Raw genomic sequence first — 57,671 nt, forward strand, 5'->3', positions numbered from 1 at the left:
GAGGGCACCTACTGGCTGGCTCAGATCTACGAGCGCCTGGAGAACGGTACCGGCCGGGCCGACGACGTCGACAAGCTGCTCGACATCGCCGAGGCCATTCTCGGCAAGTCGTTCTGCGCGCTCGGCGACGGCGCTGCGAGCCCGATCATGTCCTCGCTCAACCACTTCCGCGACGAATACATCGCACACGTCGAGGGTGGGTGCCCCTTCGACCCACACGCCTCGATGCTGGCCGCACCGGAAGGAGCTACCGCGTGACGACCGCAGAGGACGAGGCCGCGCCTGCCACCGACGTCGAGATGGTGAGCCTGACCATCGACGACCACCAGATCAGCGTGCCCAAGGGCACCCTGGTGATTCGTGCCGCGGAGCTGATGGGCATCCAGATCCCCCGGTTCTGCGACCACCCGTTGCTCGACCCCGTCGGCGCCTGCCGCCAATGCCTCGTCGAGGTGGAGGGCCAGCGCAAGCCGATGGCGTCGTGCACCATCACCGTCACCCCGGACATGGTCGTCCGCACGCAGCTGACGTCGGAGGCTGCGGAGAAGGCTCAGCACGGCGTGATGGAACTGCTGCTGATCAACCACCCCCTGGACTGCCCCGTATGCGACAAGGGCGGCGAATGCCCGCTGCAGAACCAGGCGATGTCCAACGGCCAGGCCGACACTCGCTTCACCGACGTCAAGCGCACCTTTCCCAAGCCGATCAACCTGTCGGCGCAGGTGTTGCTGGACCGCGAACGCTGCGTGCTGTGCGCACGGTGCACCCGGTTCTCGAATCAGATCGCCGGCGACCCGTTCATCGAATTGCTCGAACGGGGCGCACTGCAGCAGGTCGGCATCGCCCCGGGCGGGGAAGCGGCGGCCTTCGACTCGTACTTCTCGGGCAACACCGTTCAGATCTGCCCGGTCGGCGCGCTGACGGGCACCGCCTACCGGTTCCGCGCCCGGCCGTTCGACCTGGTGTCGACCCCCAGCGTGTGCGAGCACTGCGCCTCGGGCTGCGCGCAACGCACCGATCACCGCCGCGGGCGGGTGTTGCGCCGCCTCGCGGGCGACGACCCGACGGTCAACGAGGAGTGGAACTGCGACAAGGGTCGGTGGGCCTTCACCTACGCCACCCAGGGTGACCGCATCACCACGCCGCTCATCCGCGAGGCCGACGGCAGCCAGCGCCCGGCGTCGTGGTCGGAGGCCGTCGCCGTCGCCGTCGCAGGGCTCACCGCGGCGGGCCCGCGCACCGGAGTACTGGTCGGCGGCCGGCTGACCCTGGAAGACGCCTGGGCATACGCCAAGTTCGCCCGAATCGTGCTGGGCACCAACGACGTCGACTTTCGCAGCCGAGCCCACAGCGCGGAGGAGGCCGACTTCCTCGCCGCGGCCGTCGCCGGACGCCCGATGTCGGTCACCTACGCCGACCTCGACGCCGCGTCCGCGGTGCTGCTGGTCGGCTTCGAACCCGAAGAGGAGTCGCCGATCGTCTACCTGCGCCTGCGCAAGGCGGCCCGTAAGCGCGGCCTGGCGGTCACCTCGATCGCGCCGTTCGCCAGCCGGGGCTTGCAGAAGATGAATGGCACCCTCGTCACCACCGTGCCGGGCGAGGAGGCCGCCGCCCTCGACGCGCTGGGGGACGGCGTCGACGCGGGCACCGTCATCCTGGTTGGCGAACGGCTTGCGACGGCACCCGGGGCGTACTCCGCGGTGCTGCGGCTCGCCGAGCGCACGGGGGCCCGAATCGGGTGGGTCCCGCGACGCGCCGGTGAGCGCGGCGCGCTGGAAGCCGGTGCGACACCGCACCTCCTGCCCGGCGGCCGACCGGTCGCCGATGCCGCGGCGCGCGCCGAGATGGCGGCGGCCTGGAACGTCGACGACCTGCCCTCCCAGTCTGGCCGCGACACGGCGGGCATCCTGGCCGCGGCTGCGGACGGCTCACTGGGCGCGCTGCTCGTCGCCGGCGTGGAGATCGCCGACCTACCCGACCCGACCGCCGCCGTGGCCGCGGTCGACGCCGCCCCGTTCGTGGTCAGCCTCGAACTGCGCCACGGTGCCGTCACCGAACGCGCGGACGTCGTGTTCCCCGTCGCCCCGGTGACCGAGAAGTCGGGCACGTTCGTCACGTGGGAGGGTCGCGCCCGGTCCTTCGAGCCCGCGCTACCACCGTCGGCGACGTCGGACTCCCGGGTCCTGGCCGCCCTGGCAGAGGAGGTCGGCGTTCACCTCGGCCTGCGCGACGCCGCCGACGCGCGCGCCGAGATTCAACGAATCGGCAGTTGGGAAGGCACCCGGGCAGACGCGCCGAACGTGCCCGTCCCCGCATCGTCGCCAGCGCAGCCGGGGCGGGCGGTGCTGGCCGGCTGGCGAATGTTGCTCGACGCCGGCCGGTTACAGGACGGTGAGCCACATCTGGCAGGTACGGCGAGGACGCCGGTGGTCCGGCTGTCCCCCTCGACGGCCGCCGGCATTGGCGCCCACGACGGGCAGCAGGTCACCGTGTCGACCAACCGGGGCGCGGTCACGTTGGCGCTCTCGATGACTGAGATGGCCGACGGAGTCGTGTGGCTGCCGCTCAATTCACCCGGCTCGCAGGTGAACACGGCGCTCGGCGTCGCCCCGGGGGCGACGGTGGACGTCGCAGCAGGAAGTGATGGAGCATGACCTATCCCGACCTGAGCTCCTTCGGTCACGACCCCTGGTGGTTGGTGATCGCCAAGTCGCTGGGCATCTTCGTGTTCCTGTTGCTCACCGTGCTCGTCGCGATCCTGCTCGAACGCAAGATCCTCGGCCGTATGCAGATGCGCTTCGGCCCCAACCGCGTTGGACCCTTCGGGCTGCTCCAGAGTCTGGCCGACGGGGTCAAGCTGGCCCTGAAGGAGGGCCTGATCCCCGCCGGGGTCGACAAACCGATCTACCTGGCCGCACCGGTCATTGCCGTCATCCCCGCGTTCATGGCGTTTGCGGTGATACCGATGGGCGGTCTGGTGAGCGTCTTCGGTACGCAGACCCCGCTGCAGCTGACCGATCTGCCCGTCGCGGTGCTCTACGTCCTGGCGGTGACGTCGATCGGCGTCTACGGAATCGTGCTGGCGGGCTGGGCATCCGGGTCGACCTATCCCCTACTGGGCGGATTGCGCTCCAGCGCGCAGGTGATCTCCTACGAGATCGCGATGGCGTTGTGCTTCGCTGCGGTCTTCCTGTACGCGGGCACCATGTCGACCTCGGAGATCGTGGCGAGGCAACAGGGGCTGTGGTACGTCTTCCTGCTGCTGCCGTCCTTCGTGATCTATGCCGTCTCGATGGTCGGCGAGACCAACCGTGCGCCGTTCGACCTGCCAGAGGCCGAGGGCGAACTGGTCGGCGGCTTCCACACCGAATACTCCTCGCTCAAGTTCGCGATGTTCATGCTCGCGGAGTACGTCAACATGACCACCGTCGCCGCACTGGCCACCACGATGTTCCTCGGCGGTTGGCAGGCGCCGTGGCCGTTCGCCATGATCGACGGCGCCAACTCCGGATGGTGGCCACTGCTGTGGTTCACCCTCAAGGTCTGGACGTTCTTGTTCGGGTTCATGTGGCTGCGGGCGACGCTGCCGCGCCTGCGCTACGACCAGTTCATGGGGCTGGGGTGGAAGATCCTCATCCCCATCTCGCTCGGCTGGATCATGACCGTTGCCGTGGTGCGGACGCTGCGCAACGAAGGGTACGACGGCCTGGCCGTCGTCCTCGTCGCCACCGGCGCGTTCGTCGCGGTGCTGCTGCTGGTCTACCTGTGGCGAACGGTGCGGCACAAACGAAACCGTCCCCAGCGGCTCGCCGACCCTCCCTCGACCGCACCGGGCGCCTTCCCGGTGCCGCCCATCCCCGCCAAGGAGCCCGCCGATGTCTAAGCGGCCACACCTCGTCGACGCCCTCGCCGGCTTCGCCGTCACGTTCTCGACGATGTTCAAGAAACCGGTCACCGAGCAGTACCCCGAGAAGCCCGGGCCGACGGCCAAGCGCTACCACGGCCGGCATCAACTCAACCGATACGAGGACGGCCTGGAGAAGTGCATCGGGTGCGAACTCTGCGCCTGGGCCTGCCCGGCTGATGCGATCTTCGTCGAAGGCGCCGACAACACCGAGGCGGAGCGCTTCTCCCCCGGTGAGCGGTACGGCCGGGTCTACCAGATCAACTATCTGAGGTGCATCGGCTGCGGCCTCTGCATCGAGGCCTGCCCCACCCGCGCGCTGACCATGACCAACGACTACGAGATGGCCGACGACAACCGTGCCGACCTCATCTACGGCAAGGCCAAACTGCTGGCGCCGCTCACGCCGGAGATGACGGCACCGCCGCACGCCATGGCCCCGGGCAGCACCGACGAGGACTACTACCGCGGCAACATCACGTCCCTCGGCATGCCCGTCGTGCGGCCCAAGGAAGTGACGCTGTGACAAGCGAATTGACGTTCCTTGCAGCCGAGACCATCTACCGCACCTCGACGATGGAGGCCGTTACGTTCTGGGTGCTCGGTACTCTCGCCGTACTCGGGGCGGTCGCCGTCGTCGCGGCACCCAAGGCGGTGTACTCGGCGATCTTCCTGGCGTGCACCATGATCGTGCTCGCCGTCCTCTACATCGCCCAGGACGCTCTGTTCCTCGGGGTCGTCCAGGTCGTCGTCTACACCGGCGCGGTGATGATGCTGTTCCTGTTCGTCCTGATGCTGATCGGCGTGGACTCCGCCGACTCCCTGGTGGAAACCATTCGCGGCCAACGCATCGCGGCCATCGGGGCGGGCGCGGCGTTCGGCATCCTGCTCATCGCCGGCGTCGGCAACGTCTCGGTCAGCGGGTTCACCGGACTCGCCGAGGCAAATGCCGGAGGCAACGTGGAGGGCTTGGCCGCGCTGATCTTCGTCCGCTACCTCTGGGCGTTCGAACTGACCAGTGCGCTGCTCATCACGGCGACCCTGGCTGCCATGGTGCTGACGCATCGTGAGCGCCTCGACCGTCGCAAGACCCAACGCGAACTCGCCACGGAGCGCTTCGCACCCGGCGGACATCCGACGCCGATGCCCAATCCCGGTGTGTACGCGAGGCACAACGCGGTCGACGTGGCGGCCCGACTGCCCGACGGCTCCGACGCGGCGACCTCGGTCAGTGGCATCCTGCCCCCGCGCACCATGGCCTCCAAGAACGGGGCGTCCTCGTGAATCCGGCGAACTACCTCTATCTGTCGGCGATGCTGTTCACCATCGGCGCGGCGGGAGTGCTGTTGCGCCGCAATGCCATCGTGATGTTCATGTGCGTCGAGCTCATGCTCAACGCCGCGAACCTGGCCTTCGTGACGTTCTCCCGCATGCACGGGCACCTCGACGGTCAAGTCGTGGCGTTCTTCACGATGGTCGTCGCAGCCTGCGAGGTCGTGGTCGGGCTGGCCATCATCATGACCATCTTCCGGGCCAGGCAGTCCGCCTCGGTCGACGGCGCGAACCTGCTGAGGCACTAGTGGCGGCTCCCATCTGGCTGCTGATCGTGCTACCGCTGCTCGGCGCGGCGGTCCTCCTGCTGGGCGGCAAGGCCACCGACGCGTGGGGGCATCTGCTGGGCTGCGCCACGGTGTTGGGGTCCTTCATCGTCGGGGTCGTGCTGTTCGTCGGCTTGCTCGACGCACCCGCGGAGGACCGCGGGGTGCACGAGCACCTCTTCACCTGGGTGCCCGTGGGGCAGTTGCGCGTCGACTTCGGACTGCAGCTCGACCAGCTCTCCGTGTGCTTCGTGCTGTTGATCACCGGCGTGGGGTTCTTGATCCACCTGTACTCCGTCGGGTACATGAAGGAGGACGCCGCCCGCAGAAGATTCTTTGCCTACCTCAACCTGTTCGTCTCGGCGATGCTGCTGCTGGTGCTGGCCGACAACTACCTCGGTCTCTACATGGGCTGGGAGGGCGTCGGTTTGGCGTCCTACCTGCTGATCGGCTTCTGGCAGCACAAGCCGTCGGCCGCGACCGCCGCCAAGAAGGCCTTCGTCGTCAACCGGGTCGGCGACATCGGTCTGGCGCTGGCCCTGATGGTGATGTACACCCAAGTCGGCACCGTGTCCTATGCAGGCGTGTTCGGGGCGGCCGGGGCGATGCCGCAGGGAGCTCTGACGGCCATCGGGCTGCTGTTGCTGCTGGCCGCGTGCGGCAAGTCCGCGCAGGTGCCGCTGCAGTCGTGGCTCGGCGACGCGATGGAGGGTCCGACGCCGGTGTCGGCGCTCATCCACGCCGCGACGATGGTCACCGCCGGCGTGTACCTCATCGTGCGGTCCGGGCCCATCTACGATCTGGCGCCCGACGCCCGTCTCGGCGTGGTGATCGTCGGCGCGGTCACCCTGCTGTTCGGCGCCGTGATCGGTTGCGCGAAGGACGACATCAAGAAGGCGCTCGCCGCGTCGACGATGAGCCAGATCGGCTACATGGTGCTCGCCGCGGGCCTCGGTCCGGCCGGCTATGCGATCGCGATCATGCACCTGCTGACCCACGGCTTCTTCAAGGCCGGGCTGTTCCTCGGCGCCGGGTCGGTGATGCACGGCATGGACGACGAGACCGACATGCGCCGTTACGGCGGCCTGCGCACGGTCATGCCGATCACCTTCGTCACCTTCGGCCTGGGGTACCTCGCCATCATGGGTGTGCCGCCGTTCGCCGGCTTCTTCTCCAAGGACGCGATCATCGAAACCGCCTTCGCCGCAGGCGGTGTCAAGGGAGCCCTACTCGGCGGGGCAGCCTTGCTCGGGGCCGGCATCACGGCGTTCTACATGACCAGGGTGATGCTGATGACGTTCTTCGGGGAGAAGCGCTGGAAACCCGACGCCCACCCCCACGAGTCACCGGCCAGCATGACCGCACCCATGATCGTGCTGGCCGTCGGATCGGTCGGCGCCGGAGCGCTGCTGGCCGTCGGCGGCACCCTCGAGCAGTGGCTCGAACCCGTCGTCGGTGCGCACCCGGAGGCACCGCACGCGATCCCGGTGTGGCTGATGACCACCGTCACGCTCGTCGTCGTGGCCGTCGGCATCGGGATCGCCTACCGCCTCTACGCCATGCGTGCGATCCCAGAGGTGGCTCCGGAGAAGGTCTCCGCGTTGACCGTGGCCGCCCGCCGGGACCTCTACGGTGACGCCTTGAACGAGGACGTGCTGATGCGCGGTGGTCAGCTGCTGACGACGGGGTTGGTCGAGATCGACGACGAAGGCATCGACGACGTGTCCCGCGGTCTCGGCGCCCTGGTCGGCGGCGCCTCGGAGCGGTTGAGGCAGCTGCAGACCGGCTTCGCGCGCTCCTACGCCTTGTCCATGCTCGGTGGTGCCGCTCTGGTCGTCGCCGCGATTCTGGCGGTGAAGGTGTGGTGAGCGGTATGCCGTGGCTGTCGCTGCTGTGGGCCGTGCCGATGTTCGGTGCCGCCGTGGTGATCCTGTTGCCCGCCGCCGCACGCCATCTCGCCAAGTACCTGGCGCTCGCGCTGTCGGTGGCCGTACTGGCGATCACGGTCCTGCTGGCTCTCACCTTCGATCCGGCGGGCGCGCAGTATCAGTTCGTCGAGGACCATGCCTGGATCCCCTCGTTCGGCACCGGGTACGTGCTGGGCCTGGACGGCATCGCGCTGGCGCTGGTGGTGCTCACCGCGGTCCTGGTGCCCCTGCTCATCGTCGCCGGCTGGAACGACGCCGGTGATCACGGTAGATCCGCGCACGCCTACCTCGCGCTGATCCTCGCCGTCGAGGGCATGGTGCTGATCTCGCTGACGGCCTTGGACGTGCTGCTGTTCTACGTGTTCTTCGAGGCGATGTTGATCCCGATGTACTTCCTCATCGGCGGGTTCGGCGGGGCTCAGCGGTCCAAGGCAGCGGTGAAGTTCCTCCTGTACAACCTGTTTGGCGGCCTGATCATGCTGGCTGCGGTCATCGGGCTGTACGTGGCGACCGCCAAGAGCGACGCCTTCGCCGCAGGAACATTCGACTTCCGGGCGATCGTGGCCGCCGTCGCCAACGGGTCGCTCGACGTCGACCCGGCGGTGCTCAACGCCCTGTTCCTGGGCTTCATGTTCGCGTTCGCGGTCAAGGCACCGCTGTGGCCGTTCCACCGCTGGCTGCCCGACGCGGCCGTGGAGTCCACGCCCGCCACTGCGGTGTTGATGATGGCCGTGGTCGACAAGGTCGGCACGTTCGGCATGCTCCGCTACTGTTTGCAACTGTTCCCCGACGCGTCGATCACGTTCCGGCCGTTCGTCATCACGCTCGCGGTGATCGGCATCGTCTACGGCGCCATCGTCGCGATCGGGCAGACCGATGTGATGCGGTTGATCGCCTACACGTCGATCTCGCACTTCGGCTTCATCATCCTGGGCATCTTCGTGATGACGACGCAGGGTCAAACCGGGTCGACGCTCTACATGGTCAACCACGGCATCTCGACCGCGGCACTGTTCCTGATCGCAGGTTTCTTGGTGTCGCGCAGGGGAAGTCGAGCCATCGCGTCGTTCGGTGGTGTGCAGAAGGTGGCGCCCGTACTGGCGGGCACGTTCCTCGTCGCCGGATTGGCGACCCTCTCGCTGCCGGGGCTCGCGCCGTTCATCAGCGAATTCCTGGTGCTGCTCGGGACGTTCACCACCTATCCCGCCCTCGCGGTCCTGGCATCGTCGGCCTTGGTGCTCTCCGCGATCTACATCCTCTGGATGTATCAGCGCATGATGACCGGGCCGGTCGCGACGGGCAACGAGAAGTTGCGGGACCTGGTGCCGCGCGAACTCCTGGTGGTGGCTCCGCTGATCGCTCTGCTCCTGATTCTCGGCATCTATCCGAAACCGGTCCTGGACGTCGTCGACCCCGCCGTCGGTCACACACTGTCGACGATCGGTCAGCAGGATCCGGCGCCCCGCGTCGCCGAAGGGAGACCCGGCCAGTGACGATCACCCCACCCACCGTCGAGTACGCACTGGTGTCGCCGATGCTGATCGTCCTGGGCGTCGCCGTGCTCGGCGTCCTGGTCGAGGCGTTCCTGCCCCGCGCCACGCGGTATCCCGTACAACTGGCGTTGGCGGTCGGCGGACAGATCGCGGCGCTCGTCGCGGTGGTCGTCCAGTGGGTCGGGCTCGGCTCGTCGGTGGGCCGGATTGCCGTCATGGGTGCGGTTGCCGTCGATCGGCCCGCGCTTTTCCTGCAGGGCACGCTGTTGACGATCGGCATCCTCGGCACGCTGTTGATCGCCGAGCGGCGGATCGCCTCCGAGGTGGACGCGAACGAGGGCGCCGGCGGTCTGGACGCGTGCACGCCGATGGCGTCGACCGTGCCCGGCAGCGTCGCCGAGAAGATGGCCACCAAGGCCGGCCTCGCGCAGACCGAGATCTTCCCGCTGACGATGTTCGCGCTGGGCGGGATGATGCTGTTCGGCTCGTCGGACGACCTGTTGACGATGTTCGTCGCGCTCGAGGTGTTCTCGTTGCCGCTGTACCTGATGTGTGGGCTGGCGCGGCGGCAGCGACTGCTGTCCCAGGAGGCCGCGCTCAAGTACTTCCTGCTTGGCGCGTTCTCCTCGGCGTTCTTCCTGTACGGGATCGCCCTGCTGTACGGGTACTCCGGCGCGCTGAGTCTCAGCGGCATCCGAGAACAAACCTCCGCTGACACCGGCATGGCACTGGTCGGCATCGGGTTGCTGTCGGTCGGTGTGTTGTTCAAAGTCGGTGCGGTGCCGTTCCATTCGTGGATCCCCGACGTGTACCAGGGCGCACCGACGCCGGTCACCGCCTTCATGGCGGCGGCCACCAAGATCGCCGCGTTCGGAGCGATGCTGCGCATCTTCTACGTCGCGCTGCCCGACTTCCGGGCCGACTGGCGTCCGCTGATGTGGGGCATCGCCATCCTGACGATGGTGGTGGGCACGGTGACCGCGGTGTCGCAGAGCGACGTCAAGCGGATGCTGGCCTATTCGTCGGTGGCCCACGCCGGCTTCATCCTCACCGGAGTCATCGCGCTGACCGACAGCGGTGTGTCCGCGACCCTGTTCTATCTCTTCGCCTACGGTTTCAGCACCCTGGGCGCCTTCGCGGTGGTCAGCGTCGTCCGCAACGCCGCTGGGGAGGAGGAGACCAACATGCTCCGGTGGGCGGGGCTCGGTCGGACCCATCCCCTGGTGGGGGTGGTGTTCTCGCTGTTCCTGCTGGCCTTCGCGGGCATTCCGTTGACCAGTGGCTTCGTCAGCAAGTTCGCGGTGTTCAAGGCCGCGGCCGAGGGCGGTGCCACACCTCTGGTGATCGTCGGCGTCTGTGCGAGTGCCGTGGCCGCCTACTTCTACGTGCGGGTCATCGTGCTGCTGTTCTTCACCGACCCGCCCGAGGACGGCCCGACGGTGGTGGTGCCGAGCGCGCTGAGCATGGCGACGGTGACGCTCAGTGCCGCGATCACCCTGGCACTCGGTGCGCTGCCACAGCCGATCCTCGACCTGGTGAACTCCGCCCACCAGTTCGTCCGCTAGGTGAACCGGCCGACCCGTCGTGTCGTGTCAGAGGTGATCGATCCGACGAAGGAGAGAACTCAGATGCCCACCTTTCCCGCCCTGACCCACGTCGCCCTGACCGTGCGTGACCTCGGGGTCAGTGCACCCTGGTACCGCCAGCTCATCGGAACCGATCCGCTGATCGACGAGGACACCGATGCCGGCTACCGGCACGTCGTGTGGGCACTTCCGGGCGACACCCTGCTGGGCATTCACCAGCACACCCAGGCCGCGCCCGACGAGAGGTTCAGCGAGTTTCGCGTCGGCCTGGACCACGTGGCGTTCGGCTGCGCCTCCCGGGCCGATCTCGAGGAGTGGGTGACCCGCCTGGATGAACTGGGCGTCGAGCACGGTGGAATCGTCGACGCGCCCTATGGCTCCGGGCTGAGCTTCCGGGACCCCGACGGTTCGGCTCTGGAGTTCTTCGCGCCGCTCGGTTAGCCGTCCGCCGAGTCCTCGTCGGAACCGGCCATCAGGACGTTCCACGCCTCGCGGCGCTTGCGGTCCTGGACCTCCTTGCGCCACTGCGTGCCGCGCTGACTGAAGTGGCCCTCGGCCGCCCGCTCGGCGATCTCGGTGATGCGACGGCCCAGCACCAGCGCCTCGCCGATCGTCATCGTCAGCAGGACGCCGGCCCGGTCGCCGTCCGGGCGACCCACGGGGTCGACGACGACTCTGGCCGTCTCCGCCCGCCCGTCGGCGTCATCGGTCCACGGCGGCGTGGAGTACACCTCGGGCACCCCGTCCTCGTCGTTCAGGGTCAGCTGCACGTACATGGCGACAACGGTACTGGTTCGACCCGTGGTGGCGTGGGTCGACGGAGTCAACCCGAGGGTGTGGGCCTAGGACTTCACGCCGTGGACGACGATGGCGGCGGTCTGCCGCACCCAGGCGTCGTCCAGAGTGCCCGAGGGGTCGAGGAGTAGTCGCAGAAGCGTTGCGCCGCCGATGATCTCGATCAACCGGTCGGGGTCGACGTCCCGGTGCACCTCGCCGCGGGTGACGGCGTGCACCAGACGCTCGCGGACCACGCCGAACAGTCCGACGAAACGACTCATCACGCGGGCGTGGAGTTCGGGGTCGTCGGCCATGTCGGCGATCAGACCCGGCAGCGCCGCGCGGACGACCGGACTGGTGAACACGTCGCGGGCGGCGGCGACCATGGCCTGGACGTCGCCCGTGATGTCGCCCTCGGGTGCGCCCAGCGCGGTGGGGGTCACGGGAAACGCTGCCTCGTGCACCAATTCGGCCTTACTCGACCACCGACGGTAGATCGCCGTCTTCGTGGTGCCCGCCCGCTCGGCAACCGCGGCCATCGTGAGGTTCGCGTAGCCGACCTCGACGAGCAGATCTGCGACCGCCCCCAGGATGGCGGCGTCGATGCGTGGATCGCGCGGGCGCCCCACGTTCGGGGTCTCGACAACCTCACCCGAGTCTGCTTTCATAACGCTACTCACCGTATCGTAATTGTCCGAAGGGGTAAACCGTGGCCAACGAACCGGCTGTCGAAGACGTCAGCCGCCTCCAGCACACCTCCCGCGACAACAGCACGCTGCCCGCGGTGATGTCGCAGTGGCTCGCCAGCGTCCTTCCGGGTGGTGCCGCACCGGAGGTCGCCGTCGAGAGCGGGGTCGACGCGAACGGAATGTCCTCCGAGACGATCATCCTGACGGGACGGTGGGAGCAGGACGGTCTGCCGACCGAGCAGAAGTGGGTGGCCCGCGTGGCGCCCAGCGCCGCCGACGTTCCCGTCTTCCCGACGTATCGGCTCGACCACCAATTCGACGTCATCCGACTGGTCGGCGAGTTGACCGACGTACCCGTGCCTCGCGTCCGGTGGATGGAGGACACGGGTGAGGTACTCGGCACCCCCTTCTTCCTGATGGACCACGTGGACGGCGTCGTGCCACCCGACGTCATGCCGTACACCTTCGGCGGCAACTGGTTCGCCGACGCCCCCGCCGAGCGTCGCCGCGAACTGCAGGACGCCACCGTCGACGTGCTCGCCAAGCTGCACTCCATACCCGACGCGGCGCACACCTTCGGCTTTCTCACCGAGGTCGACCCGCCGGGTGACACCCCACTACGACGCCACTTCGGCTGGTTGAAGGACTGGTATGACTTCGCCGTCCCCGACATCGGGCGCTCAGCCCTGGTCGAACGAGCCCTGGCCTGGCTGGAGCGCAACTTCCCCGACGACGTCGCGGCAACCACACCGGTGTTGGCGTGGGGTGACTCTCGCGTAGGCAACGTGCTCTACGAGGACTTCCGACCCATCGCCGTCCTCGACTGGGAGATGGCCACCGTCGGACCCCGCGAACTCGATGTCGCGTGGCTGATCTTCGCGCACATGGTCTTTCAGGAGCTCGCCGGTCTCGCCGGCCTCCCGGGGCTGCCGGACGTTCTGCGCGAGGACGACGTGCGGTCGACCTACGAGGAACTGACCGGCACCACCCTTGGCGACCTTCGGTGGTTCTACGTCTACTCCGGCGTGATCTGGTGCTGCGTGTTCATGCGGACGAGCGCCCGCCGGGTGCGCTTCGGCGAGATCGAGAAGCCCGAGGACGTCGAGTCGCTGTTCTACCATGCGTCGCTGCTCGAGCGCCTCATCGAAGGAGACGAATGATGTTGGGACCCATGGACGAATTCCCCGTCCACCAGATCGCCAAGCCGATCGCCTGGCCAGGACCGTCGGACCGCAACTTCTACGACCGGTCCTACTTCAACGCCCACGACCGCACCGGCGAGATCTTCCTCATCACGGGCATCGGGTACTACCCCAATCTGGGGGTCAAGGACGCCTTCGTGCTCCTACGCCGCGGTGACGTGCAGACCGCCGTGCACGTCTCCGATGCGATCGACCAGGACCGGCTCGACCAGCGCGTGCTCGGGTACCGCGTCGAGGTGCCAGAACCCCTGCGCCAGTTGCGCATCGTCATGGACGAGACCGAGGGAATGGCACTCGACCTCACCTGGAACGGGCTGTGCGATGTCGTCCAAGAGCAGCCGCACGTCATGCGCACGGGAAACCGCGTCACCCTCGACGCGCAACGATTCGCCCAATTGGGTTCCTGGAGTGGCCTCCTCGTCGTCGACGGTGAGGAGATCACCGTCGACCCCGCGGTGTGGATCGGGTCCCGCGACCGCTCCTGGGGCATTCGTCCGATCGGCGAAGCCGAACCCGCCGGGCGGCCGTCGGATCCGCCGTTCGAGGGCATGTGGTGGCTCTACGTGCCCATGGCCTTCGACGACTTCTCCATCGTCCTGATCATTCAGGAGGAACCCAGCGGCTTCCGCTCGCTCAACGACTGCACCCGCATCTGGAAGGACGGCCGCGTCGAACAGCTGGGGTGGCCGCGCGTCAAGGTCCACTACACATCCGGCACCCGCATCCCGACCGGTGCCACCATCGACGCCACGGCCCTGGACGGTTCGTCCGTGCACGTCGAGGTGGAGTCCAAACTGCCCGTGCCGATCCACGTCGGCGGTGGCTACGGCGGGGACCCCGATTGGGTCCACGGGCTCTGGAGGGGTGAGCGGTTCGCCGAGCGGCTGACCTATGACATGACCGACCCGGCCGTCGTCGGGCGCGCCGCATTCGGCGTGATCGACCACGTCGGCCGCGCGCTGTGCACCGAAGCCGACGGCGCACCCGTCGAGGGCTGGGGGCTCTTCGAGCACGGCGCGCTGGGCCGTCACGATCCCTCGGGCTTCACGGATTGGCTCTCCGTGGCGGACTGATGCACTGAACCGGTCGGCTCACTAGCACGCAGCTCTGACGATTCTGGGCGTCTGGGCGGGTTGTCCACAGTCTGATGGTTATCCACAGAATGCTTGTAGCGGAACGACTTTCGTCAGTCCTGCGCCGTAATCTTGGGCCATGTTCGGCGATCTGGTGGACGCGACGACCGGCACCGTCATCAGGACCGCGCCGCACGGATCGCGGCCGAAAGCCCACAGAACGCGGCCGATGGTCCGAGTCCATGAGCTACGCCGGTTCGACCGCACCCGTCGCTATCTCGAACTCGTCTACGAGCGCTCGCCACATGACGAAGGGGCACCCGGATCACGGGTGCCCCTTCGTGGTCGAGCGTGGGTCAGCGGCCGTTGCCGACGGTCGAGGTGACCTGGCCCACGGTGGCGCGCTGCTGAATGTCGTTGATCCACTGGTGATGATCGATGTCGGCGCTCGCGGGTGCGGCCAGCCCGAACAGGGCGGCGGCGAATCCGGAGGCGACGATGCTGGCGATGCTGAACTTCTTCATGCATGTCTCAACGACGACCGCGGGCGGTTTCATTCCATGGGCTCACGCCCCGCCGCCGCGAGACATAAGCCAAGGCGACGCCCCGCGGCGTGTCGTCACCACCGCTTATGTCTCGAGGGAATGGTGGCGCCGCCGAGACGACTAGGCCGGCTGCGCCTGCTCGGTCGCGGGCTTCTGCGCGGGCTGGGCCGGGGCACGCCCGAACACCATGGACTCCTCGATGCGGTCGAATCTGTGGTCGATGAGATCCAGCACGTAGTTGTGCCGCACGTTCCACGGCCGACGCACACCCGACTTGGGCAACGCGTGCGGCGCGCGCTGGATGTAGCCGGCCTTGAGGTCGAACGTCGGCTTCTCCTGCATGTGGACCGCTCCCAGGTGCGGGTAGGCGTGGGTGTATCCGCGAGAGTCCATGTACGCCAACAACTTCGCGACCGCTCGGGCGGTCATGTCGGCGCGCAGCGTCCACGAGGCATTGGTGTATCCGATGCACCACGCCATGTTGGGCACGTCCTCGAGCAGGTGCTCCTTGTAGACGAAGCGATCGGTCGGCGCGATCTCCACGCCGTCGACCACCAGTGTCACCCCGCCGAGGGCCTGCAGTTGCAGCCCGGTGGCAGTCACGATGAGGTCGGCGTCCAGGTGCCTGCCCGACCGCAGCACGATGCCGGTGGCGTCCACGTGGTCGACGTGGTCGGTGACCACCTCGGCGCGGCCGTCACCGATGTCGTCGAACAGGTCGTTGTCCAACACCAGGCACATCCGTTGATCCCACGGGTCATAGCGCGGCTTGAAGTGCACGTCGACGTCGTAACCCTCGGGCAGCGCGGCGATGGTCCGATTCCTGATCAGCCACCGGCCGAACTTCGGCGCCGCGCGCAACACGAAGAACGACAACACGGAGAAGGCAGCGTTGCGGGCTCGCACCACACTGTGAGCCAGCTTGCGCGGCAGCATCTTCCGGATCGCCTGCACCATCGGGTCCACCCGGGCCATGGACATCATGTACGTCGGCGAGCGCTGCAGCATCGTGACGTGGGCGGCCGTCTTGGCCAGCGCGGGGACGAGGCTGATGGCCGTCGCCCCGCTGCCGATCACGATGACGCGCTTGCCCGCGTGATCCAGCGACTCCGGCCAGAACTGCGGGTGCACCACCTCACCCTCGAAGTCATCCAGGCCGGGGAACTCGGGTCGGTACGGCTCGTCGTAGTCGTAGTAACCAGTGCCGAAGAACACGAAGCGGCCGCGGTAGAGCTTGGCCGAACCGTCGGACGACTGCGTGCGCAACGTCCAGGTGTCGGTGCCGGAATCCCACTCCGCCGAGACGACCTGAGTTCCGAATCGGATGTGACGGTCCATGCCGTGGTGGCGGGCCGCATTCGTGAGGTACTCGCGGATGTCGCCGCCGTCGGCCACGTTCTCCGGCCTGGTCCACGGTTCGAAGGGCAGGCTGAGGGTGAAGATGTCGCTGTCAGAGCGGATGCCCGGGTAACGGAACAGGTCCCACGTGCCGCCGATGCGCTCGCGCCGCTCCAGGATCGTGTAGCCGAGGTGGGGATTGCGTTCGTGGATGCGGTACGCGGCGCCGAGCCCCGAGATGCCGGCGCCGATGATCAGCACATCCGAGTATTCCGCCTGGTCGTCCATCCTGAGCCTCCTTGGTCCTGCCCCGTACCAGCCCCACGATAGGGCGTCGGTCGCCAAGCGCGTCGACGATCCGGTCCAGTGACGTCGCCGCAGTGGGTTCTGGCTGCCCACATCCTCACCGTGAGAGCCTAGGGAGGTGAGCACGTCACCGAGCCTCGACGTCGTCGTCGTGGGCGCCGGATTCGCCGGACTGACCGCCGCGCGCACGCTCGCCGCGACCGGTCACCGAGTGCGGGTACTGGAGGGCCGCGACCGCGTCGGCGGACGATCGCACACCACGACCGTCGCCGGTGTGCCCGTCGACCTGGGCGCCACCTTCGTAGGCCCGACCCAGACCGCGGTGCTCGAACTGGCCGCCGAACTGGGCTGCGCGACGACGCCCACGTACGACGCGGGAAAGAATCTGATCCGGTGGCGCGGGCGCGTCAGGTCCTACCGCAGCACCATCCCGAAGCTGTCGATCCTCGAATTGCTCGACGTCTCGCGCATCCAGTGGCGCTTCGAGAGGCTCGGCAAGCACATTCGGTTGGGTGCGCCGTGGACGGCCCCGACCGCCGACCGGCTCGACCACCTGACCGTCGAGGGGTGGCTGCGGTCGGTGCACGCGGGCAAGAGCACCAGGGATCTGATGGCGATCATGTCGCGGGTGACCTGGGGATGCGAACTCGACGAGGTGTCGATGCTGCACGCCGTGCACTACATCAAGGCGGCCGGCGGGCTCGGGCCGATGCTCGACGTCAAGGGTGGCGCCCAGCAGGACCGCTTCCCCGGCGGCACCCAGCAGATCGCCACGCGCATGGCCGAGCAACTCGACGACCGCGTCAGCCTCGGCAGCGTGGTCGAACGCATCGAGCACACCGCCTCCGGCGTCACCGTGCACACCTCCGCCGAGGCGGTGTCCGCGCGCGCCGTCGTCGTCGCGATCCCGCCGGCACACCGCGACGGCATCGCCTTCGACCCCGCCCTGCCCGCCGACGCCGGCGAGCTGGCCAGGCACTGGCCGCTGGGCAATCTGAGCAAGGCCTACGCCGCCTACGAGACGCCGTTCTGGCGCTCCGCAGGCCAGTCGGGTGAGGCCCTGTCCGACGACGGCCCGGTGTTCATCACCTTCGACGTCAGCCCGAGTGACACCGGCCCGGGCGTCCTGCTCGGCTTCACCGACGCCCGAACCTTCGACCCGTTGGCACCCGAGGAGCGCCGCGCCCGGGCCCTGCAGTGTTTCGCGAACCTGTTCGGCGAGGCCGCCAAGAACCCCGTCGACTACCTCGACCACAGATGGAGCGCCGAGGCGTTCGCGCCCGGTGGTCCGACCGCCGCGGTGCCGCCCGGGTCGTGGACGACGTACGGCCCGCGGCTGCGCGAGCCGGTGGGGTCGATCTTCTGGGCGGGCACGGAGACCGAGGACCGGTGGACGGGCTTCCTCGACGGGGCGGTGCGGTCGGGCAGGCGTGCGGCCACCGAGGTGGCCGGATATCTCACTACGAACTGATCCGCCGCTCCTGCGCTCCTGCCTCGAGCAGTTGACGCAGCAGTCGGTTGACCTCGCCGGGCTGTTCCAAGATTCCGCAATGCCCGCCGTCCAACTCCACGATCGACGCGAGGTTGGGAGCGTCGGCGGCGATGCGCCGCGAGGACCCGATGGGCAGCAGGCGGTCGTCCTTGCTGCCGATGACCAGGGTCGGCACGGTCAGGTTCTGCAGCGAGATGTGCCGGGAGCCAACGGAGTCGACGAGCACCCGGGCCCAGCCGCCACGACCGGCGGGCGGCGTCTGAGCGAACAACTCGAAGACGAAGTCCGCGATCGCGGGATCGGCGCGGCGACCCACCGCCAGGGCGGCCACGAAGCGGCGGCTCTGCTGAATCGAACCGGGCAGCAGCGGCGCGGCGCCCAGCCTCTTGAGCAGCAGTCCGGCCGCACGCACGCGGCCACCGACCAATGCCGGTGGCACTTGCAGCAGGTCGACGTCGCGAAGCAGATCGCCGGTGGTGGTGTTGATCAGCGCCACGGCCTCGGCGACCTGCCGAACCCGGTGCGGGTAGCGCCTGGACCACGACGAGATGGCGATGCCACCCATCGAGTGGCCGGCGATCACGGCGCGTTCGCCGGGAGCCAGGGTCGCGGCCAGCACGGCGTCGAGGTCGGCGGCGAGGAAGTCGAGACCGTAGTTGCTGCGTCTGCCGCGAAGTGGGGGTACGCCGCTGCGGCCGTGCCCGCGGTGGTCGTAGGCGATGACCTTGTAGTCCGCCGAGAGGTCGACGATCTGGTTGGCCCACACCCGGATGGCACAGGTGATGCCGTGCGCCAAGACGATGGGGCGGCCGTCCTGCGGGCCGAAGACCTCGGTGTGGATCCGGGTGCCGTCGGCCGAATGAACCTCGACGACCCGGCCGCGTGGCATCTGGTCCAGTACTGCCAGCCGCCTCGAGCTCGTCCTCACGTGCGCTCCGATCTCCGCGGCACCTTTGCCGACGGCGCATGAAAGTGTAGCGATCGCCACGTCAGCGCGGCATGGTGAGCACGGGTTTGATCGCCGTGCCCGACACCGCGGCGGCCCACGCGGCGCCGAAGTCGTCGAAGGCGAACCGCGTGACCAGCTTCTCCAGCGGCAACTCGCCACGGCGGGTCAGTTCGGCCAGCCGCGGGATGAACGCGTGCGGGTCGCTGTCGCCCTCCACGACGCCGCGAACCCGCAACCCCCGGGCCATGATCAGTCCCACCGGCAGCTCGGCGGTCAGGGCACCCAGGCCGACGAGCGCCAGGGTGCCGCGGGCCCGCAACGCTGCCAGCGCGGTGGCGATCACCGCGGGCAGGGCGGTGGTGTCCACTGCGATCGTGGCTCCGCCGCCGGTCAGGTCGGCCAGCTGCGACACGACGTCGCCGTGGGTCGGGTCGAGAACCGCGGTCGCACCCAGTTCCGTTGCCACCGAGCGTCGTTCGAGATTGGGGTCGACCGCGACGATCGTGCGGCAGCCGGCGATCGTCGCGCCCATGACCGCAGAGAGGCCGACGCCGCCGGCGCCGAAGACCACCACGACGTCGTCCGCCCCGGCGGCCGCGGCGTTGAGGATCGTCCCGACGCCGGTCTGCACGCTGCAGGCCAGGGGCGCCGCCAGCACCGGGTCGAGCGGGTCGTCGAGCACCACGGCGTTGGACGGCCCCGCCAGGACGTGCGTGGCGAAGCTGGACTGGCCGAAGAAGCCGCCCCGCAGGGGAATCCCGCCGAGGCGCAGAGCGCTCGTGTCATCGGCGCGGTCGCCCCGCATGTTCAGCGTGGTCGCGTGATCGCAGTACGCCGGCTCGGCGGCGGCGCAGCTGGCGCAACGTCCGCAGCTGGCGAAGGTGAGGATTACCTGGCACCCCGGGTCGACGCGGGCCCGCGGTCCCGCCTCCACCACCGTGCCCACGCCCTCGTGACCGAACACCATCGGCAGCTTGCGCGCGGGCCATCGCGCGGCGACGCTGACGTCGGTGTGGCAGATGCCGACGGCGTCGACCCGCACGAGCACCTCCGCCTCGACCGGGGCCCGGACCTCGACGTCTACCAGTTCGGGTTGGGATTGCTCGGTGAGTAGTACCGCCGCTCGTGCGTTGATCACCGGGCGATGTTAAATGGTGACGATGCGAGCCATTCAGATCCCGCGACTCGACGGTCCCCAGGCTGCGGAGCTCGTCGAGATCGACGAGCCCGACGCCGGTGACGGCGTCCTGATCGACGTCTACGCCGCGGGGGTCGCGTTCCCCGACGCTCTTCAGACCCGTGGGCTCTATCAACACCGCCCGGAGCTGCCGTACGTGCCCGGCGCCGAGCTCGCCGGGGTGGTCCGCAGCGCCCCGGCCGGGGCCCACGTCACTGCAGGCGACCGCGTGGCCGCACTGACGATGCTCAGCGGCGCAATGGCCGAAGTCGTTGCGCTGCCGGCAGATCGGGTCTTCAAACTGCCCGACGCGGTGTCCTTCGAGGCGGGCGCCGGACTGCTCTTCAACGACCTGACGGTGCACTGTGCGCTGCGTACCCGCGGCCGGCTGGTGGCGGGCGAGTCGGTGCTGGTGCACGGCGCCGCGGGCGGCATCGGCACCTCGACGCTGCGACTGGCCTCGGCGTGGGGCGCGTCGCGCACCATCGCCGTGGTGAGCACGCCCGACAAGGGTGAGGTCGCGCGCGCCGCGGGCGCCACCGACGTGGTGCTCGCCGACGGCTTCAAGGACGCGGTCAAGGACCTCACCGACGGCCGCGGCGTCGACGTCGTGGTCGACCCGGTCGGCGGTGACCGGTTCACCGATTCACTCCGGTCGCTGGCGGCCGGTGGCCGGTTGCTGGTGATCGGCTTCACCGGTGGCGAGATCCCGACGGTGAAGGTGAACCGCTTGCTACTCAACAACGTCGACGCCGTCGGCGTCGGCTGGGGCGCCTGGGCCGCCACCCACCCGGGCTATCTGGCCGAGCAGTGGGCCGACCTGGAGCCCCTGCTCGCCTCGGGGGCGGTGCGCGCGCCCGAACCCGTCGTCCATCCGTTGGAGCGGGCCGCCGAGGCGATCGCCTCACTCGAGGACCGCACCGCCCGGGGCAAGGTCGTCGTCACGCTTCGTTGACGGATTCTCGAGAACCTCGATGATCCGAACGTTGGCGCGTACCCGCCAGGTGCGCGATGATGCCGCCCATGCGCAATGTGTCGAGTGTGGTGTCCGTGCTGGCCCTCGTCGGTCTGGCAGCTGCCACGGCCTGTGCCCCTGCCGACGACGCGGCGTCGGGCAGCTCGACTGCCGCGTCGGCGGCCCAGTGCACCAAGGATTCGCTGCCCACGCTGAAGAAGGGGTCGATCACCTTCGGCACCGACCAGCCGGCGTACCCGCCCTGGTTCGTCGACGACGACCCGGCCAACGGTAAGGGGTTCGAGTCGGCCGTCGCCTACGCCGTCGCCGGCAAGCTGGGCTACACGCCACAGGACGTCACGTGGGTCCGGGTGCCGTTCAACGCGGCCATCGCCCCGGGACCCAAGACGTTCGACGCGAACCTCAACGAGTTCTCCATCACCGACGACCGCAAGCAGGCCGTCGACTTCTCCTCGCCCTACTTCAACGTGACCCAGGCGGTCGTCGCGCTGAAGTCCTCCCCCGCGGCGGGGGTGAAGGACGTCGCCGGACTCAAGGGCCTCAAGCTCGGCGCCCAGGTCGGTACGACCAGCTACACCGCCGCCAAGGCGGTCGACCCGAACGTGGCGGTGTTCAACAACAACGACGACGCCAAGGCGGCGTTGTCCAACGGGCAGATCGACGCGCTGGTGCTGGACCTGCCGACGGCGTTTCAGGTCCAAGCCGAGATGACCGACGGCGTCATCGTCGGTCAGCTCCCGACGGGCGACGAGAAGGCCGAGCAGTTCGGCATCGTGCTCGACAAGGGGAGCCCGCTGACGGCGTGCGTGTCCAAGGCCGTCGACGAACTGGGCAGCGACGGCGAACTGTTCAAGCTGCAAAAGGTGTGGCTCACCGGCGCGGGCAACGCCCCGGTTCTGTCGTGACCACGGCCGCCCTGGATCGGGTGGCCTACCGGCAGTCGCGGGCCCGGCGGTCCACCCTGATCGCGCTGGTCTCCACCGTCGTGTTCGCGGCGGTCCTGCTGTTGGCGGTGACGTCGTCGCCGGGCTGGCCCCGGGTCCGGGAGTCGTTCTTCAACCTCCGAATCGGGTGGGACAGCCTGCCCGCGCTGCTGGAGGGCCTGTGGCTCAACGTGCGCGTCTTGATCGTCTGCCAGGCACTCATCCTGATCTTCGGACTCGGCCTGGCCGCAGTGCGCACGCTGCGTGGACCGGTCTGGTTTCCGTTGCGGGCGTTGGCAACCGGCTACGTCGACCTGTTTCGGGGGTTGCCGCTGCTGATCTGCCTCTACCTGGTCGGCTTCGGCCTGCCCGGGCTCCGGTTGTCGGGCTTGCCAAACGATCCGGTCCTGCTCGGCGGTCTCGCGTTGGTGCTGATCTACTCCGCCTACGTGGCCGAGGTGTTCCGGGCGGGCATCGAGTCGGTGCACCCGTCCCAGTTGGCGGCCGCCAAATCCCTTGGGCTCAACCACCGCCGGACGATGCAGCTGGTGGTGCTGCCGCAGGCGACGCGTCGCGTCACGCCCGCGCTGCTCAACGACTTCGTGGCACTGCAGAAGGACTGCGGACTCATCTCGGTGCTCGGTGCCGTCGACGCCGTCCGCGCCGCGCAGATTCAGGCGGCCACCACCTACAACTTCACCCCGTACGTCGTGGCGGGTCTGCTGTTCGTGGCCTTGGCGATACCGTCGGCGCGGCTGGCGGACTGGGCGGCCAGGCGCGTGGCGACCCGGCAGGGCGCGCTGTGAACCAGCCGGTGCCCGTGTTGTCGGTCCGCGGGGTGACCAAGGCCTACCACGACCGCCCCGTACTCAACGGCGTCGACCTCGACGTCGCCGAGCATCAGGTCGTCGTGCTGATCGGCGCCTCCGGCTCCGGCAAGTCGACGCTGCTGCGCTGCGTGGACCTGCTCGAGGACGTCGACGACGGTCAGATCCTGCTCGACGACCGCGACATCAGCGATCCGCGGATCGACGCCGACGAGGCACGCCAGGCGATGGGCATGGTGTTTCAGTCGTTCAACCTGTTCCCCCACATGACTGCGCTGGCCAACGTCGCGCTGGCGCCGCGGGTCGTGCACGGGTCCAGCCGCCGTGACGCCGAGGAGCGGGGCCGAGAACTGTTGAGCCGCGTGGGTTTGTCCTCGCACGCCGACTCATACCCCGACAAGTTGTCGGGTGGCCAGCAGCAGCGGGTGGCGATCGCCAGGGCGCTGGCCTACGAACCCCGGTTGCTGCTGCTCGACGAGATCACCAGCGCGCTGGATCCCGAATTGGTCGGCGAGGTGCTGACGCTCGTCGGTGAACTGGCGGCCGCCGGCCGCACCATCGTCATGGCCACCCACGAGATGGCCTTCGCGCGCGACGTGGCCGACACGGTGTGCTTCCTCGACGGTGGCCGCATCGTCGAATCCGGTCCCGCCGCGGAGGTGTTGACCGCACCCCGAGAGGATCGGACGCGGCAGTTCCTGCAGCGTTTCACCGGCGACCGCTGAGCATTGCGCCCCATGCGTTAGATTGTGTTCGTTAATGTGCGAATTCGTTTGACGAAGGGTGCCGCCGACGATGCTGGCCGCTGAACGACAGGGCGCCATCCTGCGCGCGCTGCAGTCGGAGGGGTCGGTCCGCGTGGCCGACCTCGCCGAGGGGCTCGCCGTGTCGGAGATGACGGTGCGCCGCGACCTCGACGCGCTCGACGCCCGGCAACTACTGCGCAAGGTGCACGGCGGCGCCGTCGCCCGGCACAACCGCGGCGAGGAGCCACGCTCGGCGCAGAAGGCCGGCCAGCAACGGGCCCAGAAGGCCGCCATCGCCGCGACGGCTGCCGCGACCATCGCCGACGGCATGACCATCGCGATCGGCGCCGGCACCACCACCACCGAGCTGGCCCGGCATCTTCGAGCCCGGCCCTCCATCACGGTCATCACCAACTCCGTCAACGTCTTTCGTGAGCTCACCGATCCCGACGCCGACGGCACCGCGACCCCCCTGGTCTACCTCAGCGGCGGGGTTCGCACGCCGTCGGACGCCCTCGTCGGACCGGTCGCCGATGCCACGATCGCCTCGTTCCGGGTCGACGCCACCTACCTCGGCGTGCACGGCGTCGACCCCGACGCCGGTCTGACCTCGCCCAACGTCGCCGAGGCGCAGACCAACCGGACGCTCATCGAGGTCGGCGGCCGCCTCGTGGTGCTCGCCGACCACACCAAGTACCGCGAGGTCGGCGCCTGCGTGTTCGCCCGGCTCACCGACGTCGACGCGCTGATCTCCGACGACGGCCTCACGGCCGAGGACCGAGAACTGCTCGACGCCCGGGTCGGCGACCTGATGATCGCACCTGCGGTTCGGCGATGACCGCCGTCGCTCCCAATCCCCTGCCCTGGCCGATGGCCGACGGCCGGGAGATCCTCTTCTTCTCGCTGCCCGGCCATGAGCCGTCCCCGGTCACCGACCGACGACCCTTGCCCGCGCGAGGGGACGACCGATCGCAAGTGCGCTTCGACCGACAAACCGGGCAGTGGGTCGCCATCGCGGCGCTGCGCCAGGACCGCACGTACCTGCCCAGCGCCGACCAGTGCCCGCTGTGCCCGAGTCCGTCGGGCGCCACCAGTGAGGTGCCCGCACCCGACTACGACGTCGTCGTCTTCGAGAATCGCTTCCCCAGCCTCTCCGGGGCCGACGGCCGGGCGTTCACCCTGCCCGACGGTGGCGTCGACGACTTCGTCGGCGCCGTGGGACACGGCCGCTGCGAGGTAATTTCGTTCTCCAGCAGCCACCACACCCCGTTCGCCGAACTGGCCCCCGCGCATGCCCGTCTGGTCGTCGATGCGTGGCGCCACCGCACCGCCGACCTGATGAGCAGGCCCGGGATCGAGCAGGTGTTCTGCTTCGAGAACCGCGGCGAGGAGATCGGCGTGACCCTCAACCACCCTCACGGTCAGATCTACGGCTACCCGTATCTGACGCCGCGCACCGCGCAAACGCTCGCCGAGGCGCACGCACACCGACGGCGCCACGGTACCAACCTGTTCGCCGACATCCTCGAGCGCGAGACCGCCGCCGACATCAGGGTGGTGGCGCGAAACGACCTCTTCACCGCGTTCGTTCCGTTCGCCGCGCGGTGGCCGGTCGAGGTCCACCTGTATCCGAATCGATTGGTGCGCAACCTCTGTGAGCTCGATGATGGCGAACTCGACGCGTTCGCTTCAATTTACCGTGAGGTGCTTCGACGCTTCGACCGAATGTATCCCACACCCCTGCCCTACATCTCGGCACTGCACCAGTACCGCGACACCGACGTCCAGCGGGAGGGTTACTTCCACGTCGAGCTGATGTCGGTGCGGCGCAGCGCCACCAAGCTGAAGTACCTCGCCGGATCCGAATCCGCCATGGACGCATTCATCGGCGACGTGCTGCCCGAGACCGTCGCCCGACGACTCCGGGAGCTCGCCACGTGACCGACGCCATCCGCTTCTCCGCACCCGGGCGAATCAACCTGATCGGTGAACACACCGACTACAACCAGGGTTTCGCGCTACCCATCGCCTTGCCGGCCCGCACGACGGTGACCTTCCAGCCCAACGGCGCTGACGCATTGGTGGTCACCAGTGACCGCGAGGACGGCGAGGTGACCATCGCGCTACACACCACACCGGGCGACGTCACGGGCTGGGCGGCCTATGTCGCGGGCGTGGTGTGGGCGTTGCAGACCGCCGGCCACCGAGTGCGTGGCGGCACGATGCACGTCACCAGCGGCGTCGACGTGGGGTCGGGCCTCTCGTCGTCGGCTGCCCTGGAGTGTGCGGTCCTCGGCGCCCTCGCCACCGCCGCCGAGCTTCGGATCGACCGCACCGAGCAAGCCCGCATCGCCCAGCGCGCGGAGAACGACTACGTTGGCGCCCCAACGGGTTTGATGGATCAGCTGGCGTCGCTGTGCGGCGAACCGTCGCATGCGCTCTTGATCGACTTCCTCGACGACGGCGTCGAACTGGTGCCGTTCGACCCCGCCGCCGCCGGTGTGGCGCTGCTGCTGATCAACTCCAACGCCCCGCACCGGCACGCCGGCGGCGAGTACGCGGCACGTCGCGCTTCGTGCGAACGGGCCGCCGCGGCGCTGGGCGTCACCTCCCTTCGCGCAGTGCAGGAGCGCGGAGTGGCCGCGCTCGACGCCGTCGCCGACCCGGTCGACGCTCGCCGCGCCAGGCACATCCTCACCGAGAACCAGCGTGTCGCCGACGTGGTCTCGGCGCTCGGTCGTGGCGACTTCGCCACCGTCGGACGGCTGTTCGACGCTTCGCACGCGTCGATGCGCGACGACTTCGAGATCACCACCGACCACATCGACCTCATCGCCGACACCGCGGTAGCCGCGGGCGCGCTGGGGGCACGGATGACCGGCGGCGGCTTCGGTGGGTGCGTGATCGCCCTCGTCGAGGACGGCCGCTGCGACGCCGTGGCGGACACCGTCCGGCAAACGGTACTGCGCAACGGTCACCACCCCGCCACCGTCGCGATCACCCACGCCGGGGCCGGAGCGCGCCTCGAGGGTCCGATGGGTTGACGCGGCCGCCCAGGAACCGGGACCGCGGGAGTTCACCACGACGCCGAGGCGTCACGTCTCGCGCGGGTCGTCTCGCTCAGCCGCGCGAGGACGAGGCCTTGCCGCGGCCCGCTGCCCTGGACTTCGCTGCGGCCACGACGCCGTCGACGAGCAGGAATGCCAGCAGGCTGATGCCGAACAGCGGCAGGAACCAGCCGAGCCCGACAGCGAGCGCGACGACCAACAGCCCTGTGGGAGTGGACGTCTGGCGCAGCGCTCCGCGAAGCGGCGGACGACCGACCGCCCACGCACCGCCGCGGGTGGGTCGCCTCTGCCACCACATGCGATAGCCCAGGACGACGCCGGTGATCAGACCGACGGCGACGAGCGCCAGCACCACTTGATTCAGCACACCGAACAGGACGCCCATGTGCGCGTCGACCGCCCAGTTCGTCAGCTTGGCCAGGAAGGGCCAGTCCGCGAAGTTCACCCGGTCGACGACCCGCCCCGTGTCGGGGTCGACCGAGATCGCGTCGTAGCGGGTCGGCCAGTCACGTTTCTTCTCGGCGACCTTCCATGCTTGCCCGGGCGCCGTCGGGGGGTACATCCACATCGGCCCGGTCAATCCGGCCTTCTGCGCGGCGGCCAATGCGACGTCGGCACCGCGAAGAGCGTCGTCGCCCATGGCCATCGCGGCGTCATGGTGATGTTCGGCGGGCATCGGATCCACGCCAGGAACAGCGGCCAACGCGGTCTCGACCGTGGGGGCCGTCATGTCCAGATGGGCCTGGATCTGGTTCACCGATTGCCCGCCGTACCGCGACCAGGTGACGCCGGTGACCGACAACCCCAGCAGCGCGACGACGATCCACACGCCCACGGCTCCGTGCCAGGACATGGTTCTGCGACGGCCCGTCGCGGTCCGATCCGGAACGGCCAGCCGACGGAGCCTTCGGGTGCGGGCCCGCTGCCCGAGCCAGAGCACCGATCCCGACAGTGCGATCACCCAGAGCCAGCTCGCGGCGAGCTCGCTGTAGTTGCGTCCGAACGCGCCGAGGTGCAGGTTGCGGTGCAGCTCGTCGAACCAGGCCCGCAGCGGCATCCACTGCCCGAACGTGGTCAGCGCACCACGAACGTCGCCGGTGTAGGGGTCGACGAAGACGGTGCGACCGTAGTCCGGCGGCACGTCTGGCACCGAAAGGGACACCTGCGTCGTCTCATTCGGCTCGGCGGGTGGTCGAATGCTCGCGACCACGCCTTCGGGGTGCGCGGCGCGGACCGCAGTCATCTGTTCGGTGAGCGGTATCCGCGCTTGCCCGACGTGGTCGACGGTGAGCTCGTGGCGGAACACGGTCGCGTCGATCTGCGGGATGAGGGCGTACAGCAGGCCCGTGACGGCGGCGATCAGGATGAACGGGCCGACGAAGACCCCGGCGTAGAAGTGCAGTCTCAGCAACAGGGGTCGAATGCTGCGGTGGCCATGCCGGTTTCGCGGCGCGGAGGCCTCCGGTGGGTTGGTCGAGGGTTGGGTGCGGTCACTAGGTGTCGTGGTCACGACGAATGGCTTCCTTCGTGCGGGCTCGATGGCCCGCCATGGCTGGGCACCGCACCACGAGGCGGCACGGCGATGGTCGGTGACGGGGCGCTATGCGCCGAGCGGTGACCACGCCGGCGGCGCGCGCGTCCCCAGACCGCATCGCCACCAGTCAGCGGGCGGGACGACGAGGGCGGCAGGCTGCCAGGTTCGCACCAGCCTCGCCGGGGAACGGTCGACGGCGACGAGCCGCAGCCACGTCGAGACCGACGTCGCGAGAACGTAAGACCACTCCGAGGCACTGATGAGCAGGGCCAGCACCACCGCGGCCCCCGCATGCGCAGCGAGCATCGGGCCCGACGTCGTCGCAGCGCCGTGGTGTCCGCCCTCGACGGCCAGCACGAGGTGCCCGAGGAACTGCGCGGCACACAGCGCCGAGACGAGGGCGGCGACGTCGCCGCGGGGTTCGGTCCGCGGGACACGCGACGCGGTGGCACCGACCGTCGCGCACACCAGCAGAAGCGCCGGGAGGGTCGCACCGGACGGCAGTCCCCCGCCACCGATCGCATGGGCCACCGCGGTCATCAGAGCCGAGCATCCTCCGACCAGCGCGCCACGCAGCAGCGCGGCGCGGGAGGACGGCGAGCTCACCCGCCGCACCCTACCGCCGAGGCCCGTGACCGGTTAGTCGCGGTGCTTGGGGCCCTTCCCCTTGCCCGGCGGCGGCCCCTGCGGTTCGACGGAGGCGATCGTCGCCGACGACACCGGGGGCGGCGAGCTCGACGACACCGGCGGCGGCGGCGGAGCTGACGTCGTGGTGTCGACGGGGGCGGGGGTGTTGCGCGACTCTGGCGCGAGCGCCAATGCCAGGGCGGTCACCACGACTGCGGCGAGCACCGCCACGGCGGTCAGTGCGGTCCGGCGGCGCGTCCACGATCGCGCCCGTCGGGGCGTGGTGCGCGGGTAGGCGCTCGCCACGACCGGCGCGAACGGGGCGGTGTACACCCGCGTGCTCGGCCTGGGTCCCGCCAGCGCGGCCCGCATCTCGTCGGCAGTGGCGAAACGGACCCGCGGGTCGTGCGCGAGGGCCCGTTCGACAACCGCGGCGAGCGCCGGGTCGACGCCGTCGACCACCGACGCGAGCGGCGGGTGTGAACCGTTCATGATCGAAAAGGCAAGTGCCGCAGCATCGTCGTGGGGATACGGCGATCGGCCGGCGGCCAGTTCGTAGCCGACGACGCCCACCGCGTACAGGTCGTCGGCGACCGACGAGGGAGCCCCTGCCATGCGCTGGGGGCTGGTGTAGGCCATCGTCCCGACCAGCTGCCCCGTGGCGGTGTGCCCGGCGTCGGCGGTCTTGGCGATTCCAAAGTCGGCGACCTTCACATGTCCACCGGGCCCGGTCACGAGGAGATTGGCCGGCTTGATGTCGCGGTGCACGACGCCGGCGGCGTGGGCGACGGACAACGCGGCCAGGACCTCCTCGAGGATGGTGCGAACCCGCAACGGCGGCATGGGGCCACGGCCGATCTCGTCGTGCAGGGTGCCCCCCGGCAGCCGCTCCATGACGATGTACGGAGTGCCGCCGTGGTGGCCGTAGTCGTGGACGGCGACGATGTTGGGATGCGAGAGCCGCGCCGCGGCGCGCGCCTCCTCCTCGAATCGGGCCCGGGCGTCGGGTCTGGCTCCGAGGGCGGGGTGGAGCAGCTTGACCGCGACGGGTCGGCCCAGTCTGGTGTCCCAGCCGTCGCGCACCTCGGCCATCCCGCCGACGCCGAGCACGCCACGCAACTCGTACCGGCCGCCGAGGACGTCAGGCCCGGCCACGGTGCCCGGCCGTCGAGCGTCGAGGCGCGCTCAGCGGCCCGGCAGCCACTGCAGCGCCTTGACGAAGGGCGGCATGACCTTTGCCCACACCTTTGGCGGAAGTCCGCGTGGTCCACCAAGATTGAGGATTCGGGTGGTGGCGATGGTCTGCGGCTCGGTGTACTTGGTCAGGCCCTCGGGCCCGTGTCGGCGACCCATTCCGGAAACCCCCATGCCGCCCATCGGGGCCGCGGTGCTCCCCCAGGTCGGCGCATAGCCCTCGTCGACGTTGACGGTGCCGGCATGGATCCGGGCGGCGATCTGCTCGCCCTCGCGCTTGGTGGCCGCCCACACGCTGGCGTTCAACCCGTAGTCGGTGTCGTTGGCGCGGTCGACCGCCTCGTCGACGTCGGCGACCGGGTAGATCGAGACGAGCGGACCGAACGTCTCCTCGCGGTGGCACTCGGCGTCGGTGGGCACGTTGGTCAGCACGGTGGGTTCGAAGAACAGCGGGCCCAGATCTGGCCGGGCCTTGCCGCCCGCCACGACCGTCGCGCCCTTCACCTTGGCGTCGTCGACGTGGGCCGAGACGGCCTTGATCTGCTCCTCGGAGATCAAGCTGCCCATCTCGACGCCGAATTCGTACCCGCCGCGCAAGGTCATCTTGCGGACGCGGTCGCCGAACACCCGGATGAACTCGTCGGCGATCGACTGCTCGACGTAGATGCGCTCGATCGAGATGCACAGCTGACCGGAGTTGGCGAAGCAGGCGCGGACGGCGGCGTCGGCGACCTCGCGCAGGTTGGCGCCGGCGGTCACGACCATGGGGTTCTTGCCCCCGAGTTCGGCCGAAAAGCCGATCAGCCGGCGTCCGGCCTGCTCGGCGAGCAGCTGCCCGGTGGCGGTGGAGCCGGTGAACATCAGGTACTCGGTGTTCTCCACCAGCGCGGTGCCCACCACCGAGCCCTGCCCGGGGACGACCGCGAACAGGTCGCGCGGCAGACCGGCCTCGTACAGCAGTTCCACGCAGGCCAGCGCGCAATACGGCGTCTGGCTGTCGGGTTTGAGCACCACCGCGTTGCCGGCGAGCAGCGCGGCGATCGCGTCGGACACGGCCAGGGTCATCGGATAGTTCCAGGGCGAGATGATGCCGACGACGCCCTTGGGCTGATACCGCACCACGGTCTTGGTCAGGCCGGGCAACATGCCCGTCACCCGCTGCGGGCGCAGAAGCTTCGGGGCGACGCGCGCATAGTGACGAGCCGTCATCGCGATGTCCAGGATCTCCTCCTGGGCGGCGTTGCGGGACTTGCCGGTCTCGGCCTGCGCCATGTCCATGAGCGAGTCGAGGTTCTTCAGCACCAGGTCGCGGTAGCGGTGGAAGATCGCGGTCCGTTCGCCGACGGGACGAGCGGCCCACTGCTTCTGGGCCACTCGAGCGCGGCTGATCGCGTCCTTGGCGTCCTGGGCGGTGCCGACCGGAATCGTGGCCAACTCCTGGCCGGTGAACACCTCGGTCACCGATCGGGTGGGGCGCTCGGAGGCGTCGGGGATGGCGACGAGGCCGGCGAGCCGTTCGAAGGTGGCGGCAGACGGTGCGGGCATGGTGACTCCTCGGGCGACGGATCGTGGTGATCGGCGGTCTCCGCAGTTCTACCCGATCCGTCGAGTCGGCAATGGTGCGGTCGCGGCCCAGTGTGCCGTAGGTCCGGCCCCACGAATTCAGCTTCGGCGGATCGGCCGTCGTACCATTCGATGGCCCGGCGTCCGCCGTGGCAACCACCGAACAGATAGCCCTATGACCACCCCAGCGCGACTGTCCGACCGCTACGAACTCGGGGAGATCCTCGGTTTCGGTGGCATGTCGGAGGTCCATCTCGCCCGTGACGTGCGGTTACACCGCGACGTCGCGGTCAAGGTGCTGCGCGCGGACCTGGCGAGGGATCCCACGTTCTTCCTGCGTTTCAGCCGCGAGGCGCGCAATGCCGCCGGACTGAACCACCCCGCGATCGTCGCGGTCTACGACAGCGGTGAGGCCGACACCCCCGACGGTCCGCTGCCCTACATCGTCATGGAGTACGTCGACGGCGTCACGCTGCGTGACGTCATTCGCAACGACGGCCCTATCGAGCCGCGCCGGGCCGTCGAGATCATCGCCGACGCCTGCCAGGCACTGAACTACAGCCACCAAAACGGCATCGTCCACCGCGACGTCAAGCCCGCCAACATCATGATCGACCGTGCCGGCGCGGTGAAGGTGATGGACTTCGGCATCGCCCGCGCGTTGCACGACGACGGCGCCAAACTGACCCAGACCTCGGCCGTCATCGGCACTGCGCAGTACCTGTCCCCCGAGCAGGCCAGTGGAGAAAGGGTCGACGCCCGTTCCGACGTGTACTCACTCGGGTGCGTGTTCTACGAGTTGCTCACCGGGGAGCCACCCTTCATCGGCGACACCCCGGTCTCGGTGGCCTATCAACACGTCCGCAAGGACCCACCGCCACCATCGCGGCGCAACCCTGCGTTGTCCCCCGACCTGGACGCCGTGGTGCTCAAGTCGCTGGCGAAGAATCCCGCCAACCGCTACCAGACCGCCGCCGAGATGCGCGCCGACCTGATCCGCGTCCGCGACGGCCTCACACCGGCGGCACCGAAGGTCTTCACCGACGCCGAACACGCCGATCTGGCGTCCACCTCACCCGGGCATCGCCGGGTGGCGCGGTCCGTCGGCGGCTCGGGCCGGCGATGGCTGGCCGTCGGGGCGATTCTGGCCGTGCTCGCAGTCGTGGTGACCATTGCCGTGAACGTCTTCGTCGGTGATCGCCAGCGCGTCCCCGACCTCCGCGGCCAAGGGCAGGCCGATGCGCAGGTGTCGCTGCAGAACCTGGGCTTCAAGACCATCGTCAACCCCGAGCCGAACTCGACGGTCCAGCGCGGGCTGGTGATCAGCACCGAACCCGGCGCCGACGCGACCGCCCGAACCGGCGACACCATCGCCGTCAACGTCTCCAGCGGTCCCGAACAGCGCACGGTGCCCGACGTCGCCGGCTTGAGCCCGGCCGACGCCACCGCCAAACTGAAGAGCGCGGGTTTCGGCGACGTCGGGCAAACGGCCGCGGCCTCCCCCACCGTGCCCGAGGGCGCGGTGAGCGCCACCAGCCCGCCCGCCCAGACGTCGACCGGGATCACCGACGAGATCACGATCATCGTCAGCTCCGGTCCGGGTTCGGTCGAGGTGCCCGACGTCGTCACCCAGCCCTCGGACGTGGCGACGAAGAACCTCAACATCGCGGGTTTCACGAAGATCCTTACCGCGCCGGTCGACGGCCTGCTGCCCGCCGGGCAGGTGGTGGCCATCGACCCGCCGGCCAAGACCCTGCTGCCGGTCGACTCGCCGATCACCATCAAGGTGTCCAAGGGCAACCAGGTGTTGATGCCCGACCTGTCGGGGTCCTTCCACGACGCGGTCGTGCAGCGTCTGGCGCAACTCGGCTTCACCCTGCCGGTCACGGTCGGGCCCGCCATCGACGCCGGCGCCGCCGGTCACTTCAAGGTCGTCCAGCAGGATCCCCCGCCCAACACACCCGTGAACCGCGACGCCACGGTCACCGTCAACTACGGGTCGTGACCGGACGCGGCGAGGACACGCCGGCGTCGTCGGGCGGTGAGGCCCCCAAGGCTCGAGCTGTTGATTGAACTGGGCCGCAAGCAATCCGCCGCCCTCTTCGAGTCCTGATAGCGTGTTGCCGCACCTGAACGGCAGTCCATCCCCCACAATCGGCTGGCGGTGATCACGGCGATCCACCGAACTGACCGATGGGGTGTGCCCATGCTGAGCTGGTTGGCGCTGGCGGCGCTCGTCACCGTCGTCACGGTTGCCGTCGTGGTGAAGCTGCTGGCTCGCCGGCGCGCACCCGACCCAGGCTGGTTCATCGACAGCACTCGGGCCGCAGGAGCCCTCACGGTGATCGGCACCATGTTCGCGGTGCTGCTGGCGTTCACCATCTTCTACGCACTGCAGAACTACCAGCGCGCCCGCGACGGCGGAAGCATGGAGGCCATCTCGGTCACCGAGTTGCACAACGTGGCCGACGTGCTCGAAGGGCACACCGGGACACGGCTGCACGGCGACCTGATCTGCTACTCACGGTCGGTGGTCTTCGACGAATGGCCGGCCATGGAGGGTGGCAAATCGTCTGTCACGGTGCAGCATTGGGTCGACACGATGGTCACCGACTTCGAAGCCACCACTCCGACGAACGCAAAGCAGGAAGCGGCCTACAGTCAATGGTTCGACCAGCAGGCCCAACGTCGCGACGGTCGCCGGGCCCGCGCCGCCGAAGCTGCCCCGTCGGTACCGCCGCCACTGTGGATCGTCCTCGGCATCGGCGCGACGGCCATCCTCAGCTACATGTGCGTACAGGCCGACCGTCGCGAGAGCGCCTTCATCCAGGCGGTGCCCATTGCCTTCGTCTCGGCACTGGTGACCTCGGCACTGCTCGTCGTAGCGTTCCTGGACCACCCGTATGACAGCTGGTCGGGCAGCATCCAGCCCGACCAGATGCGAGTGACGTTGCGCCTCATCGACGACGGGCACGCCGCGCCCTGCGACGCACGGGGCGATCCGACCTAACTGTTGCGTGCCCAGGAGTTCGCACTCGCGTATGAGTCTGCTCATACCCCGGCCGAGGCTGCGCGACGATGTCCGATCCGACGTCTACGATTCCTGCGGCATACCCACGACCGATGGAAGGGGCGAGCAGTGAGTTACACCGCCGCCGACATCACCGAGCTCGACGATGTCCAGCACACACGCCTGCGGCCGGCGGTCAACCTCGGTCTGGACGTGCTCAACACCGCGCTGCGCGAGATCGTCGACAACGCCATCGAAGAGGTCGCCGACCCGAGCCATGGCGGATCGACCGTCACCATCACCCTGCACGCCGACGGCTCGGTCAGCGTCGCCGACGACGGCCGCGGCCTGCCCGTCGACTCCGATCCGGTCAACGGCAAGAACGGCATCGTCAAGACCCTCGGGACGGCGCGGGCGGGCGGCAAGTTCGACGCCCATGCCGACGCGACCAGCACGGGTGCCGGTCTGAACGGAATCGGCGCGGCCGCAGCGGTTTTCATTTCCGCACGCACCGACGTGACGGTGCGCCGGGCCGGCAAGACCTACCTGCAGAGTTTCGGTGGCGGCTACCCCGGGGTGTTCGACGGCAAGGACTTCGACCCCAACGCCCCGTTCACCCGTGGGGACACCCTGAAGTTGCGTGGCACCGGCAATCGCCAGCCCGACGCCCACGGGACGACCGTCCGCATCCTGTTCGACGCGGCGGTGGTGCCGGATTCCACCGTCGACGTCAACGAGGTCCTGCTGCGGGCGCACGCGGCCGCCCGGATGTCGCCGGGCGTGCACCTTCTGGTCGCCGACGAGGGCTGGCCGGGCGAGGAGGTCCGGGCCGAACTGCTCGAACCGTTCCGCGGCCCGTGGGGCACCGACACCCTCCTCGACCTGATGTGCGTCGCCGCCGGCACCCCCGCGCCTGACGTGCGCGCCGTGGTGGAGGGCCGCGGCGAGTACACGACCGGCCGCGGACCCACCCCGTTCCGCTGGTCCCTGACCGCAGGCCCCGCCGAACCGGCCACCGTCGCCGCGTTCTGCAACACCGTGCGCACCCCCGGTGGCGGCTCTCATCTGACCGCCGCGGTGAAGGGATTGTCCGAGGCGCTCGCCGACCGCGCGTCCCGCATCCGCGACCTGGGCCTGGCCAAGGGCGAGGACGGACCGGAGGCACAGGACTTCGCCGCGGTGACCGCGCTTGCCGTGGACACCCGCGCACCCGACGTGAGCTGGGACTCCCAAGCCAAGACCGCGGTGTCGTCGCGCTCACTCAACGTGGCGATGGCTCCGGACGTGGCGCGCAGCGTCACGATCTGGGCCGCCAACCCCGGCAACGGCGAGGCCGTGTCGCGGTGGACCCAGCTGGCGCTGGAGGCCGCCCGAGCGCGCCGCAGCGCCGAGGGTGCCAAGGCCAGGTCCCGCGCGGCGTCGAAGGCCAAGGGGCTGGGCACGAACCTGTCGCTGCCGCCGAAGCTGCTGCCCAGCCGGGAGACCGGCCGCGGCTCGGGCGCCGAGCTGTTCCTCTGCGAGGGTGATTCCGCGCTCGGCACGATCAAGGCCGCCCGCGACGCCACCTTCCAGGCGGCCTTCCCGCTGAAGGGCAAGCCCCCCAACGTCTACGGATTCACGCTGAACAAGGCGCGAATCAAGGACGAGTTCGACTCGATCGAGCGCATCCTGGGCTGCGGCGTTCGCGACAACTGCGACCCGGAGTCCTGCCGGTACGACCGGATCCTGTTCGCCTCCGACGCCGACCCCGACGGAGGCAACATCAACTCCAGCCTCATCTCGATGTTCCTGGACTTCTACCGGCCGTTGGTGAAGGCCGGCATGGTCTACGTGACGTTGCCGCCGCTGTTCGTGGTCAAGGACGGGCAGGAGCGGATCTACTGCCAGGACGAGTCCGAACGTGACGCTGCGGTGGCCCAACTGAAGGCCACCTCCAAACGCAAGGTGGAGGTTCAGCGCAACAAGGGCCTCGGCGAGATGGACGCCGACGACTTCTGGAACACCGTGCTGGATCCGGAGCGGCGCACCGTGATTCGGGTGCACCTCGACGACGGCGACCCGAAATTGCACCACACCCTGTTCGGCGGACCGCCGGAGGGCCGACGCACGTGGATGGCCGATGTCGCCTCCCGCGTCGACACCCTTGCGCTCGACCTCAGCTAGGAGAACCCGTGACCGCCACCCTGGACGTTCCCGAGCAGAATCCGGACCTGGTGCTCGACCAGAGCGCCGACGACTACTGGAACCACTACCAGCTGACCTTCGCGCTCTACAGCGTCAGCGACCGCGCCATCCCGTCCGCGTTCGACGGGCTCAAGCCCGGCCAGCGCCGACTGCTCTACCAGATGCACGACTCCCGGCTGCTGCCGGGGAACAAGCCACAGAAGTCCTCCAAGGTCTGTTCGGCCGTCACCGGCAACCTGCACCCGCACGGTGGGGCGTCGATGTACGGGGCGGCGGCGCTGATGGCCGCCGAGTTCCAGCGTGTGAAGGTCATCGACGGGCAGGGCGCGTTCCCCCGCATCCAGGGCGACATCCCCGCCGCCGATCGGTACACCGAGATGCGGCTGTCGGCACCCGGGGCGGCACTGACCGCCGAACTGAACGACCACGCGGTGCCGATGGTCCCGACGTTCGACGGGGAATGGATCGAGCCGACGGTGCTGCCCGCTCAGTGGCCGGTGCTGCTGTGCAACGGTGCCGTCGGCATCGCCGAGGGCTGGGCCACCAAGGTGCCTGCGCACAATCCCCGCGAGATCATGGCTGCGTGCCGGGCGTTGTTGAAGACCCCGAACATGACCGACGACAGGTTGATGAAACTCATCCCCGGCCCCGACTGGGGCTGCGGTGCCACCGTGGTGGGCACGGCCGGGTTGCGGGAGTACATCACCACCGGGCGCGGACAGCTCACGGTACGCGGCACGGTGTCGGTCGACGGGAAGAACGTCGTCGTCACCGAGCTGCCACCCGGCGTCGCGAGCAACACCGTGCAGGAACGGATCCGGGCGCTGGTCGAATCGGGGGAAATGTCGGGGGTCGCCGACATGTCCGACCTGACCGACCGCCGCAACGGGCTGCGCATCGTGGTCACCGCCAAACGTGGCCACAGTGCCGAGACGATCCGCGACCAGCTGCTTGCCCTCACACCGCTGGAGTCGACGTTCGCGGCCAGCCTGGTCGCGCTCGACGAGGACCGGGTGCCACGCTGGTGGACGGTGCGCGAGCTGATCGGCGCCTTCCTGCACCTGCGCGATTCAGTGGTGTTGCGGCGCAGCGAGTACCGACTGGACAAGGTCACCGATCGGCGCCACCTGGTGACCGGCCTGATGACCATCCACCTGGACATCGACGCCGCGGTGGCCGTGATCCGCGGGTCCGACACCGTCGACGAAGCCCGCACCGGTCTGCAGGAGCGATTCGGCATCGATGCCGTCCAAGCCGATTACGTTCTGGCGCTGCAACTTCGGCGCCTGACGAAGCTCGACGTGATCGAGCTACAGGCCGAGGCGGAGAAGCTGGATGCCGAGTTCGCCGAGCTGACAGAATTGGTGGACAACCCCGATGCGCGCCGAGTGGTGATCGACAAGGAGCTCGTCGAGACCGCCAAGCTGTTCAAGGGCCCCGAGTTCGACCGGCGAACGGTGCTGGACTTCGAGGCGGTACCGGTGACGTCCAGTTCGGACGAGGAGGGCTCCCGCGAACGAAAGACCAACGCCGCGTGGCGACTCGACGACCGGGGCGTCTTCTCCGACAGCCACGGCGAGCTGCTGACCTCGGGCCTGGGTTGGGCGGTCTGGACCGACGGTCGGGTGAAGTTCACCACCGGCGGCGGGCTGCCCTACAAGATTCGCGACATCCCCGTGGCTCCGGACATCACCGGGCTGGTGCGATCCGGCGTGCTGTCCGACGGCCACCACTTGGCCTTGGTGACGCGCCGCGGAAAAGTGCTGCGCATAGACCCCGCCGCGGTGAATCCGCAGGGCGCGGCCGGCAACGGTGTGGCCGGCGTCAAGCTGGCGGCCGACGGCGACGAAGTCATCGCCGCCTTGCCGCTGACGTGTGAGAACGGCGAGGCCATTCTGTCGATTTCCGAAAGGGCTTGGAAGGTAACCGAAGTCGCCGACATCCCGGTCAAGGGCCGCGGCGGCGCCGGCGTCGGCTTCCATCCGTTCGTCGGCGGCGAGTCCGCACTGATGGCCGCGACGGTGTCGGCGACCGGTTTCGTGCGCGGCACCAGAGCAGTCCGGGCCGAGAAGCGCGCCAAGGCGTCGGTCAAGGGGTCCGGCGCGGACGTGACGCCCGCGGGCTGATGGAAGGGCGCTGCGGTCAGCCGCGGGCGAGCGCCGGCGCGCCTAGTCTCAAGCGGCTCGATTAACTCGAGCTGGCCCCCAGCACACCGAGAGTGCACACCCGGTTCGAGGTGCCGACCTTCCCGGAGGTCAGCGTGCGTCGGATGCCACCGGGCTAGCCTTCGTAGAACGGGTCAGTCGTCGTTCGAAGGGTGCGTCATGACAGCCAACCACTATCCGTTCGAGGGCAAGACCGTCCTGGTCACGGGCGGAGGGACCGGGATCGGGCGGGCCATCGCCGAGGCGTTCCTGCTCAACGGCGCAAACGTCGCCATCAGCGGACGCCGACGCCACGTCCTCGACGACGTTCTCCGTGGACAGCCCGAGGCGCGAACGCTCGCGGTGGAGGCCGACGTCACCGACGACGATTCGGCGCGGTCGATGGTTCGGGCCGTCGTCGACCGCTTCGGAGCACTCGACGTATTGGTCAACAACGCGGCGGATTACACCAGTGGGCCCTTCGACGAACTCACCCTCGACCGCTGGCAAGCCATCCGGTCGACCAACATCGACGGCTTCGTCCACGTCGTCCGTCATGCACTGGGCGAACTCGAGAAGACCGGCGGCAACGTGGTGGTCGTCGGATCGGTCTCCGGCCTGCGCGGCGACTGGGGCCAATCTGCCTACAACGCAACCAAAGCCGCCATCATGAACTTCGTCCAATCGCTGGCACTGGACTACGGGCCACGCGGCGTACGCCTCAACGCCGTCGCCCCCGCGCTGACCATCACCGACATCACCAAGGACATCGAAGACGACGAGACCGCCCTGGCTGCGGCGGTCAACCGCATCGCGCTCGGCCGTCCGGCGCGCCCTGCGGACATCGCTCCGGCGGTGCTGTTCCTCGCCAGCCCCGACGCCGCCTACATCACCGGGGCGTGGCTACCCGTCGACGGCGGCACGTCTGCCAGTACCGGACAGGCCCACTAGAAGCGGAAGCCTCGACACGGCGCACCACGCCCCGCCAACCGAGCCGGATCCGCCGGGCGCCCAAGCCGAGCGGATCGGCGCCATCTTCGACGGCGTCGCCGTCGACTCCTACGACGCGGAGAGGGTCGCCGAGGAAGCGTTGGCCTCCCTGGGACTGCTCGCGGGTCTACCGTGAGGTACATGACCGGCGCCGACGGATTTCACCCCGACTTTCCCGACGACCACGAGCACCCCCCGCCCCGCAATCGCGTGCGACACGTCAAATCCTCCGATCTCGACGCCAGCACCGCCCAGTCCGAGGGCATGCGACGGTTCGCCGCCCTCAGCGGAGCGACCGTCGGCACCGAGAAGCTCTGGATGGGTGAGACCATCGCCGAACCGGGGACCGTGTCGGCCAATCACCACCACGGCGACTCCGAGACGGTGATCTTCATCCGCGCCGGACACCCCGAGTTCGTCTTCTCTGACGGCGCCGAGGACGTGCGCATCCGGACCGAGCCCGGCGACTACGTCTTCGTGCCCCCGCATCTGCCGCACCGCGAGGAGAATCCCGATCCGGCCACGCCGGCGGAGATGGTCATCGCGCGCAGCAGTCAGGAGGCCATCGTGGTCAATCTTCCGGCGCTGTACGCACTCTGAGCCTCGAATGCGGTCGCTGCCCACGGAGGTTGAAGTACCGGCACAGCAGGAAGAAGGCCGCCGGGACGGCCAGCATGACCAGCAGTTGAAACAGCTCGCTCATGGCTCATGCCTACCGGCGCGACCAGGCGGAGCGCCACGGCTCCCACGAAATCTCTACGCGCGCCGATCAACTCGACGCAACCGCAAAACCCGCCCCGACCACCGTGAACGCCCGACGCGGTTGCTGCCGTGGCCCAGACGTTCCTGACGGTTCGTTGACGCCGCGGATGCCACTGTGACGCAGACGGCGCGCTAGGGAACCGTAAAGACGATGGCCGCGGCGCGCGCCGTCGGCTGCAATGACTCCATGAGCTCCCCCGCTGCACGGTCGACGTCCGGACGACGATGACCGCGAACACCGCCATGGCACCGGATTCGTCGCCACGGGTCCGCCCCCGCAGCGTCGGCAACTCGGCCCGGATGGTCATCGTCGTCGGCGCGCTGGGCGTGGTGTTCGGCGACATCGGGACCAGCCCGATCTACACCCTGCAAACGGTGTTCAACCCCGCCGACCCACACCCCGTGCCATTGTCCGACCAGAACGTCTACGGCGTGGTCTCGTTGATCTTCTGGTCTGTGATGGCGATCGTCACCCTGACCTACGTGGCGCTGGTGATGCGGGCTGACAACCACGGCGAAGGCGGCATCATGGCGCTCATCACCCTCCTGCGTCGATGGGCCACCCAGCGCGGACGCCGCACGGCAAGGGCCCTGGCGGCGTTGGGCATCTTCGGGGCGGCCTTGTTCTTCGGCGACAGCATGATCACCCCGGCGATCTCGGTGCTCTCGGCGGTCGAAGGCGTCAAGGTCATCGCTCCGGGCCTGGAATCGTGGATCGTTCCCGCGACCACCGTGATCATCGTGGCGCTCTTCGCGGTTCAGCGGCACGGCACGGCGGCGGTGGGCAGATTCTTCGGACCCGTGATGGTCGCCTGGTTCGTCGCCATCGGCGCGTGCGGTGTCGTGGGCATCGCGGGCAACCCCGCCATCTTGCGTGCACTGTCTCCGACATATGCGGTGTCATTCCTGTTCGGGCACTTCGACATCGCCTTCTTCGCGTTGGCGGCGATCGTGCTCGCGGTGACCGGCGCCGAGGCCCTCTACGCCGATATGGGCCACTTCGGCCGCAAGGTGATAACCCGCGGCTGGCTGCTGCTGGTGCTGCCCGCCTGCACGCTGAGCTATCTGGGCCAGGGCGCTCTGCTGCTCGCCGATCCCGACGCCGTGCAGTCACCGTTCTTCCTGCTGATTCCCGACTGGGCTCGCATCCCGATGGTCCTACTGGCCACTGCCGCAACGGTGATCGCGTCTCAAGCAGTCGTCACCGGCGCCTTCTCGGTGGCCTCCCAAGCCGCGCAACTGGGATACCTGCCACGTCTGCGCATCGAACACACCTCCCCGTCGGTCATCGGTCAGGTCTACGTGCCATGGGTCAACGGCGTGCTGATGGTCGCGGTGGTGGCCTTGGTCTTGACCTTCCAGACGTCGGCGGCGCTGGCGTATGCCTTCGGCATGGCCGTCACCGGCACGATCACCATCACCACCGTGCTGTTCCTCTACCTTGCCCGCACGCGCTGGCGCACCCCACTGCCCGTCGTCCTGGTCGGCGGCGGCGTGCTGCTGCTGATCGACGGGTTGTTCCTTGCCGCGAACATGACCAAGCTCGTGCACGGTGCGTGGCTGCCGCTGCTGATCGGCGTCATCGCCTTCACCGTGATGACCACCTGGCAGCGCGGTCGCGCCATCGTCACCGATGCCCGCGAGCACCTCGAGGGTCCGCTTCACGACTCGGTGGTCGGTCTCGCACATCGAGACCCACCCCTGGTGCGAATCCCGGGTACGGCAGTATTCCTCAACCGCGGCAAGGACACTGCGCCCCTGTCGATGCTCTCGCTCGTCGAACACACCAACGTGCTTCACGAGCGCGTGGTGATCGTGTCCGTCGACGTCGAACCCGTTCCCCGGATCGCCGACTCCGATCGTGTCGTCATCGACGATCTCGGCCCGACCGGCGACGGTGTGCTCCACGCGAGCCTGCGGTATGGCTACATGGAGCGGCCCGACGTGCCGGCCGCTCTCAGGTTCATCGATCCGGCGCGGACCGAGGGCCCCGTCGACTTGGAGCAAGCGTCGTTCTTCGTGTCCAAGGTCGACCTGAGCCCCGGGCCCGGGCACGAGATGGCGGCGTGGCGAAAGCGGTTGTTCCTGACCACCTCTCACATCGCAGCTGACGCGGCGGGCCACTTCAACCTTCCCCTGGACCGGACCGTCGTGGTCGGGTCACGCATCGAGGTGTGACGAGTCAACGGATCGTCAAGGTTCGTCGAATCGGCGTCAGGATCCCGTCTGGATTGACGACTTTCGTCGTCGTCGGTCCCAGGATGGAGTCGGGTCGCCGTCTCGGCGTACCGACGAAGGGAACTCGCGATGCACACCCTCGTGTTGGATCGGCACCACCCCGAGCAGCCACCCGCCGACGTTGCGAAGACCTGGCTCACCGCGTTTCGGTCGGCGTTCGACTTCGGCGCGATGACGTGTCCCGCGTCCCAGCTGGCCGATCCGTCCCTCGCCGCATGGATCGGCGCCCGCGGCGTGTGCGTGGACGTCGAGAGCGCCGCGGACCTCGACACCGCGTTGTCCGTCGGCGTCGCTCCCGCACGTATCGTCCTGCACGGCAGCGACTCCGACGATGCGTTGCTGCGGCGCGACGTCGAGGTCGGAATCGGCCACTGCGTGATCGGCTCGGTGCTGCAGGCTGCCAACCTCGCGACGGTGGCACGGCGGCGCATCCCGGTTACCCTCGGCGTCACCGAGGACGGCACGGGGCCCGAAGCCGCAGTGCTGTCCAGTGGGCGCCTCCAACCCGTCGGCATGCATATGAGAGTCGACGACATCCCGGGCCTCGGCCCGGCGACGTCGCTCGTGATCGCGAAGATGGGCGACGTCAGGCGCCGACGCGGACTCCTGTTGACCAGGGTCACCCTCGCCGACGTAGACCTGCGCGGCGCCACCCCACGTCTCATGGCTCTTGCCGCCGCCGCGATCGAAGACGCCGTGGACGAGTCGTGCGCCCGACACCGCTTTCCCCGGCCCACCGTCGTCCTCTCCCCACCGACTACGGACCGAACGCACGGGCGCTTCGCCGCCTGACCGGCCGATCTCCCCGGGCGATGCTCGAAATCCGTCAAGGTCAGCTCCGGCGACGTAAAGGAACCGTAAAGGCCCCCGGTCGGGTCGATTTCGGGGTCTAACTTTCGATTCTGTGACCGCCGCGTGCTCGCCGCGGCCACCACGAGGTGGGCGACCGCCCACCTCGCCCTCTGAACGGAGATGAAATGTCGGTGTTGCTGTACGTCGGGCTGACGGTGGCGATCTTCGCGCTGCTCGGCCTGGTGCAGAAGTTGGTCGAGGGACTGTGAGCATCCAGAACGCGATCGGCCTGGTGCTGGCCGCAGGTCTCGCGGTGTTCATGGTTGCCGCCCTGCTCTTTCCGGAGAGGTTCTAGTGAGCTCGACGACCGCGGGGCTGCTGTTCCTCGCCCTCTTGATTCTGGCGCTGGCCGCGGTGCACGTGCCGCTCGGCGACTACATGTACCGCGTCTACGACTCGGACGAGGACTCTCGCGTCGAGCGGTTCGTCTATCGGGTCATCGGCGCCGACCCGAAGGCCGAGCAGAGTTGGGGCGCTTACGCCCGCAGCGTGCTCGCGTTCTCAGCCGTTGGCATCCTGGCGCTGTTCACGTTGCAACTCGTCCAGGGCAAGCTGCCGCTGCACCTCGCCGACCCGGCCACTCCGATGACCCCGGCGCTGGCGTGGAACACCGCCGTCAGCTTCGTCACCAACACCAACTGGCAGGCCTACTCCGGTGAGAGCACCCAGGGCCACCTCGTCCAGATGGCCGGCCTGTCGGTGCAGAACTTCGTCTCCGCCGCGGTCGGCATGTCCGTAGCCGTCGCCCTGGTACGCGGCTTCGCCCGCAGACGCACCAGCGACGTGGGCAACTTCTGGGTCGACCTGGTGCGCGGGACGATCCGCATCCTGCTGCCGATCGCGCTCGTCGCGGCCGTCATCCTCGTCGCCGGCGGCGCCATCCAGAACTTCCACCTGCACGACCAGATCGTCACGACCCTGAACGGGACGCAGCAGACCATCACCGGTGGTCCCGTCGCCAGCCAAGAGGCCATCAAGGAACTCGGCACCAACGGCGGCGGCTTCTACAACGCCAACTCCGCCCACCCCTTCGAGAACCCCACCGCGTGGACGAACTGGGTGGAGATCTTCCTGCTGCTGGTCATCTCGTTCTCGTTGCCGCGCACGTTCGGGCGGATGGTCGAGAGCCGTAAGCAGGGGTACGCCATCGTCGCGGTCATGGGAGTCATCGCCACACTCAGTGTTTCGCTGATGATGTTCTTCCAGGTTCAGGCCCACGGCACCGTCCCGACGGCGGTGGGCTCGGCGATGGAGGGCGTGGAGACACGCTTCGGCGTGCCCGACTCGGCAGTCTTCGCCAGCGCCACGACGCTGACGTCGACCGGCGCGGTCGACTCCTTCCACGACTCCTATACGAGCCTCGGCGGCATGATGACGCTGTTCAACATGCAGCTCGGCGAAATCGCACCCGGCGGTACGGGTTCGGGCCTCTACGGCATGCTGATCCTGGCGATCATCACGGTGTTCGTCGCCGGATTGATGGTCGGGCGTACACCCGAATACCTCGGCAAGAAGATCACCCCGCGGGAGATCAAGCTCGCCGCCGCCTACTTCCTGGTGACCCCGCTGATCGTGCTGACCGGCACCGCCGTCGCGATGGCGCTGCCCGATCAGCGCGCCTCGATGCTCAACACCGGCCCCCACGGCCTGTCGGAGGTGTTGTACGCCTTCACTTCCGCGGCCAACAACAACGGTTCTGCCTTCGCCGGCATCAGCGTCAACACCACCTGGTACAACACCGCACTGGGGTTGGCGATGGTGTTCGGCCGCTTCCTGCCGATCATCCTGGTGCTCGCGCTGGCCGGCTCGTTGGCCAGACAGGGCAGCACCCCGGAGTCCGTCGGGACTCTGCCCACGCACCGGCCGCAGTTCGTCGGCATGGTCGTCGGCGTCACCGTCATCCTCGTGGCCCTGACGTTCCTCCCCGTCTTGGCGCTCGGCCCCCTCGCTGAAGGAATCCACTGACATGTCCACCCCCACCATCGATTCCACTCCGACCCACTACTCCGTTCCCGCTCCGGCGAAGGCCGGGGTCAAGGGCGGGTTGCTCGACCCCAAGATGCTCTGGCGCTCGATGCCCGACGCCGTGAAGAAGCTGGATCCGCGCACCCTGTGGCGCAACCCGGTGATGTTCATCGTCGAGATCGGCGCCGTGTGGAGCACGGTGCTGGCCGTCGTCGAACCGTCCTGGTTTGGCTGGCTCACCGTCATCTGGCTGTGGCTCACCGTCGTCTTCGCCAATCTCGCCGAAGCCGTCGCAGAAGGGCGCGGCAAGGCCCAGGCAGACACCCTGCGCAAGGCCAAGACCGACATGGTCGCCCGTCGCCTGAACGGATGGTCCCCGGGAACGGCAGGCACCGAGGAAGAGGTCGCCGCCCCACTGCTACAGCAAGGCGACCTGGTCGTCGTGGAAGCCGGTCAGGTCATCCCCGGCGACGGTGACGTCGTCGAGGGCATCGCCTCGGTCGACGAGTCGGCCATCACCGGCGAATCCGCCCCCGTGATCCGCGAGTCCGGCGGCGACCGGTCCGCGGTCACCGGCGGCACCACGGTGCTGTCGGACCGCATCGTCGTCAAGATCACCCAGAAGCCGGGCGAGAGCTTCATCGACCGGATGATCGCCCTCGTCGAAGGGGCCAACCGCCAGAAGACGCCCAACGAGATCGCGCTGAACATCCTGCTCGCGGCGCTGACGCTGATCTTCGTCTTCGCCGTGGCGACCCTGCAGCCCATGGCGATCTTCTCCAAGTCCAACAATCCCGGGGTGGCGGATTCGCTGGCGCTGGACGCCAACGGCGTCACCGGCATCGTCATGGTGGCATTGCTGGTCTGCCTCATCCCCACGACCATCGGCGCCCTGCTGTCGGCCATTGGGATCGCGGGGATGGACCGTCTCGTGCAGCGCAACGTGCTCGCGATGTCCGGACGCGCCGTCGAAGCCGCCGGGGACGTCAACGTGCTGCTGCTCGACAAGACCGGCACCATCACCCTCGGCAACCGGCAGGCCGCCGAGTTCGTGCCGCTGCCCGGGGTCACCCCCGATCGGCTCGCCGACGCCGCCCAACTGTCCAGCTTGGCCGACGAGACCCCCGAGGGACGCTCCATCGTCGTGTTCGCCAAGCAGGAGTTCGGACTTCGGGCCCGCACCCCCGGTGAGCTCTCCGGTGCCGAGTGGGTCGAGTTCACCGCCGCCACCCGCATGTCCGGGGTGAATCTCGAGGACGGCCACCAGTTGCGCAAGGGCGCAACCGCTTCGGTGGCGGAGTGGATCCGCAGCCAGGGCGGAACCGTCCCCACGGCGTTGACCGACGTCGTCGACGGGATCTCCTCTGGCGGAGGCACTCCGCTGGCCGTCGGTGAGGTGCGCAACGGGTCCGCGTCGGTGCTCGGCGTCATCGCGCTCAAGGACGTCGTCAAGCAGGGCATGCGGGAACGGTTCGAGGAGATGCGCCGCATGGGCATTCGCACGGTGATGATCACCGGTGACAACCCCCTGACCGCCAGGGCCATTGCCGACGAGGCCGGCGTCGACGACTTCCTCGCCGAGGCCACCCCCGAGGACAAGCTGGCACTGATCAAACGCGAGCAGGAGGGCGGCAAGCTCGTCGCGATGACCGGCGACGGCACCAACGACGCGCCCGCCCTGGCCCAGGCCGACGTCGGCGTCGCGATGAACACCGGTACGTCGGCAGCCAAGGAGGCCGGCAACATGGTCGACCTCGACTCCGACCCGACCAAGCTCATCGAGATCGTCGAGATCGGCAAGCAACTGCTGATCACCCGCGGGGCGTTGACCACGTTCTCCATCGCCAACGACATCGCGAAGTACTTCGCGATCATCCCGGCGCTGTTCGTGTCGTTGTTCCCGGGTCTGGACCTGCTCAACGTCATGCGGCTGCACAGCCCGCAGTCGGCGATCCTGTCAGCGGTCATCTTCAACGCGATCGTCATCATCGCGCTGATCCCGTTGTCGCTGCGAGGTGTTCGATACACCCCCAGCAGCGCCTCGAAACTGCTCAGCCGCAACCTACTCATCTACGGCGTCGGCGGCATCGTCGCCCCGTTCGTCGGCATCAAACTCATCGACCTGTTGATCCAATTCCTCCCAGGGATGTCCTAAACATGAACGTGCAGAACCTCATCCGCCAACATTGGGCCGCAGTCCGCGCCCTGCTGGTGCTCACCGTCATCACCGGTGTGGCCTACCCCCTCGTCGTGTGGGCGGTGGCCGAGCTGCCCGGCCTCGACTCTCAGGCCAACGGGTCCATCGTCGAGGTCGCGGGCAAGCCGGTCGGCAGTTCGCTGATCGGCCAGCTCTTCACCGACGCCGACGGCAACCCCATCCCGAAGTACTTCCAGAGCCGGCCGTCCGCTGCCGGGGACGGTTACGATCCGCTGTCCACCAGCGCCAGCAATCTCGGTCCGGAGAGCATCGTCGACACCGCGGCAGACCCCGCGCAGCTCAAGCCCGGCGGGGATCCCGCCGAGGCCGGGTACAAGCCCAGCCTGCTGACGCAGGTGTGCTCCCGTAGCGTCGCGGTCGGAACGCTGGAGGGCCGCAACGGCTCTCGCCCGTTCTGCACCGGTGGTGGCGTCGGCGCGGTGTTGTCGGTCATCGGTCCGCGTGACGCCCAGGGCAACGTGGTCAACCCCACCCGGGTGGTCAGCGTCAACGAGCCCTGCACCACCACCAAGACACCCTTCCTGAACACCTACGAGGGCGTGAAGGTCGAGTGCGCGACCTACGGCGAGGATTACACCGTCGGCCAAATCGTCCCCGTTCACGGCGCGGCAGCGGGTGACCCGGCCGTGCCGGCCGACGCGGTGACCGCCAGTGGCAGTGGGCTGGACCCGCAGATCTCCCCCGCCTACGCCGACATCCAGGTCGACCGGGTGGCCAAGGCTCGCGGCGTCGACACCGACCAGGTTCAAGAAGTCCTGGCCGCCAACACCGATGGGCGCGTCCTGGGTTTCATGGGCGAGCCACGGGTCAACGTCTTGGAGCTAAATCTGGCGCTGGACCAGAAGTACCCGGCGAAGGGCTGACCCGGGCCCATGACGGACGACTCGTGACGCCGGCCGCCGACCGCGCGACGACGAGCCCGGTCAAGGCCAAGGTGCTCGTGGTCGACGACGACCCGCAAATCCTGCGCGCGCTGCGCATCAACTTGTCGGTGCGTGGGTACGAGGTGTTCACCGCCGCCACCGGCGCGGAGGCGCTGCACGCCGCCGCCGATCAGCGCCCCGACGTCGTGATCCTCGACCTCGGTCTGCCCGACATGTCCGGCGTCGACGTCCTGGCGGGTCTCCGCGGCTGGATGACGGCACCGGTGGTGGTGCTCTCGGCGCGCACGGACCCGGGCCAGAAGGTCGAGGCGCTGGACGCCGGGGCCGACGACTACGTCACGAAGCCGTTCAGCATGGACGAGTTCCTCGCACGTCTGCGCGCCGCGGTACGGCGTGGCGCGACAGCGGCGGCGGGGGCCGCGCAACCCGTCGTGCACACGCCGACGTTCAGTGTCGACCTGGCGAACAAGAGCGTCACCCGGGCCGGCGCCAACGTGCATCTGACCCCCACCGAGTGGGAAATGCTCGAGATGCTGGTCCGCAACCCGGGCAAGCTGGTGGGCCAGGAAGACCTTCTCAGGGAGGTGTGGGGGCCCAACCACGCCAACCAATCGCATTATCTGCGAGTCTATCTCGCACAGTTGCGGCGAAAGCTCGAGGACGAACCGTCACAGCCCAAGCATCTGATCACCGAGCCGGGCATGGGTTACCGCTTCCAACCGTGACGAACGAATGGCCGACGGGTTCGCCGTCGGCCATTCGCAGTAGGGAGTCCTCGCCGCCGACCTCAGTCCATGGTCGTGCGGCCGGCCGCCGACGCAGCAGGGGTCAGGGTGACGGCCGGGCGGGCGAGCTGCCACCGCGCGCATCCCTCGGTGAGGGCCTCGTCCACGGCGGAGACGATCGACGACAGCTGCGTCCCGCGCCCCTTGACCCAGATGTCGCTGGACCCACCGCTGAGCATGATGCGATGAATCGGCGAGCCGCACGTCTTCAGCAGCGCGGAGCGGCAGAGCAACCGCTCGGCTTCGGTGGCCCATTCCACCGGCCCACCGGAATCGTCGACGTCACCGTGCAAGCCGATGACCTTCAGCCTGCGATTGCCGAGCACGAGTGGGGTGTCGTCGTCGAGGTAGACGTACTTGGTCCGTTGCGCACACTCGCTCAGACGACCGATGTGGCGCTCGGTGGAGACGATGAAGCGGAAGACACCGAGGTTCACCGCACGACGAATCGAGTCGGTCTGGGCACCGCACCGGAAGACGACCTGCGTGGGTCGTACCCCGTTGTACTGGACGAGATCGAGCTCCTCGTCGCCGCGAACGGTCACGGTGACGCCGTGTTCACGGACCCAGGCGGCCAGCGAGCGATCCCGCAACGTGGCCGCAGGCACGCCGCACCCCGCGCCGGAGAGGACGTCTCGCATCAGCCGAATCGACTGGTGCAGTGCGGGAACGAAGTCATCGGTGTCCAGAGCAAGCGTCATGTGTTCAGGTCTACGCCGGCCGGGGGCCACCGGACCGTCTCCATACGCGGTTCTGACGAGCGGTCGTCGAATACTTGCGCATCCTTGACCCCATGTCCGGGGCCGTCTGGCCCCTGGTCGAGGGGAATGTCGCCCGAAACGGACGGTCGACGCCCCCATCTGGATAGGGTGTCCGTCTGGGAACCCGGCTGCCACCTTGGAAGGCGACGGGGGACGTTCCCGATGCTCGACGAAAGGGTCTCGCGTGCAACAGAACACGGCACCAGCCGCCACGTCTCACCTCTCGCGATCACTCGGCCTGTGGGCGATCGTCGGGCTCGGCCTCGGCTACATGACCCCCATGACGGTCTTCGACACGTTCGGCATCGTGTCGGAGGAGACGGATGGTGTGGTTCCGCTCGCCTACATCGTCGCGCTGGTCGCCATGGTGTTCACCGCGCTCAGCTACGGCCGGATGACCCGGGTCTTCCCCTCTGCGGGGTCGGCGTTCACGTACGCATCGGAGGTCATTCACCCCAACGTCGGCTTCCTCGTCGGATGGTCCTCGCTGCTCGACTATCTGCTGTTGCCGATGGTCAACGCGGTCATCGGGCGGATTTACTTCGAATCGTTCTTCCCCGACGCCCCGTCCTGGATCTTCGTCGTCGTCTACGTGGCAATCGTCACCGCGCTCAACTGCTGGAGCATCAAGGGCACGTCGAACATCAACGGAGTGCTCGTCGTCTTCCAGACGGTGCTCATCGGCGCGTTCGTCGTCCTGACCTATTTGTCGTTGTCGCGTGGACTTGGCCAGGGCACCGCGCTGACGCTCGAACCGCTGTATCACGCCGGCGTGGACATGGGCGCAGTCATCGCCGGCGCCACCGTGGTGTGCTTCTCGTTCATCGGGTTCGACGCGATCACGATGTACAGCGAAGAGGCGAAGACGCCGAGCACCGTCCCGAAGGCGATCGTCCTGGCCCTACTCATCGGTGGCGCGATCTTCCTGCTCGGCGCGTGGTTCGCCCAGAGCGCCTTTCCCACGCTCGACGGATTCGAGGTCACCGACGACACCCTGCCGGAGCTCGCGCTGAAGGTTGGCGGAGAGTTCTTCAAGATCCTATTCGTCTCGGCTGCGCTGGCGGCCATGTTCGCCTCCAGCCTGTCCTCACACGCCAGTGTCTCCCGCATGATCTACGTGATGGCCCGCAACCAGACGGGCCGCATCCCACGCTTCCTGTCCTACATCCACCCCAGGTTCCTGACCCCGCTGCACGCCGTGCTGATCGTCGGCGCCGTGTCGCTCCTCGCGTTCCGGTTCACCCTCGAATTCGTCTCGGCGATGATCAATTTCGGTGCCCTCATCGCCTTCACCGTCGTCAACCTGACCGTGCTGTTGTACTTCGCCGTGCACCTGAAGAAGCGGCACACGCCGGTCGAGATCTTCACCAACATCGTGCTGCCGGTCATCGGCATGTCCCTGACGGTGGTGCTGTGGCTCAACCTGCACTTCGACGCCCTGCTCTACGGGGCCATTTGGTTCGTCATCGGCCTCGTACTGCTGGTGTACGTCACCCGCGGGTTGCGCAAGCCGCTCACGATGAGAATCGAAGAGGAGACCCTGGCCGAGGAGGGCACGCCGATCGAGCACGTCGAGCATCGCAAGAGAGGTGGACACGAGTGAAGCTCGTCGTCGGTTATCTCGCGACCGCTGGCGGTGCCGATGCCCTGGCACTCGGAGTCCGACTCGCCCGCACCCTCGGCGCCGAGCTAGAGCTGCGAATGGTGCTGTCGCCCGACGACGTAACCACTCCGCGCGTGACGGCCGACAAATTTCACGACGTGCTCGCCGGCCAGGGCTCGGCATGGCTCGGCGACGCCTTGCGTCTGGTGCCCGACGACGTAGCGGCCGGGGCCGAGGTGCTCATCGGGGAGTCCGTCGCCGAGACGCTTGGCGAGGAAGCACTCAGGCTGGATGCGACGGTCCTAGTCGTCGGTGGATCCGGCGGCGGCCTGGCCGGCAGCCTCGCGCTTGGCTCCTTCGTCGACGACTTGCTGCACTCGGCACCCGTGCCGGTGGCCGTCGCCCCGCGTGGTACGCGGCACTCCGAGGTGCCGCGCATTCAGCGCGTCACCTGCGCCGTCGGGGATCGCCCCGGCGCGGCTCGGTTGCTCGAGACCGCGGTGTCGGCGAGCCGGGCCACCGGGGCCCCGCTACGACTGGTCTCGCTGGTGGCGCTCGACGAGCACGGCGAGAAGGGCCTTGAGGCTGCTCGCGAACATGCCTACGCCACACTGGAATCCGTGAAGTCAGCATTATCGGAGGGCGCCGCCGTCACCGCGGTCGTCGCCGACGGCGACACGGTCGAGGCGGCCGTCGACGGGCTCGACTGGGAGCCCGGCGATCTGCTGATGCTTGGGTCGAGTCGACTGGCCCCGCCGCGCCGACTGTTCATCGGTTCGACCGCCGCCAGGATTCTGCGAGTCCTGCAGGTTCCGATCGTGGTGACGCCGGGCGAGGATGCCAGCCCGTCGGTGTGACCGCTGCGGTCACCTCATCCAGCGGCCTACTTTTGGGCGATGTAGTAGAAGTTCGACGGATCGGAGTCCAACTCCGTGACCCGTACGGCGGAGAATCCCGCGTCGCAGAGCATCGACTGTGCCAGCTGCTGGCCCCACATCGTCCCCAGCCCAACCCCGCCCATCCCCAACGAGACCGGCATGCAGTGCATCAACGACGCCGTGTACCGATAGGTGTTCATAGGGCCGCCGACGTTGTCTTCGAGATGGCTCGACGCCTTGATGTCGGCCATCAGCAACGTGCCTCCGGCCCGCAATGCGCCGTGGATGTTGGCCAACACGGTCGCGGGCTGAGCCTGGTCGTGGATGGCGTCGAATACGGTCACGACGTCGTAGACGTCGCGGTCGGTTAGCTCGGCCAGATCGCGGGTCTGGAAGGTGACGTTGGTCAACCCGGCCGATCTCGCCCAGGCGGCCCCGGCGGCGGTCGCCTCCTCGGAGATGTCGACACCGGTGAACCGGCTCGCCGGGAATGCACGCGCCATCAGCCCGATGGCGTACCCACTGCCGCAACCGAAGTCGGCCACGTCCAGTCCGGTGCTCATCCGCGTGGGCAATCCGTCGACCAGCGGCAGGACCTGGTCGACCAGGGCGTAGTCGAACACCTCCCGGCTACGCTCGGCCATCACCGAGTGGAACCGGGGATACGCCGTATACGGCAACCCGCCACCTTCGCGAAAACGGGGAAGGATCTGCTGCTCGACCTCGCACAGCAGTGGGATGTACTGGGTGAGGCGCGCCATGTTGTTCAGCCCCGCCGAACGCGTCAGCATTGCGGCTCGGTGCGCGGGCAACCGGTAGGTGCCGGCGTCGCCGTCGTATGTGACGACGTCACCAACGGTCATGCCACCCAACCATTCTCGAACGTAACGTTCGTCGAGTCCGGCCGCTTGCGCGATCTCGGTGCTGTTCGCGTCACCCAAGGCGGCCATGTGGTCGAACAAGCCCGTCTGATGGCCGATGCTGGTGAGCAGCACCAAGCCGGCGCCGTCGATCGCATCGGTCAGCCGACCGGCGAAGTCCTCGGCAGTCTCGGTCATCGCACCTCGCTTCGCGGAGTCTCTCGGGTACCCCGACCCAGGGCCCTCAGACAGACTGGCTGACGTAGAACCGATTGTGGTCGGCATCGCGGAAACTGAACATCAGGGGTGCTGTCTCCCACTCCAACAACTCCCCCACCTGAAGCCCCTTGGCGGCAAGTTCCGCATGGGTGGTTCGTGCGTCGGGCGTGATCAGGCGGATGCCCGTGTCGACTCCCGTCGGCAGGTCGTCACCAGTCCGCACCAACGAGATCGACGTCCCACCGCCCGAAGGTGCCAACTCGACCCACCGAAAGCCCTGCTGCAGCTCGGCATCCATCGTGGTGGTGAAGCCGAATTCCTCGAAGAAGGCCTTCGACCGGTCTTGGTCGGAAACGGGCACGGCGACGCACTGAACGCTGGTGAAGACGTGATTGGTCATACCGGTACCGACCCATCTCGGCCTCCGAACTCATCGGTGCGGTGAGTGTTGGACATGGTGACTGTTCCCTTCGCTGGGGGCGTGCACCGCACGTTCCGCCGGAGTCAGAGCCGTCCTCGTGTCGTGCACCTCTGGGTGAGCCTCCGGAGGCACACCCGAGTCGCGCCTGCCCGAGCCGAGGTGGAGGCCTGAGCCAGTGTCGGATCCGGTCGGATGATCAATCCGCGTGCGACGAGTTCACCCACCACTGCCACGCCGCAGACCTGCGCCAGCAGCAGCGCAACCAGGACGAGGACTTGTACTGCGCCGGCCTGGGTGGCTGACCCGGTCGCCAGCAAGACTCCCACGAACGCGCCGGGGAGAGTGACCAATCCGGCGGTGCGCGCCTGATCGAGATTGGGGATCAGCGCATCGGAGAGGGGACGCTGTATGACCATCATCCTCGAGAAGCGTTCCGGGAGGCCGAGACTGAGGGCGGCCTCCACCTCGCCGCGGCGTTCACCCAGGGTGTCGAGCGCTCGTCGAGCCGCGACCGCGGACGCGGTCATGGTGCCGCCCAGCACGATGCCGAACACCGGAACGACGGCGACTCCCGTCAACGGGACGACACCGGTGAGCAGCAGCAGGGGCATGACCGCGACCATTCCACCGGCCAGCGCAACGGCCAGCCACCCTGCTCCGCGCCGGGCCTGGCTGCGGCGTGCGGCGGTGACCGAGGCGACCGCGAACATCACCGCGAGCACCAAGCCCGACGACCACAGCTGCTGCAGTGCGACCGCCAGGACGGTCGCCACGGCGGCCAGTTGCGCGGTGGCCCGCAGCGCCGCGGTGGGTGCCGCCCAGGGCGACCCATGCAAGACCACGCGGTTCACCACGGCAGCCAGCACCGCCATCATCACGCAGACGGCGACGAGGGTGGGGGTCAGCAGGGGCTCGGCGGCGCTCATCTGGTCAAGTGTGCATCCGGCCTGCCGGCCTCGGCACGGGCGTCCACACAGCCTTCGCTGCGAACGTGGCCGGCGACCCGCTACGGAGACACTCCACTACGAGAACTGCCACCGTAGAGGTGGACGGGGATGGCGTGCGCCACGACTGCGACGCCACCCCCGAGGATGGGCCAGATCGGCCAGAAGTACCAAGCACTTACGGAGAGGGCGACCGCGAGCCAAACGGCGAGGCACGTCCCGGCGATGGTCGAATACGCCAGGACATGCAACAGAACTCCGCGACGGGCGGCAGCGACTCGCGCGGCGCGACGGCGGGGATCGCGACGGGTGATGCTGCCAACGGGAAGGTCGACCAGAAGTTCGCCGAGGGCGGCGCCGGTGACGGCCTCCCAGGTCTGACGTAGGCGGTCGTCGTACTCGGCGAGGTCGAGGTAGCCCTGGGCGAACGCCTGGCCCAACACATTGGCGGTACGGCCGCGGTCGGTGTCGTTGGCACGGGTGTCGCGGGCGCGCGCGGCGGGCTCGATCGGGGAGCGCTGGCGGAGTCGAACGTACGGCTGCGTGGCGGGGCAGTTCATGGCGTGTCCTCTCGGTGTCTTCGGTGGGGGCGGGTGGCGTACGTCAGTGAGTGATGGGGGCGGCGAGGGCCTCGTCCTAACCGCACGCGGCGACGACGACCAAGGCCTCGGCGACGGCTTGGGAGTCTTCGTTGGCGTCGATGGCGATGGCCTTGCCCCAGCGCATGGTGATCACGTGCACGCCGTGGTTGGCGTATGCGGTGCCGTCGGGCAATGTCGCGGTGGCCGTCCACCGGATGACGACGGTGGTGTGGTGCGGCCAGCCGGTGACCCAGGTGTCCTCGACCGTCAGGCGCAGGGTGGGCATCAATCGGCCCAGACGGTCGAACCACCGTGCCAGCGCGTCGTGACCTCTACGGCTGCCGCCCAAGGCGTGACGGCCGCCAAAGCGGTGTTCGATGGTGGGTGCACAGGTGGACAGGATGGCGGCGTAGTCGTGGTCGTTGACGCGGCCGAAGTTTGCGGCGGCGACGCGCTTGACGATGGCGTGGTACACGAACCTTCTCCTTTGTTTGACGATGTCAATCAACAGCAACGTACTCCCGCTGATTGACAACGTCAATCAAGATTCGAGATGATGGGCCCATGAGTCCTGCCGTCGCGACCTTCGACGTCCGCCAAGCCCTCCTCGACGCCGCGAGGTCCGAGCTGGCCGAACACGGCCGGCCCGGGGTGAGTCTGCGTGCCGTAGCCCGCCGAGCCGGGGTGTCCCATGCCGCGCCCAAGCACCACTTCGGTGACCGGGCGGGCCTGCTCACCGCGGTCGCAGCCCAGGGCTTTCACGACCTCACCGACGCCCTGTCCACGGTGGCCGGCGGCGCGACCGAGACCACGTTGACCTCGATGGGACAGGTCTACTTCGACTACGCGCAGGCCCATCCCGCATTGTTCGAGATGATGTTCGCCCCTGCCGAACTGAACGACGACGACTCCGACTTCGTGACGGCACGGCGACGCGCCATCGACGTGCTGGCCGCCCTCGGCAGCACCACCACACCGCATGTCGGCGAGGACGTGGAGGCCTCACCGTTGACTCTCATCAGCTGGGCGTTGGTCCACGGGCTTTGCGTCTTGAGCCGAGACGGCGCTTTGGGAACCATCACCGCGACGGAATCGACCCACCTTGCCCACCAACTCCTGGGCCTCTACGCACACCACGTCGACCTCGACGCACTTTCCCATTTCTAGGGGATCGTCCGAGACAGCGGTGGCGCAGATGGCGGTCACGAGAAGTGGTGAGCACCTCGACTCTGATTCTCGAACGAGGTCGATCGTGTTCGCGGTGCGCTGAGAAGTCGCCGACGACGAGCAGGTACCGCCATTCGCGTCGCGGCTCCGCGGGCCCCCGTCGGCTGAGTGACCTCAGCGTCCTCACAGCGGGCCGCTGCGAACGTGGCCGTCAGCGGGGTCGCACCAGTCGCGGCGTCGACGAAGGCAGAAGCGGTGGGCGCATCACTCCCCTAGGGTTCGCCGACCGCTGCCCTCTGGCACGCCCCGACCGACGAGGGAAGGATGGCGATCGTGAAGGTCTTGATCGTCGAGGACGAACCGCGGTTCGCGGCCACTCTCAGCATGGGTTTGCGCGCTGAGGGATTCGTCGTCGTGCACGCCGACAACGGCGTCGACGGCCTGTGGGAGGCAACCGAGCACGCGTTCGACGTCATCGTTCTCGACATCATGCTTCCCGGCCTCAACGGCTACGAGGTGCTGCGCACGCTGCGCGCCCGCGAAGTGTGGACACCGGTGTTGATGCTGACGGCCAAGGACGGCGACTACGACCAGACCGACGCCTTCGACTTGGGCGCCGACGACTACCTCTCCAAGCCAGTCGCGTTCATCGTGCTGTTGGCACGCTTGCGGGCTCTGCTTCGGCGTGGC

The 57,671-nt window shown here is 68.5% G+C and carries 54 protein-coding genes (2 of these 54 only partly in view); 38 read left to right on the forward strand and 16 right to left on the reverse strand.

Annotation, left to right across the window (positions count from 1 at the left end):
* The 10 genes from nuoF to ABZ195_RS19350 form a co-directional block, all read left to right on the forward strand.
* Positions 1-258 carry the 3' portion of an NADH-quinone oxidoreductase subunit NuoF gene (gene nuoF, locus ABZ195_RS19305; protein ID WP_355220565.1) on the forward strand. Its footprint begins 1,056 nt before the window's first position, so the window shows 258 of its 1,314 coding nt (coding positions 1,057-1,314); its start codon lies off the left edge, out of view; it ends in the stop codon at positions 256-258.
* Entirely contained in the window at positions 255-2,654 is a 2,400-nt protein-coding gene (locus tag ABZ195_RS19310) for an NADH-quinone oxidoreductase subunit G (RefSeq protein ID WP_355220567.1), read from the forward strand. Before nuoF ends, ABZ195_RS19310 begins: the two co-directional genes overlap by 4 nt.
* Entirely contained in the window at positions 2,651-3,883 is a 1,233-nt protein-coding gene (nuoH, locus tag ABZ195_RS19315) for an NADH-quinone oxidoreductase subunit NuoH (protein WP_355220569.1), read from the forward strand. The genes ABZ195_RS19310 and nuoH overlap by 4 nt, the downstream gene beginning before the upstream one ends.
* Positions 3,876-4,430: an NADH-quinone oxidoreductase subunit NuoI gene (nuoI, locus tag ABZ195_RS19320; RefSeq protein ID WP_355220570.1), complete on the forward strand. Its 555-nt coding sequence runs from the start codon at positions 3,876-3,878 to the stop codon at positions 4,428-4,430. Before nuoH ends, nuoI begins: the two co-directional genes overlap by 8 nt.
* Positions 4,427-5,188, forward strand: a complete 762-nt coding sequence (locus tag ABZ195_RS19325; RefSeq protein ID WP_355220572.1) for an NADH-quinone oxidoreductase subunit J — start codon at positions 4,427-4,429, stop codon at positions 5,186-5,188. Before nuoI ends, ABZ195_RS19325 begins: the two co-directional genes overlap by 4 nt.
* Positions 5,185-5,484 (forward strand): NADH-quinone oxidoreductase subunit NuoK, encoded by a 300-nt coding sequence (gene nuoK / locus ABZ195_RS19330; protein WP_056555671.1) that lies wholly within the window; start codon positions 5,185-5,187, stop codon positions 5,482-5,484. The genes ABZ195_RS19325 and nuoK overlap by 4 nt, the downstream gene beginning before the upstream one ends.
* Complete coding sequence (nuoL, locus tag ABZ195_RS19335) at positions 5,484-7,370, forward strand: NADH-quinone oxidoreductase subunit L (RefSeq protein ID WP_355220575.1); 1,887 nt, start codon at positions 5,484-5,486, stop codon at positions 7,368-7,370. Before nuoK ends, nuoL begins: the two co-directional genes overlap by 1 nt.
* Positions 7,367-8,923 carry an NADH-quinone oxidoreductase subunit M gene (locus ABZ195_RS19340; RefSeq protein WP_355220577.1) on the forward strand — a complete coding sequence of 519 codons (1,557 nt, stop codon included), beginning with the start codon at positions 7,367-7,369 and terminating at the stop codon, positions 8,921-8,923. Before nuoL ends, ABZ195_RS19340 begins: the two co-directional genes overlap by 4 nt.
* The gene (gene nuoN, locus ABZ195_RS19345) at positions 8,920-10,488 is read left to right on the forward strand and encodes an NADH-quinone oxidoreductase subunit NuoN (RefSeq protein ID WP_355220579.1); all 1,569 of its coding nucleotides are present in this window, start codon (positions 8,920-8,922) and stop codon (positions 10,486-10,488) included. Before ABZ195_RS19340 ends, nuoN begins: the two co-directional genes overlap by 4 nt.
* A gap of 63 nt (positions 10,489-10,551) precedes the next feature.
* Positions 10,552-10,950: a VOC family protein gene (locus tag ABZ195_RS19350; protein WP_355220581.1), complete on the forward strand. Its 399-nt coding sequence runs from the start codon at positions 10,552-10,554 to the stop codon at positions 10,948-10,950.
* Here ABZ195_RS19350 and ABZ195_RS19355 read toward each other — a convergent pair.
* The gene (locus tag ABZ195_RS19355; protein ID WP_355220583.1) at positions 10,947-11,285 is read right to left on the reverse strand and encodes a hypothetical protein; all 339 of its coding nucleotides are present in this window, start codon (positions 11,283-11,285) and stop codon (positions 10,947-10,949) included. The genes ABZ195_RS19350 and ABZ195_RS19355 overlap by 4 nt on opposite strands.
* 66 nt (positions 11,286-11,351) lie before the next feature.
* Positions 11,352-11,954: a TetR/AcrR family transcriptional regulator gene (locus ABZ195_RS19360; RefSeq protein WP_355220584.1), complete on the reverse strand. Its 603-nt coding sequence runs from the start codon at positions 11,952-11,954 to the stop codon at positions 11,352-11,354.
* Between the two features lie 41 nt (positions 11,955-11,995).
* Between ABZ195_RS19360 and ABZ195_RS19365 the strand changes: the two genes are divergently transcribed.
* On the forward strand, positions 11,996-13,135 hold the full coding sequence (locus tag ABZ195_RS19365) for a phosphotransferase family protein (RefSeq protein ID WP_355220586.1): 1,140 nt from the start codon (positions 11,996-11,998) through the stop codon (positions 13,133-13,135).
* The gene (locus tag ABZ195_RS19370; RefSeq protein WP_355220588.1) at positions 13,135-14,250 is read left to right on the forward strand and encodes a hypothetical protein; all 1,116 of its coding nucleotides are present in this window, start codon (positions 13,135-13,137) and stop codon (positions 14,248-14,250) included. Before ABZ195_RS19365 ends, ABZ195_RS19370 begins: the two co-directional genes overlap by 1 nt.
* A gap of 356 nt (positions 14,251-14,606) precedes the next feature.
* On the opposite strand, the gene ABZ195_RS19375 is transcribed toward ABZ195_RS19370, so the two are convergent.
* A complete protein-coding gene (locus ABZ195_RS19375) occupies positions 14,607-14,774 on the reverse strand; it encodes a hypothetical protein (protein WP_355220590.1) in 168 nt (55 codons plus the stop codon).
* Positions 14,775-14,915: 141 nt separating this feature from the next.
* Entirely contained in the window at positions 14,916-16,421 is a 1,506-nt protein-coding gene (locus ABZ195_RS19380; protein WP_355220592.1) for an NAD(P)/FAD-dependent oxidoreductase, read from the reverse strand.
* A gap of 136 nt (positions 16,422-16,557) precedes the next feature.
* Between ABZ195_RS19380 and ABZ195_RS19385 the strand changes: the two genes are divergently transcribed.
* Positions 16,558-17,910, forward strand: coding sequence for a flavin monoamine oxidase family protein (locus ABZ195_RS19385; RefSeq protein WP_355220594.1), 1,353 nt, complete (start codon positions 16,558-16,560; stop codon positions 17,908-17,910).
* Here ABZ195_RS19385 and ABZ195_RS19390 read toward each other — a convergent pair.
* Both ABZ195_RS19390 and ABZ195_RS19395 read right to left on the reverse strand, forming a co-directional pair.
* A complete protein-coding gene (locus tag ABZ195_RS19390) occupies positions 17,900-18,820 on the reverse strand; it encodes an alpha/beta hydrolase (RefSeq protein ID WP_355220681.1) in 921 nt (306 codons plus the stop codon). The two genes, ABZ195_RS19385 and ABZ195_RS19390, sit on opposite strands and share 11 nt — an antisense overlap.
* 100 nt (positions 18,821-18,920) lie before the next feature.
* Entirely contained in the window at positions 18,921-20,018 is a 1,098-nt protein-coding gene (locus ABZ195_RS19395) for a zinc-binding dehydrogenase (RefSeq protein WP_355220596.1), read from the reverse strand.
* 22 nt (positions 20,019-20,040) lie between these two features.
* Here ABZ195_RS19395 and ABZ195_RS19400 point away from each other — a divergent pair, with 22 nt between their 5' ends.
* From ABZ195_RS19400 to ABZ195_RS19430, 7 genes are all read left to right on the forward strand, one after another.
* Positions 20,041-21,012: an NADPH:quinone oxidoreductase family protein gene (locus tag ABZ195_RS19400; RefSeq protein WP_355220598.1), complete on the forward strand. Its 972-nt coding sequence runs from the start codon at positions 20,041-20,043 to the stop codon at positions 21,010-21,012.
* A gap of 68 nt (positions 21,013-21,080) precedes the next feature.
* Positions 21,081-21,938: an ABC transporter substrate-binding protein gene (locus ABZ195_RS19405; RefSeq protein WP_355220600.1), complete on the forward strand. Its 858-nt coding sequence runs from the start codon at positions 21,081-21,083 to the stop codon at positions 21,936-21,938.
* Positions 21,935-22,762, forward strand: a complete 828-nt coding sequence (locus tag ABZ195_RS19410; RefSeq protein ID WP_355220602.1) for an amino acid ABC transporter permease — start codon at positions 21,935-21,937, stop codon at positions 22,760-22,762. The genes ABZ195_RS19405 and ABZ195_RS19410 overlap by 4 nt, the downstream gene beginning before the upstream one ends.
* Positions 22,759-23,508 carry an amino acid ABC transporter ATP-binding protein gene (locus ABZ195_RS19415; RefSeq protein WP_355220604.1) on the forward strand — a complete coding sequence of 250 codons (750 nt, stop codon included), beginning with the start codon at positions 22,759-22,761 and terminating at the stop codon, positions 23,506-23,508. The genes ABZ195_RS19410 and ABZ195_RS19415 overlap by 4 nt, the downstream gene beginning before the upstream one ends.
* A gap of 70 nt (positions 23,509-23,578) precedes the next feature.
* Complete coding sequence (locus ABZ195_RS19420) at positions 23,579-24,367, forward strand: DeoR/GlpR family DNA-binding transcription regulator (protein WP_355220606.1); 789 nt, start codon at positions 23,579-23,581, stop codon at positions 24,365-24,367.
* Positions 24,364-25,470, forward strand: coding sequence for a galactose-1-phosphate uridylyltransferase (gene galT, locus ABZ195_RS19425; protein ID WP_355220608.1), 1,107 nt, complete (start codon positions 24,364-24,366; stop codon positions 25,468-25,470). The genes ABZ195_RS19420 and galT overlap by 4 nt, the downstream gene beginning before the upstream one ends.
* Positions 25,467-26,573: a galactokinase gene (locus tag ABZ195_RS19430; protein ID WP_355220610.1), complete on the forward strand. Its 1,107-nt coding sequence runs from the start codon at positions 25,467-25,469 to the stop codon at positions 26,571-26,573. The genes galT and ABZ195_RS19430 overlap by 4 nt, the downstream gene beginning before the upstream one ends.
* Positions 26,574-26,649: 76 nt before the next feature.
* Here the strand turns inward: ABZ195_RS19430 and ABZ195_RS19435 are convergent, their stop codons facing one another.
* The 4 genes from ABZ195_RS19435 to ABZ195_RS19450 form a co-directional block, all read right to left on the reverse strand.
* Positions 26,650-28,020, reverse strand: coding sequence for a PepSY domain-containing protein (locus ABZ195_RS19435; RefSeq protein ID WP_355220683.1), 1,371 nt, complete (start codon positions 28,018-28,020; stop codon positions 26,650-26,652).
* A 177-nt stretch (positions 28,021-28,197) separates the two neighbouring features.
* A complete protein-coding gene (locus tag ABZ195_RS19440; RefSeq protein WP_355220612.1) occupies positions 28,198-28,737 on the reverse strand; it encodes a hypothetical protein in 540 nt (179 codons plus the stop codon).
* Between the two features lie 33 nt (positions 28,738-28,770).
* Positions 28,771-29,913 carry a serine/threonine-protein kinase gene (locus ABZ195_RS19445; protein WP_355220614.1) on the reverse strand — a complete coding sequence of 381 codons (1,143 nt, stop codon included), beginning with the start codon at positions 29,911-29,913 and terminating at the stop codon, positions 28,771-28,773.
* Between the two features lie 30 nt (positions 29,914-29,943).
* Positions 29,944-31,497 carry a succinic semialdehyde dehydrogenase gene (locus ABZ195_RS19450; RefSeq protein WP_355220616.1) on the reverse strand — a complete coding sequence of 518 codons (1,554 nt, stop codon included), beginning with the start codon at positions 31,495-31,497 and terminating at the stop codon, positions 29,944-29,946.
* 193 nt (positions 31,498-31,690) lie between these two features.
* Here ABZ195_RS19450 and pknB point away from each other — a divergent pair, with 193 nt between their 5' ends.
* From pknB to ABZ195_RS19520, 14 genes are all read left to right on the forward strand, one after another.
* A complete protein-coding gene (gene pknB / locus ABZ195_RS19455) occupies positions 31,691-33,520 on the forward strand; it encodes a Stk1 family PASTA domain-containing Ser/Thr kinase (protein ID WP_355220618.1) in 1,830 nt (609 codons plus the stop codon).
* Between the two features lie 201 nt (positions 33,521-33,721).
* A complete protein-coding gene (locus ABZ195_RS19460) occupies positions 33,722-34,525 on the forward strand; it encodes a hypothetical protein (RefSeq protein WP_355220620.1) in 804 nt (267 codons plus the stop codon).
* Positions 34,526-34,654: 129 nt separating this feature from the next.
* A complete protein-coding gene (locus ABZ195_RS19465; RefSeq protein ID WP_355220622.1) occupies positions 34,655-36,688 on the forward strand; it encodes a toprim domain-containing protein in 2,034 nt (677 codons plus the stop codon).
* Positions 36,689-36,696: 8 nt separating this feature from the next.
* Positions 36,697-38,835 carry a DNA gyrase subunit A gene (locus tag ABZ195_RS19470; protein WP_355220623.1) on the forward strand — a complete coding sequence of 713 codons (2,139 nt, stop codon included), beginning with the start codon at positions 36,697-36,699 and terminating at the stop codon, positions 38,833-38,835.
* A gap of 198 nt (positions 38,836-39,033) precedes the next feature.
* Positions 39,034-39,804 carry an SDR family NAD(P)-dependent oxidoreductase gene (locus ABZ195_RS19475; protein WP_355220625.1) on the forward strand — a complete coding sequence of 257 codons (771 nt, stop codon included), beginning with the start codon at positions 39,034-39,036 and terminating at the stop codon, positions 39,802-39,804.
* Positions 39,805-39,984: 180 nt separating this feature from the next.
* A complete protein-coding gene (locus tag ABZ195_RS19480; RefSeq protein WP_355220627.1) occupies positions 39,985-40,443 on the forward strand; it encodes a cupin domain-containing protein in 459 nt (152 codons plus the stop codon).
* Positions 40,444-40,905: 462 nt separating this feature from the next.
* A complete protein-coding gene (locus tag ABZ195_RS19485) occupies positions 40,906-42,783 on the forward strand; it encodes a KUP/HAK/KT family potassium transporter (RefSeq protein ID WP_355220685.1) in 1,878 nt (625 codons plus the stop codon).
* A gap of 129 nt (positions 42,784-42,912) precedes the next feature.
* Positions 42,913-43,635, forward strand: a complete 723-nt coding sequence (locus tag ABZ195_RS19490; RefSeq protein WP_355220628.1) for a hypothetical protein — start codon at positions 42,913-42,915, stop codon at positions 43,633-43,635.
* A 146-nt stretch (positions 43,636-43,781) separates the two neighbouring features.
* Positions 43,782-43,904, forward strand: a complete 123-nt coding sequence (locus ABZ195_RS19495; protein WP_355220630.1) for a hypothetical protein — start codon at positions 43,782-43,784, stop codon at positions 43,902-43,904.
* Positions 43,901-43,990, forward strand: a complete 90-nt coding sequence (gene kdpF / locus ABZ195_RS19500; RefSeq protein WP_263996853.1) for a K(+)-transporting ATPase subunit F — start codon at positions 43,901-43,903, stop codon at positions 43,988-43,990. Before ABZ195_RS19495 ends, kdpF begins: the two co-directional genes overlap by 4 nt.
* Complete coding sequence (gene kdpA / locus ABZ195_RS19505) at positions 43,990-45,660, forward strand: potassium-transporting ATPase subunit KdpA (protein WP_355220632.1); 1,671 nt, start codon at positions 43,990-43,992, stop codon at positions 45,658-45,660. Before kdpF ends, kdpA begins: the two co-directional genes overlap by 1 nt.
* A 1-nt stretch (position 45,661) precedes the next feature.
* Positions 45,662-47,815 carry a potassium-transporting ATPase subunit KdpB gene (gene kdpB, locus ABZ195_RS19510; RefSeq protein ID WP_355220634.1) on the forward strand — a complete coding sequence of 718 codons (2,154 nt, stop codon included), beginning with the start codon at positions 45,662-45,664 and terminating at the stop codon, positions 47,813-47,815.
* Positions 47,816-47,817: 2 nt separating this feature from the next.
* Positions 47,818-48,741 (forward strand): potassium-transporting ATPase subunit C, encoded by a 924-nt coding sequence (locus tag ABZ195_RS19515; protein ID WP_355220636.1) that lies wholly within the window; start codon positions 47,818-47,820, stop codon positions 48,739-48,741.
* Positions 48,742-48,812: 71 nt separating this feature from the next.
* Positions 48,813-49,487 (forward strand): response regulator, encoded by a 675-nt coding sequence (locus ABZ195_RS19520; protein ID WP_355220686.1) that lies wholly within the window; start codon positions 48,813-48,815, stop codon positions 49,485-49,487.
* Positions 49,488-49,549: 62 nt separating this feature from the next.
* Here ABZ195_RS19520 and ABZ195_RS19525 read toward each other — a convergent pair whose 3' ends face one another.
* Entirely contained in the window at positions 49,550-50,248 is a 699-nt protein-coding gene (locus ABZ195_RS19525; RefSeq protein ID WP_355220638.1) for a hypothetical protein, read from the reverse strand.
* Between the two features lie 244 nt (positions 50,249-50,492).
* Here ABZ195_RS19525 and ABZ195_RS19530 point away from each other — a divergent pair, with 244 nt between their 5' ends.
* On the forward strand, positions 50,493-51,911 hold the full coding sequence (locus ABZ195_RS19530) for an APC family permease (RefSeq protein WP_355220640.1): 1,419 nt from the start codon (positions 50,493-50,495) through the stop codon (positions 51,909-51,911).
* Positions 51,908-52,768: a universal stress protein gene (locus ABZ195_RS19535; protein ID WP_355220642.1), complete on the forward strand. Its 861-nt coding sequence runs from the start codon at positions 51,908-51,910 to the stop codon at positions 52,766-52,768. Before ABZ195_RS19530 ends, ABZ195_RS19535 begins: the two co-directional genes overlap by 4 nt.
* 26 nt (positions 52,769-52,794) lie before the next feature.
* Here the strand turns inward: ABZ195_RS19535 and ABZ195_RS19540 are convergent, their stop codons facing one another.
* The 5 genes from ABZ195_RS19540 to ABZ195_RS19560 all read right to left on the reverse strand — a co-directional run bounded on the left by ABZ195_RS19540 (position 52,795) and on the right by ABZ195_RS19560 (position 56,289).
* The gene (locus tag ABZ195_RS19540; protein ID WP_355220644.1) at positions 52,795-53,847 is read right to left on the reverse strand and encodes a class I SAM-dependent methyltransferase; all 1,053 of its coding nucleotides are present in this window, start codon (positions 53,845-53,847) and stop codon (positions 52,795-52,797) included.
* A gap of 46 nt (positions 53,848-53,893) precedes the next feature.
* Positions 53,894-54,268: a VOC family protein gene (locus tag ABZ195_RS19545; protein ID WP_355220646.1), complete on the reverse strand. Its 375-nt coding sequence runs from the start codon at positions 54,266-54,268 to the stop codon at positions 53,894-53,896.
* Between the two features lie 104 nt (positions 54,269-54,372).
* Positions 54,373-55,215, reverse strand: coding sequence for an ABC transporter permease (locus ABZ195_RS19550; RefSeq protein WP_355220648.1), 843 nt, complete (start codon positions 55,213-55,215; stop codon positions 54,373-54,375).
* 80 nt (positions 55,216-55,295) lie between these two features.
* A complete protein-coding gene (locus ABZ195_RS19555) occupies positions 55,296-55,793 on the reverse strand; it encodes a DUF1707 domain-containing protein (RefSeq protein WP_355220650.1) in 498 nt (165 codons plus the stop codon).
* Between the two features lie 76 nt (positions 55,794-55,869).
* A complete protein-coding gene (locus ABZ195_RS19560) occupies positions 55,870-56,289 on the reverse strand; it encodes a nuclear transport factor 2 family protein (RefSeq protein ID WP_355220652.1) in 420 nt (139 codons plus the stop codon).
* Positions 56,290-56,378: 89 nt separating this feature from the next.
* Here ABZ195_RS19560 and ABZ195_RS19565 point away from each other — a divergent pair, with 89 nt between their 5' ends.
* Complete coding sequence (locus ABZ195_RS19565; protein ID WP_355220654.1) at positions 56,379-56,981, forward strand: TetR/AcrR family transcriptional regulator; 603 nt, start codon at positions 56,379-56,381, stop codon at positions 56,979-56,981.
* A gap of 333 nt (positions 56,982-57,314) precedes the next feature.
* Positions 57,315-57,671, forward strand: the 5' portion of a protein-coding gene (locus ABZ195_RS19570) for a response regulator transcription factor (protein WP_355220656.1). It continues 333 nt past the right edge of the window; the window shows 357 of its 690 coding nt (coding positions 1-357); its start codon is at positions 57,315-57,317; its stop codon lies beyond the right edge, outside the window.

This window comes from Mycobacterium sp. NPDC006124, assembly GCF_040614235.1.
Classification (GTDB): Bacteria; Actinomycetota; Actinomycetes; order Mycobacteriales; family Mycobacteriaceae; genus Mycobacterium.

Bases quoted from the DNA above. Each gene is read 5' to 3' on its own strand.
- nuoH (WP_355220569.1), top strand. From the start codon at position 2,651: ATGACCTATCCCGACCTGAGCTCCTTCGGTCACGACCCCTGGTGGTTG.
- nuoI (WP_355220570.1), top strand. From the start codon at position 3,876: ATGTCTAAGCGGCCACACCTCGTCGACGCCCTCGCCGGCTTCGCCGTC.
- ABZ195_RS19350 (WP_355220581.1), top strand. From the start codon at position 10,552: ATGCCCACCTTTCCCGCCCTGACCCACGTCGCCCTGACCGTGCGTGAC.
- ABZ195_RS19355 (WP_355220583.1), bottom strand. From the start codon at position 11,285: ATGTACGTGCAGCTGACCCTGAACGACGAGGACGGGGTGCCCGAGGTG.
- ABZ195_RS19360 (WP_355220584.1), bottom strand. From the start codon at position 11,954: ATGAAAGCAGACTCGGGTGAGGTTGTCGAGACCCCGAACGTGGGGCGC.
- ABZ195_RS19370 (WP_355220588.1), top strand. From the start codon at position 13,135: ATGTTGGGACCCATGGACGAATTCCCCGTCCACCAGATCGCCAAGCCG.
- ABZ195_RS19375 (WP_355220590.1), bottom strand. From the start codon at position 14,774: ATGAAGAAGTTCAGCATCGCCAGCATCGTCGCCTCCGGATTCGCCGCC.
- ABZ195_RS19380 (WP_355220592.1), bottom strand. From the start codon at position 16,421: ATGGACGACCAGGCGGAATACTCGGATGTGCTGATCATCGGCGCCGGC.
- ABZ195_RS19390 (WP_355220681.1), bottom strand. From the start codon at position 18,820: ATGCCACGCGGCCGGGTCGTCGAGGTTCATTCGGCCGACGGCACCCGG.
- ABZ195_RS19400 (WP_355220598.1), top strand. From the start codon at position 20,041: ATGCGAGCCATTCAGATCCCGCGACTCGACGGTCCCCAGGCTGCGGAG.
- ABZ195_RS19405 (WP_355220600.1), top strand. From the start codon at position 21,081: ATGCGCAATGTGTCGAGTGTGGTGTCCGTGCTGGCCCTCGTCGGTCTG.
- ABZ195_RS19420 (WP_355220606.1), top strand. From the start codon at position 23,579: ATGCTGGCCGCTGAACGACAGGGCGCCATCCTGCGCGCGCTGCAGTCG.
- galT (WP_355220608.1), top strand. From the start codon at position 24,364: ATGACCGCCGTCGCTCCCAATCCCCTGCCCTGGCCGATGGCCGACGGC.
- ABZ195_RS19450 (WP_355220616.1), bottom strand. From the start codon at position 31,497: ATGCCCGCACCGTCTGCCGCCACCTTCGAACGGCTCGCCGGCCTCGTC.
- pknB (WP_355220618.1), top strand. From the start codon at position 31,691: ATGACCACCCCAGCGCGACTGTCCGACCGCTACGAACTCGGGGAGATC.
- ABZ195_RS19460 (WP_355220620.1), top strand. From the start codon at position 33,722: ATGCTGAGCTGGTTGGCGCTGGCGGCGCTCGTCACCGTCGTCACGGTT.
- ABZ195_RS19475 (WP_355220625.1), top strand. From the start codon at position 39,034: ATGACAGCCAACCACTATCCGTTCGAGGGCAAGACCGTCCTGGTCACG.
- ABZ195_RS19480 (WP_355220627.1), top strand. From the start codon at position 39,985: ATGACCGGCGCCGACGGATTTCACCCCGACTTTCCCGACGACCACGAG.
- ABZ195_RS19485 (WP_355220685.1), top strand. From the start codon at position 40,906: ATGGTCATCGTCGTCGGCGCGCTGGGCGTGGTGTTCGGCGACATCGGG.
- ABZ195_RS19490 (WP_355220628.1), top strand. From the start codon at position 42,913: ATGCACACCCTCGTGTTGGATCGGCACCACCCCGAGCAGCCACCCGCC.
- kdpB (WP_355220634.1), top strand. From the start codon at position 45,662: ATGTCCACCCCCACCATCGATTCCACTCCGACCCACTACTCCGTTCCC.
- ABZ195_RS19515 (WP_355220636.1), top strand. From the start codon at position 47,818: ATGAACGTGCAGAACCTCATCCGCCAACATTGGGCCGCAGTCCGCGCC.
- ABZ195_RS19525 (WP_355220638.1), bottom strand. From the start codon at position 50,248: ATGACGCTTGCTCTGGACACCGATGACTTCGTTCCCGCACTGCACCAG.
- ABZ195_RS19540 (WP_355220644.1), bottom strand. From the start codon at position 53,847: ATGACCGAGACTGCCGAGGACTTCGCCGGTCGGCTGACCGATGCGATC.
- ABZ195_RS19545 (WP_355220646.1), bottom strand. From the start codon at position 54,268: ATGACCAATCACGTCTTCACCAGCGTTCAGTGCGTCGCCGTGCCCGTT.
- ABZ195_RS19550 (WP_355220648.1), bottom strand. From the start codon at position 55,215: ATGAGCGCCGCCGAGCCCCTGCTGACCCCCACCCTCGTCGCCGTCTGC.
- ABZ195_RS19555 (WP_355220650.1), bottom strand. From the start codon at position 55,793: ATGAACTGCCCCGCCACGCAGCCGTACGTTCGACTCCGCCAGCGCTCC.
- ABZ195_RS19565 (WP_355220654.1), top strand. From the start codon at position 56,379: ATGAGTCCTGCCGTCGCGACCTTCGACGTCCGCCAAGCCCTCCTCGAC.